This is a genomic window from Hymenobacter rubripertinctus, from assembly GCF_003583925.1.
GTDB lineage: Bacteria > Bacteroidota > Bacteroidia > Cytophagales > Hymenobacteraceae > Hymenobacter > Hymenobacter rubripertinctus.
In genome coordinates, this window is sequence record NZ_QYCN01000006.1 from 57,139 (window position 1) to 114,809 (window position 57,671).

The 57,671-nt window shown below is 61.8% G+C and carries 45 protein-coding genes (2 of these 45 only partly in view); 24 read left to right on the top strand and 21 right to left on the bottom strand.

The annotated features are described in order from the left end of the window. The 8 genes from D0T11_RS05840 to D0T11_RS05875 all read left to right on the top strand — a co-directional run. Positions 1 to 2,472: the 3' portion of a translocation/assembly module TamB domain-containing protein gene (locus D0T11_RS05840; RefSeq protein ID WP_119654842.1), read on the top strand. It extends 2,121 nt beyond the left edge of the window; only the last 2,472 of its 4,593 coding nucleotides appear in the window; its start codon lies beyond the left edge, outside the window; its stop codon occupies positions 2,470 to 2,472. 108 nt (positions 2,473 to 2,580) lie between these two features. After that, positions 2,581 to 3,468 carry a cell division protein FtsX gene (locus D0T11_RS05845; RefSeq protein WP_119654843.1) on the top strand — a complete coding sequence of 296 codons (888 nt, stop codon included), beginning with the start codon at positions 2,581 to 2,583 and terminating at the stop codon, positions 3,466 to 3,468. A 256-nt stretch (positions 3,469 to 3,724) separates the two neighbouring features. After that, positions 3,725 to 4,042: a DUF3098 domain-containing protein gene (locus D0T11_RS23445; RefSeq protein WP_119654844.1), complete on the top strand. Its 318-nt coding sequence runs from the start codon at positions 3,725 to 3,727 to the stop codon at positions 4,040 to 4,042. Between the two features lie 167 nt (positions 4,043 to 4,209). Next, on the top strand, positions 4,210 to 5,016 hold the full coding sequence (locus tag D0T11_RS05855; protein WP_119654845.1) for an undecaprenyl-diphosphate phosphatase: 807 nt from the start codon (positions 4,210 to 4,212) through the stop codon (positions 5,014 to 5,016). Further along, complete coding sequence (gene truB / locus D0T11_RS05860) at positions 5,013 to 5,852, top strand: tRNA pseudouridine(55) synthase TruB (RefSeq protein ID WP_119654846.1); 840 nt, start codon at positions 5,013 to 5,015, stop codon at positions 5,850 to 5,852. Before D0T11_RS05855 ends, truB begins: the two co-directional genes overlap by 4 nt. Positions 5,853 to 5,916: 64 nt before the next feature. Continuing rightward, positions 5,917 to 6,864, top strand: a complete 948-nt coding sequence (locus D0T11_RS05865; RefSeq protein WP_119654847.1) for a bifunctional riboflavin kinase/FAD synthetase — start codon at positions 5,917 to 5,919, stop codon at positions 6,862 to 6,864. 65 nt (positions 6,865 to 6,929) lie between these two features. Further along, a complete protein-coding gene (locus D0T11_RS05870; protein ID WP_119654848.1) occupies positions 6,930 to 7,634 on the top strand; it encodes a CoA transferase subunit A in 705 nt (234 codons plus the stop codon). 104 nt (positions 7,635 to 7,738) lie between these two features. After that, complete coding sequence (locus tag D0T11_RS05875; RefSeq protein ID WP_119654849.1) at positions 7,739 to 8,395, top strand: 3-oxoacid CoA-transferase subunit B; 657 nt, start codon at positions 7,739 to 7,741, stop codon at positions 8,393 to 8,395. A 150-nt stretch (positions 8,396 to 8,545) separates the two neighbouring features. Here the strand turns inward: D0T11_RS05875 and D0T11_RS05880 are convergent, their stop codons facing one another. Further along, the gene (locus tag D0T11_RS05880) at positions 8,546 to 9,025 is read right to left on the bottom strand and encodes a hypothetical protein (RefSeq protein WP_119654850.1); all 480 of its coding nucleotides are present in this window, start codon (positions 9,023 to 9,025) and stop codon (positions 8,546 to 8,548) included. 224 nt (positions 9,026 to 9,249) lie between these two features. On the opposite strand from D0T11_RS05880, the gene D0T11_RS05885 reads away from it, so the two are divergent. From D0T11_RS05885 to D0T11_RS05895, 3 genes are all read left to right on the top strand, one after another. Next, positions 9,250 to 10,377: a T9SS type A sorting domain-containing protein gene (locus tag D0T11_RS05885; protein WP_119654851.1), complete on the top strand. Its 1,128-nt coding sequence runs from the start codon at positions 9,250 to 9,252 to the stop codon at positions 10,375 to 10,377. Positions 10,378 to 10,620: 243 nt separating this feature from the next. Further along, positions 10,621 to 12,264, top strand: coding sequence for a bifunctional GNAT family N-acetyltransferase/carbon-nitrogen hydrolase family protein (locus tag D0T11_RS05890; RefSeq protein ID WP_220473704.1), 1,644 nt, complete (start codon positions 10,621 to 10,623; stop codon positions 12,262 to 12,264). Positions 12,265 to 12,521: 257 nt separating this feature from the next. Beyond that, positions 12,522 to 14,531, top strand: coding sequence for a DUF4394 domain-containing protein (locus D0T11_RS05895; RefSeq protein WP_182888265.1), 2,010 nt, complete (start codon positions 12,522 to 12,524; stop codon positions 14,529 to 14,531). Positions 14,532 to 14,712: 181 nt separating this feature from the next. Here D0T11_RS05895 and D0T11_RS05900 read toward each other — a convergent pair whose 3' ends face one another. Further along, positions 14,713 to 15,450 (bottom strand): RDD family protein, encoded by a 738-nt coding sequence (locus D0T11_RS05900; RefSeq protein ID WP_119654854.1) that lies wholly within the window; start codon positions 15,448 to 15,450, stop codon positions 14,713 to 14,715. Positions 15,451 to 15,651: 201 nt separating this feature from the next. On the opposite strand from D0T11_RS05900, the gene D0T11_RS05905 reads away from it, so the two are divergent. The 7 genes from D0T11_RS05905 to D0T11_RS05935 all read left to right on the top strand — a co-directional run bounded on the left by D0T11_RS05905 (position 15,652) and on the right by D0T11_RS05935 (position 25,252). Continuing rightward, the gene (locus D0T11_RS05905) at positions 15,652 to 16,599 is read left to right on the top strand and encodes a stage II sporulation protein M (RefSeq protein ID WP_119654855.1); all 948 of its coding nucleotides are present in this window, start codon (positions 15,652 to 15,654) and stop codon (positions 16,597 to 16,599) included. 160 nt (positions 16,600 to 16,759) lie between these two features. After that, positions 16,760 to 17,791, top strand: coding sequence for a hypothetical protein (locus D0T11_RS05910; protein ID WP_119654856.1), 1,032 nt, complete (start codon positions 16,760 to 16,762; stop codon positions 17,789 to 17,791). Between the two features lie 46 nt (positions 17,792 to 17,837). Next, positions 17,838 to 18,674 carry a DUF4129 domain-containing protein gene (locus tag D0T11_RS05915; RefSeq protein ID WP_182888266.1) on the top strand — a complete coding sequence of 279 codons (837 nt, stop codon included), beginning with the start codon at positions 17,838 to 17,840 and terminating at the stop codon, positions 18,672 to 18,674. A gap of 155 nt (positions 18,675 to 18,829) precedes the next feature. After that, positions 18,830 to 20,152, top strand: a complete 1,323-nt coding sequence (locus tag D0T11_RS05920) for a DUF4350 domain-containing protein (protein WP_147374537.1) — start codon at positions 18,830 to 18,832, stop codon at positions 20,150 to 20,152. A 151-nt stretch (positions 20,153 to 20,303) separates the two neighbouring features. Continuing rightward, positions 20,304 to 21,377 carry an AAA family ATPase gene (locus D0T11_RS05925; RefSeq protein ID WP_262681821.1) on the top strand — a complete coding sequence of 358 codons (1,074 nt, stop codon included), beginning with the start codon at positions 20,304 to 20,306 and terminating at the stop codon, positions 21,375 to 21,377. Between the two features lie 197 nt (positions 21,378 to 21,574). After that, positions 21,575 to 22,927 (top strand): DUF58 domain-containing protein, encoded by a 1,353-nt coding sequence (locus D0T11_RS05930; protein ID WP_119654859.1) that lies wholly within the window; start codon positions 21,575 to 21,577, stop codon positions 22,925 to 22,927. 261 nt (positions 22,928 to 23,188) lie between these two features. Continuing rightward, positions 23,189 to 25,252, top strand: coding sequence for a beta-N-acetylhexosaminidase (locus D0T11_RS05935; RefSeq protein WP_119654860.1), 2,064 nt, complete (start codon positions 23,189 to 23,191; stop codon positions 25,250 to 25,252). Positions 25,253 to 25,319: 67 nt separating this feature from the next. Here the strand turns inward: D0T11_RS05935 and D0T11_RS05940 are convergent, their stop codons facing one another. The 19 genes from D0T11_RS05940 to D0T11_RS06030 all read right to left on the bottom strand — a co-directional run bounded on the left by D0T11_RS05940 (position 25,320) and on the right by D0T11_RS06030 (position 51,175). Next, positions 25,320 to 29,192, bottom strand: a complete 3,873-nt coding sequence (locus D0T11_RS05940) for a hypothetical protein (protein WP_119654861.1) — start codon at positions 29,190 to 29,192, stop codon at positions 25,320 to 25,322. A gap of 440 nt (positions 29,193 to 29,632) precedes the next feature. Next, complete coding sequence (locus tag D0T11_RS05945) at positions 29,633 to 33,367, bottom strand: sensor histidine kinase (protein WP_182888267.1); 3,735 nt, start codon at positions 33,365 to 33,367, stop codon at positions 29,633 to 29,635. A 100-nt stretch (positions 33,368 to 33,467) separates the two neighbouring features. Then, positions 33,468 to 33,860: a DUF983 domain-containing protein gene (locus tag D0T11_RS05950; RefSeq protein WP_245990616.1), complete on the bottom strand. Its 393-nt coding sequence runs from the start codon at positions 33,858 to 33,860 to the stop codon at positions 33,468 to 33,470. Further along, positions 33,847 to 34,116 carry a hypothetical protein gene (locus D0T11_RS05955; RefSeq protein WP_119654863.1) on the bottom strand — a complete coding sequence of 90 codons (270 nt, stop codon included), beginning with the start codon at positions 34,114 to 34,116 and terminating at the stop codon, positions 33,847 to 33,849. Before D0T11_RS05955 ends, D0T11_RS05950 begins: the two co-directional genes overlap by 14 nt. A 67-nt stretch (positions 34,117 to 34,183) precedes the next feature. Continuing rightward, positions 34,184 to 34,738 carry a DUF420 domain-containing protein gene (locus D0T11_RS05960; protein ID WP_119654864.1) on the bottom strand — a complete coding sequence of 185 codons (555 nt, stop codon included), beginning with the start codon at positions 34,736 to 34,738 and terminating at the stop codon, positions 34,184 to 34,186. Then, entirely contained in the window at positions 34,725 to 35,378 is a 654-nt protein-coding gene (locus tag D0T11_RS05965) for an SCO family protein (protein ID WP_119654865.1), read from the bottom strand. Before D0T11_RS05965 ends, D0T11_RS05960 begins: the two co-directional genes overlap by 14 nt. A 3-nt stretch (positions 35,379 to 35,381) precedes the next feature. Further along, positions 35,382 to 35,708 (bottom strand): cytochrome C oxidase subunit IV family protein, encoded by a 327-nt coding sequence (locus D0T11_RS05970; RefSeq protein WP_119654866.1) that lies wholly within the window; start codon positions 35,706 to 35,708, stop codon positions 35,382 to 35,384. 86 nt (positions 35,709 to 35,794) lie between these two features. Continuing rightward, complete coding sequence (locus D0T11_RS05975; protein ID WP_119654867.1) at positions 35,795 to 36,568, bottom strand: cytochrome c oxidase subunit 3; 774 nt, start codon at positions 36,566 to 36,568, stop codon at positions 35,795 to 35,797. A gap of 25 nt (positions 36,569 to 36,593) precedes the next feature. Beyond that, positions 36,594 to 37,181: a cytochrome c oxidase subunit 3 gene (locus tag D0T11_RS05980; RefSeq protein WP_119654868.1), complete on the bottom strand. Its 588-nt coding sequence runs from the start codon at positions 37,179 to 37,181 to the stop codon at positions 36,594 to 36,596. 138 nt (positions 37,182 to 37,319) lie between these two features. Beyond that, positions 37,320 to 38,171 (bottom strand): heme o synthase, encoded by an 852-nt coding sequence (gene cyoE, locus D0T11_RS05985; RefSeq protein ID WP_119654869.1) that lies wholly within the window; start codon positions 38,169 to 38,171, stop codon positions 37,320 to 37,322. Positions 38,172 to 38,225: 54 nt separating this feature from the next. Continuing rightward, positions 38,226 to 39,314 (bottom strand): COX15/CtaA family protein, encoded by a 1,089-nt coding sequence (locus D0T11_RS05990; protein ID WP_119654870.1) that lies wholly within the window; start codon positions 39,312 to 39,314, stop codon positions 38,226 to 38,228. A gap of 182 nt (positions 39,315 to 39,496) precedes the next feature. After that, complete coding sequence (locus D0T11_RS05995; RefSeq protein ID WP_245990617.1) at positions 39,497 to 41,350, bottom strand: cytochrome c oxidase subunit I; 1,854 nt, start codon at positions 41,348 to 41,350, stop codon at positions 39,497 to 39,499. A gap of 25 nt (positions 41,351 to 41,375) precedes the next feature. Continuing rightward, complete coding sequence (locus D0T11_RS06000; RefSeq protein ID WP_119654871.1) at positions 41,376 to 42,452, bottom strand: cytochrome c oxidase subunit II; 1,077 nt, start codon at positions 42,450 to 42,452, stop codon at positions 41,376 to 41,378. A gap of 95 nt (positions 42,453 to 42,547) precedes the next feature. Next, complete coding sequence (locus D0T11_RS06005; protein WP_245990619.1) at positions 42,548 to 43,870, bottom strand: quinol:cytochrome C oxidoreductase; 1,323 nt, start codon at positions 43,868 to 43,870, stop codon at positions 42,548 to 42,550. Positions 43,871 to 43,882: 12 nt separating this feature from the next. Beyond that, complete coding sequence (locus D0T11_RS06010; RefSeq protein ID WP_119654873.1) at positions 43,883 to 44,626, bottom strand: c-type cytochrome; 744 nt, start codon at positions 44,624 to 44,626, stop codon at positions 43,883 to 43,885. Next, positions 44,626 to 45,150: a DUF3341 domain-containing protein gene (locus D0T11_RS06015; protein WP_119654874.1), complete on the bottom strand. Its 525-nt coding sequence runs from the start codon at positions 45,148 to 45,150 to the stop codon at positions 44,626 to 44,628. Before D0T11_RS06015 ends, D0T11_RS06010 begins: the two co-directional genes overlap by 1 nt. Next, on the bottom strand, positions 45,143 to 46,597 hold the full coding sequence (nrfD, locus tag D0T11_RS06020) for an NrfD/PsrC family molybdoenzyme membrane anchor subunit (protein WP_245990621.1): 1,455 nt from the start codon (positions 46,595 to 46,597) through the stop codon (positions 45,143 to 45,145). Before nrfD ends, D0T11_RS06015 begins: the two co-directional genes overlap by 8 nt. A gap of 115 nt (positions 46,598 to 46,712) precedes the next feature. Then, entirely contained in the window at positions 46,713 to 49,730 is a 3,018-nt protein-coding gene (locus D0T11_RS06025; RefSeq protein WP_119654875.1) for a TAT-variant-translocated molybdopterin oxidoreductase, read from the bottom strand. Positions 49,731 to 49,879: 149 nt separating this feature from the next. Beyond that, on the bottom strand, positions 49,880 to 51,175 hold the full coding sequence (locus D0T11_RS06030; RefSeq protein ID WP_245990623.1) for a cytochrome c3 family protein: 1,296 nt from the start codon (positions 51,173 to 51,175) through the stop codon (positions 49,880 to 49,882). A 438-nt stretch (positions 51,176 to 51,613) separates the two neighbouring features. Here D0T11_RS06030 and rpsF point away from each other — a divergent pair, with 438 nt between their 5' ends. The 6 genes from rpsF to D0T11_RS06060 form a co-directional block, all read left to right on the top strand. Continuing rightward, positions 51,614 to 51,985, top strand: coding sequence for a 30S ribosomal protein S6 (gene rpsF / locus D0T11_RS06035; RefSeq protein WP_119654876.1), 372 nt, complete (start codon positions 51,614 to 51,616; stop codon positions 51,983 to 51,985). A 10-nt stretch (positions 51,986 to 51,995) separates the two neighbouring features. Beyond that, positions 51,996 to 52,247, top strand: a complete 252-nt coding sequence (gene rpsR / locus D0T11_RS06040; RefSeq protein ID WP_119654877.1) for a 30S ribosomal protein S18 — start codon at positions 51,996 to 51,998, stop codon at positions 52,245 to 52,247. 97 nt (positions 52,248 to 52,344) lie between these two features. Beyond that, complete coding sequence (rplI, locus tag D0T11_RS06045; protein ID WP_119654878.1) at positions 52,345 to 52,788, top strand: 50S ribosomal protein L9; 444 nt, start codon at positions 52,345 to 52,347, stop codon at positions 52,786 to 52,788. 99 nt (positions 52,789 to 52,887) lie between these two features. Next, positions 52,888 to 54,117 carry a toxin-antitoxin system YwqK family antitoxin gene (locus tag D0T11_RS06050; protein WP_147374538.1) on the top strand — a complete coding sequence of 410 codons (1,230 nt, stop codon included), beginning with the start codon at positions 52,888 to 52,890 and terminating at the stop codon, positions 54,115 to 54,117. Between the two features lie 174 nt (positions 54,118 to 54,291). Further along, positions 54,292 to 57,000: a GSCFA domain-containing protein gene (locus tag D0T11_RS23325; RefSeq protein WP_119654880.1), complete on the top strand. Its 2,709-nt coding sequence runs from the start codon at positions 54,292 to 54,294 to the stop codon at positions 56,998 to 57,000. 69 nt (positions 57,001 to 57,069) lie between these two features. Beyond that, positions 57,070 to 57,671, top strand: the start of a protein-coding gene (locus tag D0T11_RS06060) for a thioredoxin domain-containing protein (RefSeq protein ID WP_119654881.1). The gene runs 1,429 nt beyond the window's last position; 602 of the gene's 2,031 nt are visible here — the first part of the coding sequence; it begins with the start codon at positions 57,070 to 57,072; its stop codon lies off the right edge, out of view.

Consider the following 57,671-nt stretch of genomic DNA (forward strand, 5'->3'; position numbering starts at 1 on the left):
GTGGCCGACCTGCGCTACGACAGCCTGCGCCTGCGCGACACTGAGTTTGATCTGGTGACGTCCAAGCTGCCCTACCAGCCCGAGGTGCTGGCCCAGGCCAGCGTGACCTCGGAGCGGCAGCGGGTGCCGGGGCTGGGCGCAACGGAGAAGTTTTATGTGGAGGGCGTCTGGGACCAGGAGAAAATCAACTTCTCAACCTCCCTGGCCCAGACCGGCACCACCAACAAGGCCCAGATTAACGGGGCACTGGCCTTTTTAGAGGACGCCGTGAAAATCACCTTCCGGCAGTCGGGCGTGAACCTGCTGGGCAAGAACTGGACGATTGCGCCCGACAACTCCCTCGTTATTTCGGGCGGGGGCCGCGAGTTCGACTTCCAGAACGTGACGCTCAGCAACGGCGAGCAGAGCATCAGCGCCCAGGGGTTCCTGTCGGAAAACTCGGCCAAGCCGCTGGCCCTGACGGTGAAGGATTTTGAGCTGGCTACCCTGAACGGCCTGACGGGCGGGCAGAAATTCGCGGGCCGGGTGAATGCACTGGGCACCATCAGCGGCGTATTCGGGCCGCTGGTCATCAACTCCACCCTCCGCGTCGATTCGCTGAAGATGGACGGCGTGCTCATCGGCAACGTGGAGGGCAAGGGCGACTGGGACAACGCCACCAACCGGCTGGGCGTGAACCTGGACGTAGAGCGGGAGGCGCGGCGGGTGCTGGCCGTAACGGGCTACCTGGCCCCCGGCTCCGACACCCAGCAGCTCAACCTGACCGGGGTGCTGGAGCAGGCCCCCATCAAAATCGCGCAGCCCTTCCTCAACACGCTGTTCAAGGATGTGAGCGGCACCGGCGTGGGCACGCTGCGCCTGGGCGGCAAGTTCAGCGCCCCCGTGCTCACGGGCAACATCGACGTGACCGACGGCCGGCTGACGTTCATTTACCTGGGCACCACCTACACGTTCACCGACCGTATCCGGTTTCTGGAAGACCGCATTGCCCTCCAGAACATCACGGTGCGCGACGTGCAGGGCAACTCGGGCACCATCAACGGCAATATTTACGAGCGGGGCTTTCAGGACATGCGCCTGGATCTGACGGCCTCCTTCCGCAAGCTCCAGGTGCTCAATACCACCCGCAAAGACAACGAGCTGTACTTCGGGCAGGCCTACGCCACCGGCACGGCCCTGGTGCGCGGCCCCGCCGACAACCTGCTGGTGAACGTGACGGCCCGCAGCGAGGCGGGCACCCGGGTGTCGTTGCCCTTCGATAACGCGGCCAAGGCCGAACAGGCCAGCTACATCAAGTTCGTGAACCGCAACCTCACCGACTCGGCCCGGGCGGCGCTGGCGGCCCGGGGGCCAACCGTGACGGCCACCACCGACCTGTCGGGCATCCGCCTGAACATGAATCTCGACATCACGCCCGACGCTTACGTGGAGCTGCTGCTCGATGAAAGCACCGGCGACATCATCCGGGGCACGGCCACCGGCCAGCTGCGGCTCAACATCGATACCCGGGGCGACTTCAACATGTACGGGCAGGTGGAAATCGTGCGTGGGGCCTACAATTTCACGTTGCAAGGCCTGGTGAACAAGGAATTTGTGGTGCGGCCGGGCGGCACCATTGCCTGGAACGGCGACCCGCTGGCCGGCGAAATGAACGTATCGGCCACCTACACCCAGCGGACCAGTCTGGCCCCGGTGCTGTTCAATTCCAACAACACCAGCGCGGCCGTGGTGCCCGTAACGGCCGTGATGAACCTGACCGGGCCGCTGCTGCAACCCATCATCAAGCTCAACCTCGAATTCAACGATATTCCCTCGTCGCTGGAAGGCGACCTGGCCCCCTTCCTGTCGGCCATCCGCAACGACGAGCAGGAGCTGAACCGGCAGGTGTTCAGCCTGGTGGTATTCCGGCAGCTCACGCCGGTGGGCTCGTTGGCCGTGACGCGCCTGGAGGGCGGCAACAACGCCCTGGGCAACAGCCTGGGCCAGATTCTGAGCACCCAACTGGGCCTGCTCACGTCCCAGATTGACCCCAACCTGGAAATCAGCTTCAACATCAACGGCCTCACCGCCGACGACCTGGCCGCCTTGCAGCTGCGCCTGAGCTACTCCTTCCTCAACGGCCGCCTGCGCATCACGCGCGACGGCAGCTTCGGTAGCAACACCACCAGCACCAGCAGCGGGGGCACGAGCGTGGCCTCGGGCCAGACCTCGGTTATCGGCGACCTGAGCCTGGAATACTACCTGCGCCCCGACGGGAAGTTCCGGGCCAAGCTGCGCTACGAAACCACCCCCCGCGACCTTACCGGGCTGAGCCAGGCCAACCAGGCCCGGGCCGGCGTTTCGCTGCTGCACACCGAGCAGTTCGATACCTTCCGGGAGCTGTTCGCCCGTAAACGCCTGAGCCGCCGCGACCAGAACGCCCGCAAAGCCCGGGAGCTGGAAATCGACGAAGACCCACGTACCGTACTGTGAGTAAGCGACTTGATGAATAAGTAAACGGTTCTCTCCGCCGCATACCCTCCTTTCCCGAGTCCCTCATTCCTCACTTCACTCCTTCACCGAGTCACTCATTCACTGAAAATGAAGCAGCCCACCCGCAAGAAAAAGCTCGGTAGTTACCCCCACCTGATGGTGGTGTTCAGCATTACGCTGGCCCTGCTGGTAATTGGCTTGTTCGGGCTGTTGCTGATTCATGCCCACCAGGTGTCAACGCTGGTGAAGGAAAACCTGGAGATGCAGGTGTACCTGGAGCGCAACCTGCCCGAAACCCAGCTGCTGCGCCTCCAGCAGGATCTGGCCCGCAAGCCCTACGTGGCCCGCAAGAACGAGCAGCCCCAGGTGCGCTTCCTGTCCAAGGAAGAAGGCGCCCGCCAGCTCATCGACCAGACGGGCGAGGATTTCCAGCAGTTTCTGGGCGACAACCCCCTGCGCGACGCCTACCTGCTCAAACTCAACGCCGACTACGCCGACACCAAAAATCTGGCCCGTATTAAGCAGGAGCTAAGCCAGGAGCCGGGTGTGTTCGAGGTCGATTACGTGGAGAGCCTGATTACGTCCGTCAACAAAAACCTGCGCAACGTGAGCCTGGTGCTCATTGGCTTCGCGGCCATCCTTACGTTCGTGGTGGTAGTGCTCATCAACAATACCATCAAACTGGCCCTGTTTTCCCAGCGCTTCCTGATTCGGAGCATGCAGCTGGTGGGGGCCACGCCGGGCTTTATTCAGTGGCCGTTTCTGCGGCGGGCCGTGTGGCAGGGCCTCGCCAGCGGCCTGCTGGCCAGCCTGCTGCTGGCGGCGCTGCTTCAGTACGCCTACCTGCAACTCGCCGAGTTGCGCCTGCTCGAAGACGACCGCCTGTTCGCGGCCCTGGGCGTGCTGCTGATGGCCCTGGGCATGGGCATCGGCTTTCTCAGCTCCTGGCGCGCCGTGCGCAAGTACAGCGGTATGTCGTTGGATGAGCTGTATTGAGTTGGGAAGTGAATGCGTGTACTCTTATTCCAGGCACACTGCGCGTTGCCTTTGGGGGCTCTGCCTCGGCCACGATTCCTGCTTCAGCGCAAAGACTGCCGGACCTTGTTAGTTGCTGCGCGGAGTATCAGAATGAGCGCGCACTTTCTAACGCCTCACCTTTTTAACTTCTCAACTCCATACAGCTCATTGCCCCCAAACCCGCATTGGTTGAATTTGTGCGGCGGCTTGTTTCAACTCCCCTACCTTTGCCCTCATGGAACCGACTACTCCCCGCTTCGCCTTCGGGCCGCGCAACTACCGCCTGATGTTCATCGGGCTGGCCGTACTGGCGGCCGGCTTCATCACCATGACCCTCGACCCCACCCAGTATGGCGAGGGCTTCCTGGGTATCACCCTGGGGCCGATTCTGCTGGCCATCGGTTTTGGCATTGAGTTCTGGGCTATTATGGCCCGCTCCGGCACCACCGCCCCCGTAGCCCGCGACGCGGCCACCGTCAACACGGTGCCCTCCCAGCCGGTTCCGCCGCTCAGCCCGTCGCCCACCTTCGCCGCCCCTACTTATAAGCGGTAAAAGAACGTCGTACTCCGTCATCCTGAGCATTCCGCGCATCAAGCGGCGAGGAAGGACCTTATCCCGTTGTCATGACTTGTGACAATGGGATAAGGTCCTTCCTCGCCGCTCAGGATGACAGTTGTTTTTCGCCTGCTTCCCAAACCCTAAGTCCCTAGCCCCCAAGCATGACCTACTGGCACGCGCTGCTTCTCGCCATCGTCGAAGGCATCACCGAATTTCTGCCCGTTTCCAGCACCGGCCACATGATTATTGCCTCGGCCCTGCTGGGGATTCCGGCCACGGCCTTCACCAAGCTCTACTTGGTCGTGATTCAGCTCGGGGCCATTCTGTCGGTGCTGGTGGTATACTGGCGGCGCTTTTTCCAGAGCTTCGATTTCTACCTCAAGCTGCTGGTAGCCTTTCTGCCGGTGGTCGTGGTGGGCCTCACGCTCAAGAAATACATCGACATCCTGCTCGAATCCGTCACGACGGTGGGCGTAATGCTGCTGCTGGGCGGTATCGTGCTGCTGTTCGTGGATAAGTGGTTTCCGCAGGAAACAGTGGAGGATGGCGGCCACCCGACCACCACACCCAACTTCCGGCAGGCCCTCGTGATTGGGGTGTTCCAGTGCCTGGCCGTGGTGCCGGGCGTGAGCCGCTCGGCGGCCACCATCATCGGCGGCCTCACCCAGAAACTGACCCGCAAAGCCGCCGCCGAATTCGCCTTTTTCCTGGCCATGCCCACCATGGCCGCCGCCGCCGCCAAAGACCTGCTCGACTTTTACCAGGATGGCGGCCGCCTGACCGGGGCCGACGTGAAGCTGATTCTGTTCGGCAACGTGGTGGCCTTCGTGGTGGCCCTGTTGGCTATCCGGCTGTTTATTGGCTTCGTCACCAAGTTCGGGTTCCGGGCGTTTGGTATTTACCGCATCATCGTGGGTGGCATTTTGCTGGTGATGATCGGGCTGGGCATTGACCTGCAACTGCTATGAGTGAGCTCAACCTGAGTGCGTTTGATTTCGAGGCCGGCGAAGTGCTGCTGGTGAATAAGCCCCTGACGTGGTCGTCGTTTGACGTGGTGCGCAAGGTGAAGAACACGCTACGCATCAAGAAAATCGGCCACGCCGGCACCCTCGACCCGCTGGCCACCGGCCTGCTGATTCTGTGCACCGGCAAGAAAACCAAGCAGATTGACCTGATTCAGGCCCAGCAGAAGGAGTATACCGGCACCTTCCGCCTGGGCCAGACCACGCCCAGCTTCGACCTGGAAACGCCCGTGGACCAGGAGCAGCCCTACGCCCACCTTACCGAAGCCGCCATCCGGGCCGCCGTAGCGCAGTTCCTGGGCGAAATTACCCAGACGCCCCCGCTGTTTTCGGCCGTGAAGGTGAATGGGGAGCGGGCCTATGAAGTGGCCCGCCGGGGCGAACAGGCCGTTATCAAGAGCAAACAGGTAACCCTGGAGGCGTTCGAGCTGACCCGCATTGAGTTGCCCGAAGTGGATTTCCGCATCACCTGCTCCAAGGGCACCTACATCCGCAGCCTGGCCCGCGACCTGGGCCTGGCCCTGGGCTGCGGTGCCCACCTGACCAAGCTGGTACGCACCCGCATCGGGGAGTACGCCCTGGCCGACGCCCTCACGATGGACCAGCTCCAGGCCCTGGCCCCGCCCCGCCCCGAAGGGGAAGCCAACCGCCCGCCCCGCCCCCGCCGGGAACGGCAGCCCGAGCGCCGCGCCGGCCTGGAATACTTCAACGCCACCCACGCCGCCGCGCCGGAGTCCGAATCCGAAGCGGCGGCGGCCGGCGGCGACGCCGTTGGCCGCTGAACCCGATCCGACCGAAGCAGCGGGACCCAGCGTAAGCAAGAAAATCAGCGCGAATTAGTGATTTATGGAGGTTATTCAGGACCCGGCCGCGTTTCCCCACCTCGGTAATGCCGTAGTAACCAGCGGTACTTTCGATGGTGTGCACGTGGGCCACCAGCAGATTCTGGCCCGCCTGCGGGAAGTAGCCCGCAACAGCGGCGGGCCGGCCGTGGTAATTACCTACTGGCCCCMCCCGCGCCTGGTGCTGGCCCCGCCCCCCGCCCACCCCGAGCCCCTCGACCTGCACCTGCTCAACACCCTGGAGGAGCGCGCCGCCAAGCTGGCCGGATTCGGGGTGGATTACCTGCTCGTGATTCCCTTCACCCGCGAATTCGCGGCCTGGTCGTCGGAAGACTTCATTCAGCGCATTTTGCTCGATACGGTGGGCACGGGCAAGCTCGTCATCGGCTACGACCACCGCTTCGGCCGCAACCGGGAAGGTGGTTTCGACTACCTGCGCGAGCATTCGGGCCGCTACGGCATGAGCGTGGAAGAAATCCCGCGCGAGGACGTGGACGCGGTGGGCGTGAGCAGCACGCGCATCCGCCGGGCCCTGGAAGCCGGCGACGTAGCCACCGCCAACCGCTACTTGGGCTACGATTACCCGTTTACGGGCACCGTAGTGAAGGGCCGGCAGCTGGGCCGCACCATTGGCTGGCCCACGGCTAACCTGCATTGCCCCGAAGCCCTGAAGCTGGTGCCCGCCCGGGGCGTGTACGCCGTGCGCGCCACCACAGCCGCTGGCCAAACCTGGCCCGCCATGCTCAACATCGGGGTGCGCCCCACCGTGGCCGGCAACCTGGCCCAGACCGTGGAGGTGCATTTAGTAGGCTTTGAGGGCGACCTCTACGACCAGTCCCTGACTGTGGAGTTTGTGGCCCGCCTGCGCGAGGAGCAGAAGTTCGACGGCCTGGAGGCGTTGAAAGCCCAGCTGGCCTTCGATGCGGCGGCGGCGCGGGCAGCATTGGAGTAGCATTTCCCTCCGCGCACCTCTGCGGGAAATGCTACCTTGCCGCTTCCAAACCCACCCACCCAGATATGATCAACAAAACAGTAAGCGGCCCCCAGGAAGCCCTGGAGGGTCTCACCGACGGCATGACGCTGATGCTCGGCGGCTTCGGGCTCTGCGGTATTCCGGAGAACTCCATCCAGGAAATTCTGCGCCGAGGCGTGAAGGGTCTTACCTGCATCAGCAACAACGCTGGCGTCGATGATTTCGGCATCGGCCTGCTGCTCCAGACCCGGCAGGTGCGCAAAATGATTTCCAGCTACGTGGGCGAAAACGCCGAATTTGAGCGCCAACTGCTGGCCGGCGAGCTGGAGGTGGAGCTGATTCCGCAGGGTACGCTGGCCGAGCGGTGCCGGGCCGGCGGCGCGGGCATTCCGGCCTTTTTCACGCCCGCCGGCTACGGCACGGAGGTGGGCGAAGGCAAGGAGAGCCGCGAATTCAACGGCAAAATGTACCTGCTCGAACATGCTCTGCACGCCGATTTCGCCTTCGTGAAAGCCTGGAAGGGCGACTCGGCCGGCAACCTCATTTTCAAGGGAACGGCCCGCAACTTCAACCCCATGATGGCCACGGCCGGCAAAATCACGGTGGCCGAAGTGGAGGAGCTGGTGCCCGCCGGCGAGCTGGACCCCAACCAGATTCATACGCCCGGCATCTTCGTGCAGCGCATTTTCGAGGGCAAAAACTACGAGAAGCGCATTGAACAGCGGACGGTTTCTTCAATTAAAAATTAAAAGTGAAAAATTAAAAATGGGCTTAGTTCAGCTAATCAGGAACAGTCTGTTTTTCGTTTCGCGTCAATTTTTAATTTTTCACTTTTAATTTTTTAATTGAAAAGATGCTCGACAAACACGGTATTGCCCGGCGCATTGCGCAGGAAGTAGAAAACAACTCGTACGTCAACCTCGGCATCGGCATTCCAACGCTGGTGGCCAATTATATTCCGGCGGGCATCAACGTGGAGTTGCAGTCCGAAAATGGGTTGCTGGGCATGGGTCCCTTCCCCACCGAAGCCGACGTAGACGCCGACCTCATCAACGCCGGCAAGCAGACGGTGACCACGCTGCCCGGCTCCAGCTTGTTCAGCTCCGCCGACTCGTTCGGCATGATCCGGGGCGAGCACGTGGACCTGACGATTCTGGGGGCCATGGAAGTATCAGAAAACGGCGATATTGCCAACTGGAAAATTCCGGGCAAGATGGTGAAGGGCATGGGCGGCGCCATGGACCTGGTGGCCTCGGCCAAGAACATCATCGTGGCCATGCAGCACGTGGCCCGCGACGGGAGCAGCAAGCTGCTGCCCGCCTGCACGCTGCCCATCACGGGTTTGCGCTGCGTGAAGAAAATCGTGACGGAAATGGCCGTGCTCGACGTAACGCCCGATGGCTTCGTGCTCCGTGAGCGCGCCCCCGGCGTAACGGTGGAGCAGATTAAAGCCGCCACCGCCGGCAAGCTCGTTATTCCCGAAGGCGAAGTGCCGGAAATGGTTATTTGAGCTGATAGCTGATAGCTGATAGCTGATAGCTGATAGCTGATAGCTGATAGCTGAAAAACGCAAAGGGTACCGCACTGTGTTGAGTGCGGTACCCTTTTTTTTGGGCGGGGTAAGTTCGCCAGATGAAAGCTGTCCGCTATTAGCTACCAGCTAAGCTCCCCCCCGCAGCATGGCCTGGGTTAGGATGTGGCGGGCAGCTTCGAGGGTGAAGTGGGAGAAATAGCGCCGGAAGTGGGCCAGGGCCTGGTGGGCGGGCAGGGAGCCGGCGCGCACAGCATCGGCCAGGTGCAGGGCCAGCTCGTCGGGCTGGCTGGTGAGGGCGGGAAACTCGTCGTGGTTTTTGTAGCGGTGCAGCGTCTGCACCCGCAGCGCCGCCGTGGCCCCCGGCACCTGAAGCAGCAGGCGGCTGATGAGCAGCTGCACTTCGTCCATGAACAGCGTGCGCACCAGGCCCGGCGGGCTGGGTACTGCCTGACCGGGGGCGGCCGTGATGAGCACGGCCGCCGGGCTCTCGGGCTGCCAGCCGATGAGCCGGGGCGGCGCGCACAGCCAGGCAGTGGCCGGAAAGCTTTCCGGGACCTGAAGCACGGCGGCCAGGGTTTGCAGACGACGTTCGGGCGGCGGTAGCATACGGCAAGGTACACGCATACCCGCAGATGGGTTCCGCGCGGGCAGCGGGCAGCCCGGCCTGCCATACTCGTAAAGCAATAAAATAATGGACTATTCAGCTCAGTTCGCCCGCTAACCCGTATCTTCTGACTTGTTTAGCTTTCTTCCGGACCTGCCAGCGGGTTTTCGGGTCGCGGGCAGAATTTGCCCGGCTGCTAGCCTCTCATCCTCCGCTTCTGCTACCTATGCGCTACCGCTGCCTGCTCATGCTTCTGACCTGCCTGACCGCCCCCGGCCTTGCCTGGGCGCAGACTTCGCCCGTTATCACCGTGGCCGATATGCCGGTGCCCACCGATACGCTGCGCCACAGTACGGCCGCCGTAGCCTTGCCCGTCAGCGCGCCGCCTCTAAGCCGCCGCGGCCCCGGCCAGACCTGGAACTACGGCGCCCTGGTGGCCACGGCCCAGAACGTGGCGCGGTTCAGTGGCATTCCCAACCAGCCCCTGTACACGCTCACGTACGGTTCGGCGGTAAGCGGCCCCAACCGGGCCACGGTGGCCGCCGCCCGAAGCCTGCCCCTGCCGCCCACCGTGGTACTGCCGTTCTCCGAGCCCTACCAGTTTTTCCGGGCCTCGGCCACCGAGTTCCGGTCGGTGGGCTACGGGGCCACGGTGGGCGGCACTGCCCTGCCAGTGCTCTTTGCCAGTACCAATGAGCAGGACGTGGTGTACCGCCTGCCCCTGAGCTACGCCAGCCAGCCCGATTCGAGCCGGTCGTTTTTCAGCATCAACGTGCCGGGCACGGGGTACCTGAGCCAGCGGCGCAAGCGCGTGAACAAGGTGGACGCCTGGGGTACGCTCACAACGCCCTTCGGCACCTTTGCCACCGTGCGCGTGGTTACCCGCCTCGAAGACCACGACAGCGTGAGCGTGGGCACCACCAGTCAGGGCCTCGATCTGCCGGTAACGCGGGAGTATAAGTGGCTGGCCGCGGGTCAGCATGTGCCCCTGCTCACCATCACTACCAACGAAGTAGCCAGCCAGGAAGTCATCACCCAAGTGGAGTACCGCGACAGTTACCGTCGCCTGGTCGGCCCGCTGGGCACCACCGCCCCGTTGCCGGAAGCCCTGCTGGCCGTGTATCCCAACCCGCTGCCCGCCCACGATGTGCTGACGTTGCGGCTACCGGCCCCCGGCACGGCCACCCTCACGGCTACCGACCTGGCGGGCCGCCGGATTTTTCAGCACCGGCTTAAGGCCCCGGCGGGCACTTTGCAACTGGCTCCTGAGGCCTTCGGCAGCTTCCGGGGCGTGGTGCTGCTGAAGGTGGAAACCGCCGCCGGCGTGGCCGTGCGCCGCCTGATCCGGCAGTGAGTACCCGTGGGCGGCAGTAGTGGGCGGTAGCTCTGGCGCTGAATTCTTTTCCTGACTGCCGCCCACGGCTATCTGCGCTTTTTTCCCATCAAAACTGTCGGGCTTATCGTACTTAAAAAAAGCTCCCGCTGCGGGAGTTGTACCTTTGCGTACGCTTTTACGACTTCATACCACGAGTATATGCCCACGAGTTCACACGGAAAAACCGGCGGTAAGGCCGCCAAAAAGAATACCCTGCCCGCAATGCCCGCCCACCCGGAGCCGGCCGCTACCCCCGCGCCCGAAGCCCACAAGCTGGTATTGCGCACCCTGCGCCGCACCGATTTCAAGGAGGTAAAAACCATTATGGACAAGGTGTACTCCAACATGGAGGGCTCCTGGGCCCAGGATGAGTACAACGCCCTGATCAAGAAATTCCCCGAGGGCCAGATCTGCATTGAGGACAACGGCAAAATAGTAGCCGCCGCGCTGGCTATCATCGTGGAATACAGCAAGTTCGGCGATAAGCATACTTACGCCAAAATCACGGGCGGCGGCAAGTTCGATACCCACGACACCGACGGCGACACGCTCTACGGCGTGGATGTGTTCGTGGACCCCGAGTACCGCTCGCTGCGCCTGGGCCGCCGCCTCTACGACGCCCGCAAGGAGCTCTGCGAGAGCCTGAACCTGCGGGCCATGGTGGCCGGCGGCCGGATTCCGGGCTACAGCAATTATTCGGGGGAGATGACGCCCGCCAAGTATGTGGAAATGGTGCGCAACAAGGAGCTCACCGACCCCATCCTCACCTTCCAGCTGGCCAACGACTTCTACGTCCGCAAAATCATTCGCGGGTATTTGCCTTACGATTCCGAGAGCAAGGCCTTTGCCACGCTGCTGGAGTGGATTAACGTGTACTACGAGGAGGAAACCGACAAGCTCATCGGCAACCAGAAATCCAACGTGCGCATTGGCATTGTGCAGTGGCAGATGCGCGCCACCCGCGACCTGGACGACTTTTTCCAGCAGATGGAGTTCTTTGTGGACACCGTGAGCGGCTATAAGTCGGACTGCGTGCTGTTTCCCGAGTTCTTCAACGCCCCGATGATGGCCCTCACCAATGAGGAGTCGCCCTCGGTGGCTATTCGCTCGATGGCCGCTTTCACCGAGCCCATCAAGGTGAAGATGATGGAGTTGGCCGTGAGCTACAACATCAACATTATTGCCGGCTCGATGCCGCTCTACGAAGACGGCAAGCTGCACAACGTGAGCTACCTGTGCCGCCGCGACGGTACCGTGGACGAGCAGTACAAGCTGCACGTAACGCCCGACGAGGCCAGCTACTGGGGCATGCGCGGGGGCAGCCAGCTGCGCTGCTTCGATACCGACTTCGGCAAAATCGGCATCCTGATCTGCTACGACGTGGAGTTCCCCGAGCTGAGCCGGATGCTGAGCGACGAGGGGATGAAAATCCTGTTCGTGCCCTTCTGGACCGATACCAAGAACGCCTACCAGCGCGTGCGGCTCTGCGCCCAGGCCCGGGCCATCGAGAACGAATGCTACGTGGCCATTACCGGCTCGGTGGGCAACCTGCCCCGGGTCGAGAATATGGACATCCAGTACTCGCAGAGCGCCGTGTTCAGCCCCTCCGACTTTGCCTTCCCCCACGACTCCATCGTGGCCGAGGCCACGCCCAACACGGAGATGACGCTCATTGCCGACCTCAACCTGGACTTGCTGAAAGACCTGAACACCAGCGGGGCCGTGCGCAACCTGCGCGACCGGCGCAAGGATTTGTACTCGGTGAGCTGGGTGAAGAAGACCGAGCGCGACGACGAGCTGCTGAGCCAGGGCGAGGAGCGAACCCCCAAAACCACGCCCCGCCACGCCCCCATCACGGTGGCGTAGATTTTCTGGGGCCACCTTGCAGATTACTTACCGCACCGGCGGCTCGTCAGCTACCGACGGGCCGCCGGTGCGGCTTTAGGGCAGCGCAATAGTTGGGCTATTCACGGAAAAACTGCGCCCGTTTCGTTTTAGAATTAAAAACAGATTAAATACCAGATTCGGGGAAGCCGCCGGCTATGATTTGTGCGTACGTGAAAAGGTTCCCAACCCTTCCATCATTTTATCCTTCATTTCATTCACCAAACGTTTACCCACTCATGCAAACACTTTCTACTCGTCGGATGACGTCCCGGCGGGGCGGCTTCCTGCTCGGCGCGCTGGCCCTGCTGGCGGCCACCACCGCCCCAACTGCGGCCTCGGCCCAAACGGTATACGGCCTCTCCATCACTGCCACGCTGGCCACCAATCTGGTATCGTTTGAGGCGGCTACTCCCGGCACGTTTACGCTGAACGTCCCGATTACGGGCGTTGTGGCCGGCCAGACCGTTGTGGGCATCGATTTCCGCCCCACCACCGGGGAGTTGTTCGCCCTAGGGTACAATGTCAGCGGCACCCAGGCCCAGCTTTACACGATCAACCGCGTCAGCGGTCTGGCGGCTCCCATCGGCACGGCGCTCACCCTAAACCTGGGCACCGACCTGAACCGTATCGGGTTCGACTTCAACCCCACCGTGGACCGCATCCGGGTGACGGCCGGCAACCGGGCCAACTTCCGCCTCAACCCCAACAACGGTGCCCTGGCCGCCACCGATGGCACGCTGACCTACGCCCCCGGCGACGTCAACGCCGCCGCGACGCCCGGCGTCGGCTCCTCGGCCTACACCAACAGCTACATCGGCACCACCAGCACCACCCTCTACGACCTGGATGAGGCCAACAACCGGCTTGTGAGCCAGATTCCGCCCAACGAAGGCACGCTCAATACCGTGGGGCCGCTGGGCATCACCGTGAGCGGGGCCGGCCAGATTTCGGACCTCGACATTTATGTTGCCCCGACTACCAATGTCCAGACGGCCTATATGTCGGTGGCAACGGTGAGCGGGCTGACGGGGGCCTCCACCATGTTCTACACCCTCAACCTGACGAGCGGCACTGCCACGGCCGTAGGTGCGGTCGGAACCGGCCCCATCGTGGCCGTTACGGACATTGCCGTGCAGATTACCCGCCCCMCCACCCTGCCGGCCATTACCGGCAACCAGGCCTACGCGCTGGCCGGTGGCAACCTGATTTCGTTTGATACCGCCCTGCCCGGTGCCATTCGTACCTCGGTGGGCATTACCGGCGTGGCCGCTACCCAAACGCTGGTGGGCATGGATGTGCGCCCCCTCAACAACGCCCTGTATGCGTTGGGCTATGATGCCGCCACCCAAACCGGGCAGCTGTACACCCTCAACGCCGTAACCGGCGTGGCAACCAACCTGAGCGGCACCACCAACCTGGCCCTGCCGCTGGGTTCGGGCAGCATTGCCTTCGACTTCAACCCCACCGTAGACCGCATCCGGGTAGAGGGCGTGAACCGCGCCAACTTCCGCATCAACCCCAACGACGGCACCGCCGCGCCTCTCGTCGATGTGTCGCTGACCTATCTGGCCGGCGACGTCAACGCCGGTAAAACGCCTGCCATCGGCTCGGCGGCCTATACCAACAGCTACCCCGGCCCGGGCGGCACTACCCGCACCACCCAGCTTTTCGGCTACGATGAGGCGCTGAACATCCTGGCCAACCAGGTGCCCGCCAACGACGGCACGCTCAAGACTATTGGCGCCTCGGGCATTACCGTAACGGCCGGCCCCAACGTGGATATGGACATCTACAGCACGGCCGAAAACGTGAACACGGCCTACCTGGTGGCGGCTACCGGCACTTCGGCCAACTCCAGCCTCTACGCCCTGAACCTGAGCACCGGCGCGGCCACGGCCCCCGCCCTGATCGGCAACGGCATTGCGGTGCGCGACCTGGCCATTGCCAGCGCGGCCGGCGTAACTACCGGCACCCGCAACCCGACCGTCGCCACTGGTTTCGTGCTGTTCCCCAACCCCGTAACCTCCAGCGCCCAGGTTAGCTTCCGCCTGCCCCGCACCGGGGCCGCCGCGCTGGTCCTGACCGACGCCCTGGGCCGCACCGTGGAGCAGGTTTCGGCCGGCACGCTTACGGCCGGTGCCCACACGCTCACCTGGAGCGCCGCCCACCACCGCGCCGGTGTCTACTTCCTGCGCCTGCTCGTCGATGGCCAGTCGGCCGGCGTGCAGCGCGTGCTGGTGCAATAGTGCCGAATGCGTGAATGCGTGACTCGGTGAATGGGTGAACTGTTCACCGACTCCTGAGTCAGGCAAAAGCCCTGACATCCGCGCGGATGTCAGGGCTTTTTGCGTATCCGGTCTTCGGTCCGCATGACGGATGAAGTGCCTCGCCAAAGCAGCACGCATTCACCGGGTCACGCATTCACCGCTACCCGTGGGCGCTTTCCTGGGCGGCGAAGTAGGCGTGGTCGCGCAGAATGGTGCGGATAAAGGGCTCGTCCTGTAGCTCGGTACGGATAGTGGTGACGGTTTTCACTTTCATCGCGAGTTCATTGAGCAGCAGGTAGTCGTCTTGTTTGGCGGCTTGCTGGAAGAGGCGGCGGATGAGGGCCGCGTCGTGGTCGGAGAGGTGGCGGGCCTGCGGGAAGACGGGCTGGTAGCCGGCCGGCACCTGCACGTTGGCCGTGAGCGTCTGCACATCGGGGCTGCGGGGGCGCAGGCTGACCACGGTAGTGCCGGCGGCCAGGTCGCCGAGGCGCTGGCCCCGGCCGTTGAAGAGCACTGCCACCAGGGCCAGCGAACCGAGCGTCATGCCGATTTCGAGCAGCCCGAGCAGCCAGCGCAGCAGGTAGTCGCCGGGGCCGGGGCGGGTGCCGTCGAGGCGCGTGACCTTGATTTTACGCACCTGCTTACCCAGGCTCTGGCCATTGAAAAAGATTTCGCACCCCGGATGATACACCAGCAGCGGAATGGCCACCAGCAGATATTGAAGCACCCGCTGACCGACCAACACACCGGCCACCTGATTGATCAGGAAATTCGCACCAATGGCCCACAGGCCCATTATCACCAAGTCCAGCAGTTGGGCCAGCACCCGGTCGCCCACGCTGGCGGCCTCATATTCCAGCACCACGTTCTGGGTGGTCTGAATGCGAATCGTACTCATAGCGAATCTAAAAAAAAGGGCCGGTTATGGCCCAGGGAAACCTGTATATTTAGCCCGGCGGATAGGACTAGGGCAGAAACCTTCGACAAAAGCAGAGCACCGGTCCAGGCAGGATGAATGCCCTTTTTTGCCGCGTTTCCGGCCCCTTTCATCCGCCTCGATTTTTATCCTTTAGCCCCGATCGGGCTTCTTGCTTAGGCTATGCGCGAAACCATCTTTCTACGCCTCCACGAAGCCCGGTGGCAGCAGTACGAGCAGCAGCCCGTTGCCGGCCCCGAGGAGCTGGCCCGGCGCTACGTGGAACTGACCGATGACCTATCCTACGCCCGGACCTTTTACCCGGACTCGGCCACGACGGCTTACCTGAACGGCTTAACGGGCAAGCTACACCAGGCCCTCTACAAAAACAAAAGGCAGGAGCCCGGCCGGTTTCTGGATTTCTGGCTGCGCGAGCTGCCCCTGCTGGTGGCCCGCCGCCGCCGCCAGCTGCTGGCGACGCTGGCGTTTTTTCTGGTGTGCGTATTCATCGGAGCCCTCTCGGCCGCCTACGACGACACGTTCGTGCGCGTGGTGCTCGGCGACGAGTACGTGAACCGGACGCTGGCCAACATCCAGAAAGGCGACCCGATGGCCGTGTACAAGGGCGAGGAAGAAGCGCCGATGTTTCTCTACATCACGCTCAACAACGTGAAGGTGTCGCTCTACGCCTTCGCCGGGGGCATCACGGGGGGGCTTTTCACGCTGTTCATGCTGTTTCGCAACGGCGTGATGCTGGGCTCCTTCCAGTGGTTTTTCTACCAGCAGGGCGTGCTGCTGCCCTCGGTGCTCACCATCTGGATTCACGGCACCCTCGAAATTTCGGCCATCGTGCTGGCCGGCGGGGCCGGCTGGATTATGGCCCACAGCCTGCTGTTCCCCGGTACTTACTCCCGCCGCGACTCCCTGCGCCACGGAGCCCGCGACGGCATGAAGCTGGTCGTCGGGCTGGTGCCGGTATTCGTGGTAGCAGGCTTTCTGGAGGGCTTCGTAACGCGTCATACCGAAATGCCACTGCCGGCCAGCCTGAGTATTATCGGGCTGTCGGCTACCTTTATTCTGGGCTATTTTGTGGCCTATCCGTGGTGGCTTTCTAGAAAAGCGGGTAGCTGAAGGAACGAGAATCACTGACTACTACACCTCATCGAACGAAGAAAAGTCGATAGCAAAAAGCCAGCCGCCAATACGCGCCCGTTCAGTCTCCGAATCTTCCACCGAACAGCCAGCAGCCAGCAGCCAGCAGCTATGAATCAACAGCCAACAGCGAAAACCAATGCGCCACCTTGCCTTTAACCGCCCCACCGATTTCCTGCGCCGCCGGGATTTCAGCCAGAAAATGGAGGCGACCTTCGACTTTATCCGGGTTCATGCCACGCCCCTGCTGCGGGTGATGCTGGTGCTGGTGCTCCCGCTGGCCCTGCTCACTGGCATTGGCAGTGGGCTGATGCAGAGCCAGCTGTTCGCCTCCTTCGGCACCATGGCCCGGCAGGCCCGCACCGGCCTGCCCTCGGGGGTGCTGCCCGAAGTGTTCACCTCGGCCGGCCTCTGGATAACAGTTCTGAGCGGCCTGCTCCTGTTCGCGATGGTGCATCTGGTGGTGTATGGCTACGTGGTGCTCCAGGCCGACCGCACCACCGACAGCCCGGTAACGCCGGGCCAGGTGTGGCAGGTAGTAAAGGCGCGGTTTCTGGGCATGGTGGGCTCTTTCCTGGGGCTGGGCCTGCTGTTTATTGCGGGTTCGATGGCCGTGGGCATGGTGCTGAGTTTGGGTATGGTATTCTTCGCCTCGGTGGTGGGCGCGACCTGGCTGGGCTTTGTGCTCATTCTGGGGCTCTACGTGTTCATGTTTTACGTGATGGTGGCCCTGAGCCTGTACTTTATCGTGTGGTTGCGGGAGGGACGCGGCTTTTTCGGCAGCATCGGACGCTGCTTCCAGCTAATCAAAGGCAAGTGGTGGTCCACCTTCGGGCTACTGGTGGTCATTACCCTCATCATGTACCTGATCCTGATTCTGGCAGTCGCGGGCCTGTCGGCCGTGGGGCTGCCCTTCATGAGCCTGATGAAAGGCGAAACGATGGACCTCGGGCCGCTGGCGCGGGTGCTGCTCATCGTGTATGCGGGCCTCCAGACACTCATCCTGCTCACCTTCTACCCGCTTATCATGATTGCCCTCAGCTTCCAGTACTTCAATTTGGTGGAGCGCCGCGACGGCGAAGGCACCCGGCTGCTGATTGATTCCATTGGCGCGCCCGTGGTGCTGACCCAAGCCCAGGGCCTGCGCCCCGACGACGACGGCGAATACTAAGCTGGTCTGGCCACCTGCTATTTCCTTGCCCGCTAATTTGCCGCCCTTGAACTGCTCCCGCCCGACATTCGCTTTCGCCCCGGTTTCGGCCACTGCCGTTATCGGGTTGCTGCTGCTGGCGGCTCCGGCCGGGGCCGGGCCGGGGCCGCAGCTCCCGCAGCCGCCCCTGCTGCCCCCCGCCGATACCACCGTCGCCCACTCGGATACCCGCCTGGTGCCCCTACCCACCGATACGGCCACCCCGGCCCGGCTGCGGCCGCCGGCGGCCGGCCGCCTCGCCGCCCTGGCCCGGCGGCCCGAGTTCCGGTACGTGGAGCCCGAAATCCACTCCAGCTCCGACAGCGCCTGGACGCGGTTCTGGCGGGAGCTGCTGCGCTGGCTGACGGCCCTGTTCTCGGGGCCGACCTACGAGAGCCGGGGCCGCTACGTGGTGTACGCGCTGTTTGCCGCCGCCTTCGGCTACGTGGGGCTGCGCCTGCTCCGGCTGGATATTACGGGCCTGTTCGGGCGGCGCGCCCGGGCCGTACCGCTGCCCTACGAAACGCTGAGCGAGGACATTCACCGCATCGATTTCGACCAGGAGCTAATTCGGGCCGAGCAGGCCGGCAACTACCGCCTGGCCGTGCGCCTGGGCTACCTGCTGGCCCTGCGCCACCTCACCGAGCGCCACCTCATCCGCTGGCAGCCCGACAAAACCAACCACGATTACCTGCGCGAGCTGGCCGGCACGCGCTGGGCCGCCGGTTTCCGGAGCCTCACCCGCCAGTTCGAGTACGTGTGGTACGGGGAACTGCCGCTCTCGGCCGCCCAGTATCCGGCCCTGCGCGAAGACCGCCAGGAGTTTATCCGTCGTCTTTCGGGCAAGCTGTCAGCGGTGAGTTGATGAGAGTTGATCTTCATGCTGCTAATGTTCCTAATGCTTTTGCCCTACTTCCGCTTTCAGGCCGCAAACAGTAGCCGCCGCGCCACCAAAATGCCCCGTATCCAACCAGAACAAAAGCTAACGGCTAATAGCTGTCAGCTAACAGCGCAACCTCAATGACGCGTTTTCGTGCTTTTTTGCTGGCCCTGGGGGTGCTGTTCGTGGCCTTCGTGACGGTGGAATACTTTCGGCCCCAACCTACCAACTGGCGGCCCACCTTCATCAACCGCGACAAAATTCCCTACGGCACCTATGTGCTCTTCGACCAGCTGCCGGCCCTGTTTCCCGGCCAGCTCATCAGCACTGTGCGCCTGCCCATTGCCAGCCAACTGCTGCCCGGCCTGAGCCCCGATGCCGCCCTGGACGCGGCCGAACAGTTCTCCGCCGCCGAGCTGGCCCCCGACAGCACCCTTGCGCAGCCCCCCGCCCTGCCCGCCCTGCGCCCCGACCCGGGCACGTACGTGTTCATCAACGACTACTTCAACTGCTCCCGCCTCGACCGCGACGCGCTGCTGCGCTACCTGAGCCGGGGCAACGCGGCCTTCATTGCCGCCGAGCACATCACCGACGTGCTGCTGGATTCGCTGGGCCTCGACGTGCGCCCGGCCCAGGAGCTGGACAGCCTGCTGGAATTGCGCCGGGCCTGGCGCGGCCCCGTTAGCAACCAGACTACCCGCGTAACGCTGGTGAATCCACCGGCCGGGGCGCAGCGCACCTACCGCTTACCGGCGACCGAGGTGCCGGCCTATTTTGTGGCGCACCAGGGCAGCCGAGCCACGGTGCTGGCCCGGGATGCCCGCCGCCGCCCCGTGCTGGTGCGGGTGCCGGTGGGCCGGGGTAGTTTGCTGCTGAGCACTACGCCGGCCGCGTTCAGCAACCTGCTGCTGCTGCGGCCCGCCACGGCGGGATTCGCCTTCGCCACGCTGTCGGGGCTGCCCGTGGGCCGGCCGGTGTTCTGGGACGAGTACCAGAAGCAGGGGCCGCTGGGCGAGCAGTCGTTGCTGCGGGTGCTCCGGCAGCACGTGGCGTTGCGCTGGGCGCTGGTAGCAGCGCTGGTGGGCGCGGGGCTGTTTGCCCTGTTTGAGGCCCGGCGGCGGCAGCGCGTCATTCCCATCCTCAAGCCCCTGCCCAACACCACGCTCCTGTTCACGCGCACTGTGGCCGGGCTGTACCGCCAGGGCAGCAACCACGCGCCCATCGCGGAGAAGAAAATCGGGCTGTTTCAGGAGTACCTGCGCACCCGCTACCACGAGCCCGCCCTCGATTTGGCCGATACCGCCACCCGGGAACGGCTGGCCCAGAAATCGGGCGTGGCCCGGCCGGCCGTGGATGCGCTGGTGCGCCGCATCAACCTTACCCTCACCGCCCGGCAGGTTTCCGACGCCGACCTTCTTGCTCTCCATCAGGCCATTAACCACTTCCGCCAGGCGGTCGGCTGAAATTGTATTATCTGCTTAAATTGTCTTTTACCTGTTTATAATTATTCCAATACACCGTCTCATACTATTTAAATCCGCTATTCAGTGTGATATCCTGTTTAACAGATGTAATTATACCACTTCACTCTTTTGCTCCGCAATTCGCTTCAAGATGGAAAATACCGCTGATATGTCTCCGGAAAACTTCGCTCCGGCTCCCCTTTCCCCGCCCCCTCCCGCTGACCCAACCCCGGAAACCACGGCCGACACCACCGCCGCGCCCTTCGCCCCGCGCACCGATCTGAGCCACCTCAGCCGCCACGCCGATGCCATCCGGGCCGAGCTGAGCAAGGTGATTGTGGGCCAGCGCGACCTGGCCGAACTGCTGCTCACAGCTTTGCTGGCCGATGGCCACGTGCTACTGGAAGGTGTGCCGGGCGTGGCCAAAACGCTCACCGCCAAACTGCTGGCCCGCACCCTGAGCGTGCCCTTCAGCCGCCTCCAGTTCACCCCCGACCTGATGCCCTCCGACGTGCTGGGCACCGCTATTTTCCGGCCCCAGAAGGGCGAGTTCGAGTTCCGGCCCGGCCCCATTTTCGCCAGCGTGGTGCTGATTGACGAAATCAACCGGGCACCCGCCAAAACGCAGTCGGCCCTATTTGAGGTGATGGAGGAGCGGCAGGTGACCCAGGACGGCACCCGTTACCCGGTGCCCACGCCCTTTGTAGTGCTGGCCACCCAAAACCCCATCGAGCAGGAAGGCACCTACCGCCTACCCGAGGCCCAGCTCGACCGGTTCCTGTTCAAGCTCCATGTGGGCTACCCCACCGTGGAGGAGGAAATAGCCATTCTGGAAGGCCACCACGCCGGTTTTGGGGGCGCGCCCCTGGAGGCGGTGCAGGCCGTAGTGTCGGCCGAGGATTTGCGCCAGCTGCGCGAACAGGTGCAATGCCAGCACGTGGAGCCCAAGCTGCTCGAATACATTGCCCGCCTCGTGGGCCAGACCCGCGCCCACCAGGGCCTCTACCTCGGGGCCTCGCCCCGGGCCTCGCTGGCCCTGCTCAACGGCGCCAAAGCCCTGGCTGCCCTCCGCGGCCGCGACTTCGTGACGCCCGAAGACATCCAGTACCTGGCCCCCGTGGTCCTGCGCCACCGCATCCAGCTCACGCCCGAACGCGAAATGGAAGGCAGCACCCCGGATGACGTGGTGAAGCAGATTTTGCAGCAGATTGAAGTTCCCCGTTAGGCGGAAAATGGTAAAGACCGTCACTCCCCTCCTCAGCTGAGGAGAGGACGTCGCTGCTTCGCGGCGGCTGGGGTGGTTGGCTCGTTGCTGATGTTGTTTAGCGGAACGGTCTACGTTATATCGTCCGGCCGTCATCAACCACCCCTAGCCCCTCCTTTCCAAGGAGGGGAACTAGCTTCTAGCTCTAGTTTCTAATCATGGCCATTTTGCGCAGCTTTTTTCTGACCCGCCGCTTCTTCCTGGCCCTCCTGGTTGTCATTACCGGGCTGGTGGTGGCGTTCTTTCTGCCGAGGTTGCTGGTGCCTTTGCAGCTGCTGCTGGGGTTGCTGGGGCTGCTCACGGCCCTGGATGCGGGGCTGCTCTACGGCACCGGCGGTAGCGTGTTCGGGCGGCGGGTGCTGGGCGACAAACTGGCTAATGGCTCCGATAATGAGGTGGCCATCTACCTGGAAAACCACTTCCGCTTCCCGTTGCGCACCGAAACCATCGACGAGGTGCCCCACCAGTTTCAGCGCCGCGACGTGCTGTTCCGGGCCCTGGTGGCGCCCGGCGAAACCCACCTGATTCGGTACCAACTACGGCCCACCCGGCGGGGCGAGTACGAGTTTGGGGCCCTGAACGTGTACGCGGCTTCGCCCCTGGGGCTGGTGCGGCGGCGCTTCCGGTTCGATGAAAACCGGGTGGTACCGGTGTACCCTTCTTTTTTGCAGATGCGCCAGTACGAACTGCTGGCCATCAGCAACCGCCTCACGGAGGTGGGCGTGAAGCGCATCCGGCGGGTGGGCCAGAGCATGGAGTTCGAGCAGATCCGGCCCTACGTGCCCGGCGACGACCCGCGCCGCATCAACTGGAAAGCCACCGCCCGCCGCGCCACCACGCCCGAAGCCGCCGACGCGCTGGTGGTCAACCATTACCAGGATGAGCGCGCCCAGCAGGTGTACTGCCTCATTGACAAGGGGCGGGTGATGCGCATGCCGTTCGAGGGCCTGAGCCTGCTCGATTATGCCATCAACGCCACGCTGGTGGTCAGCAATATTGCCCTGCTCAAGCACGACAAGGCCGGGCTGCTCACGTTTTCGCACCAGCCCGGAGCCATTGTGCCCGCCGACCGCCGCAGCGGCCAGCTGCGCAAGCTGCTGGAGGTGCTCTACCGCCAGAAAACCAAGTACCTGGAAACCGACTACGAACGGCTCTACATTACGGTACGCCACCAGATCCGGCAGCGCAGTCTCCTGATTCTGTTCACCAATTTCGAAACGCTCTACGGCATGCAGCGCCAGCTGCCCTACCTGCGCCGCCTCGCCAAAGACCACCTGCTGCTGGTCGTGTTCTTCGAAAACACCGAGCTCGACGCCTACCTCCACGCCCCCGCCGCCACCACCCAGGACGTGTACAACCAGACGGTAGCCGAGAAATTTGTCCAGGAAAAGCGCCAGATTGTGCGCGAACTGAGCCGCTACGGCATCCACGCCCTGCTCACCGCCCCCCAGAACCTGACGGTGAACACCATCAATAAGTACCTGGAATTCAAAGCCAGAGGGTTGATTTGAGTTCAGTTGCTGGTTGGCAGTGGTCAGTTGCCAGGGGAAAGGAACTGTCATCCTGAGCGGAGCGAAGGATCTTGTCACGTCATAACGAGTCGTTAATAGGATTGTCGCTCCAACGTGATAAGATCCTTCGCTCCGCTCAGGATGACAGTTCCTTTCCCTTGGCAACTGACCACTGATAACCAGCAACTAACAACTGGCAACTAAACCCTGGCCCGGGCCTTGCTACCTTCGCGGCTCCACCTTGCTGCGCTGAAGTTGCTTATGCGTCCGTTCCTGCTGCTGTTCGCTTTCCTGCTCAATTACCCGGTTTTCGCCCAGTCCGCGCCGCCGGCTGACACCCGTAATCTGCTGCCGGTACCTACGTCGGTGCGGTGGGGCACAGGGAAACTAAGCTGGAAAACGATGCTGCGGCCCCAGTTGCAGGGGCCGGCCGATACACTTACCGCCGCCGCCGTAGCCCGCACGTTGCGCCGGCTCCGCCGACAGGCCCCGGCCACTGCCGCCGCTGCCGCCACGCTACCGCTACTGGTACGGTACGGTAACATAGGCCAGCCCGAAACGTTTGATGAAGAACGCTACAGCCTGCGCGTGACGCCCACCGGCATCACGATTGACGCGCCGACCAGCCTGGGCGTGCTGCGGGCCTTGGCCACGCTCGAGCAGCTCCCGGAGCTGGAAGGCCGCCACTCGGTGCTACCCGAAGTGGATATTCAGGACCAGCCGCGCTTTGCCTGGCGGGGGCTGTTAATTGATGCGGCCCGGCACTTCATGCCCGTTTCCGTCATCAAGCGCAACCTCGATGGCATGGCCGCCGTGAAGCTCAACGTGCTGCACTGGCACCTGGCCGACGACCAGGGTTTTCGGGTGGAGAGCCGGACGCTGCCCCGCCTGCACGAGGTGAGCGGACAGTACTACACCCAGGCCCAGGTGCGCGAGGTGCTGCGCTACGCTGCCGCCCGCGGCATCCGGGTGGTGCCGGAGTTCGATGTGCCCGGCCACACCATCGCCTGGCAGGCTGCCTACCCCCAGCTGGCCTCCGGCGACACCCTTTACAAAACCGTGTACCGGAGCTGGCGCCTGGCCAACGTGGCCCTCGACCCGACTAAGGAATCCACCTATGCCCTGCTCGACACCCTGTTCGGGGAGATGACGACCCTGTTTCCCGACCCCTACTTCCACATCGGGGGCGACGAAAACGACGGGCGGCAGTGGCGGGGACAGCCGCGCATCATGGCGTTTGCCAAGGCCAATGGGATGCTGAAAGCCGACGGCAAGACCCTCGATAAGCACGCGCTGCAAACCTACTTCAACCGCCGGGTGCTGGCGATGGTGAGCAAATACGGCAAGCAGATGGTGGGCTGGGACGAAATACTGGGTCCCGGCCTGCCCAAAGATGCCGTGATTCAAAGTTGGCGGGGGCGCAAGGGCCTCTACGACGCGGCCCAGGCCGGCAACCGCGCCATCCTCTCCAACGGCTACTACCTCGACCTCAACCAAAGTGCCGCCAGCCACTACGCCACCGACCCGCTACCTGTTAACAACCCACTCACGGCTACCCAGCAACAGTTGATTCTGGGCGGCGAAGCCACCATGTGGAGCGAGTTTGCCGACAGTGTCATCGTCGATTCGCGCATCTGGCCCCGGGCCGCCGCCGTGGCCGAACGGCTGTGGTCGGCCCGTGAAATAACCAGCGTGCCGGATATGTACCGCCGCCTCGGAGCCGTGGCAGGGCAGCTGGAGGGGCTGGGGCTGCAACACCGCCGCGCCCCCGAGCAGCTGCTACGGCAGCTGGCCGGCCCCACCGCCGACGTGGCCCCGCTCCGTACCCTGGCCCGGGTGCTGGAACCCGTGAAGGAGTATAAGCGCCACTTCCAGGGCTTCACCTACGTGCCCAGCACGCCCCTCAACCGCCTCGTGGATGCCGCCCCCGCCGAATCGGACGTGGCCCGGGAGTTTGGCTGCCAGGTGGATACGCTGCTCAACTACCACACCGCCGCCGGGGCCGGGCTGCCCGCCACGCCCGCCGCCCGCGTGCTGCTGGGCACGTTGCGCCAGCAGCTGCAAACCTGGCAGGCCAACAACTCCCGGCTGGTGCCCCTGCTGGCCGCCTCCCCCACCCTCACCGAGTACGCCCCGCTCTCGGCGGCCCTGAGCACGGCCGCCGCCCTGGGCCTAGAGCGACTGGCCCAACTGGAAAAAGGCCAGGCCCCTTCGGTCGCCTGGCGCGCCGCCGCCCTCCAGCAACTCGACGCCCTGAACAAGCCCGCCGGCCAGACGGAACTGGCCGTACTGCCGCATCTGCGGCGGCTGGTGGAGTCGAAGTAGTGTTTATTGGTAACCCCATTTGTCATGCTGAGCGGAGCCGAAGCATGACAGTTAAACGATATCAATCTTAAAACAGCACCGCCACCTGCATCCGGCCGGTGTGGATGGGGCTCATACTCTGGGGCTTGCGGCCGTCGTAGGCGAGGGTGACGTTGAGGCCGTTGCTCAGGCGCTGCTCCAGGTTCAGGTTCCAGGTGTAGTTACTGCCGGGGCGCAGGGCGTTGAGGATTTCCAGGCCCACCAGGCTGGCCTGGTCGCCCGCGAAGCCCACGCGCACGAAGCGGGCCGTGGCCGAAACCGTCCGCTTGCCTACCTGGCTGATGCGGGTTTCCAGGCCCAGATCATGGAAAGTTCCCCGGGTGTCCTCGTTGGGGCCGGCCGTGTTGCGCTTGGTGGTGTAGAGGTAGCTGGTGGTGAAGCGCCACACCTGGGAGGGTTGGTAGCTCACCTCCGGGGCCGCCTCGTACTGCTCGACCCGGAAGTTGCGGGCCGGCAGGTAATCCGACTGGTTTTCGCGGATGCTGCGGGTGCCGCTGAGGCGGCCGGTGAACGACTGGGCCAGGGTCCGGCGCAGCAGCAGGCTCTGGCTGGCCAGGTTGCGGGTGTCGAAACCCTGGGTGAGCAGCACCTTCTGCTGGGTTTGCTGCACCGTGAGCTCGGCCCCGAAAATGGGGTTAGAGCGGTTGAAATAGAGCGTGTTGCGCAGCAGCTTGTTCAAACTCAGCAGCAGCGAATCGGCGGTCTGGAAGGCGAAGGGGTTGAGGCGGGCGTTGAGGGTATTTTCGGTGCTCTTGCGGTCCAGCGTGACGGTGGTCAGGGTGCTAAAGCGGCTGGCCAGCTCCCGCCAGCCGGTGGCCTCGCGCCACGCCCGCGGGGCCGTGAGCGTGAGCCGGTAGCTGAAGCGGTTGGTGAAGGCGGGCAGGTAGTCGTCAGTCGGCAAAAACACCTTGATGTAGGTCCGGAACTGCGCGTCGGGGGTCTGGGCCTCGAAAAACTCGTTCTTCTCCTGGCGGCCGTTACCGTCCAGATCGTTCCAGTAGTGGGTGCCCTGGCCGTTGGGCACGGCCAGGTAGGCGAAGTCGCGGCGCAGCTCCCGGCCCGTGCCCACGGCGTAGCTCAGCTCCGAGCGCACCACGTTTTGCAGGAAGCTGGCGTTCCAGTCGAGTTTGCCCAGTACAGTTCTTTCCCGCACCATGCCCACGGAGCCGCCGGGCGCGGTCTGGCCGGTGGTATCGCGGGTGAGCAGGTCGCGGTAGGTGGCCAGCACGGCCAGGTCCTGGGTGGCACTGAGGCGGGAGTTCAAGGTACCCTGCCAGGTCTGGGCCCGACCCTGCTCGCGCAGGGAAGTTTGCTCCTGGTTGGGCGTCTGGTCGCGGCGGTAGCTGTAATCGAGGCGGTAGCGGATGCGGGCCGTGTCGCGGCTCTGCACGAACAGGGCGTGCTCGTCGTAGTAGTTGGCCGAGGTCAGGGAGTCGCCGCCCGGCCGGGCCACCCGGTTTTTATCGAAGCGGTAGGCGTAGCCCGGCACCACGGCCCCGCCCACGTAGCGGGCCGTAGCCTCGCCCCGCGCCCACCGCGATTCGCGCCGGCCGGCCGTGGAATTGAGCAGGAACAGGTTGCCGCGCATTTGTACCCGGCCCACCTGCCGGGCCGCGTCTACCCAGTGCTGGAGGCCGCTCACTTCGCCGGCCCGGTAGCGCCGGCTCAGGCGGTAGCCCACGGCATTATCGGCGTCCTTCACCAGGCCCACGGAGGCGTTGAGAATGTTCTCCTCCCGGGGCCGCTGGTTGTTGGTGATGAGCGTGTTGTCCACGCTCCAGTTGCGGTCGAACTCAATGTCGCGGTAGCGGTCAATGGGCGCGAACCGGCGGCTGGTGTACTCGTAGTCGAGGGAGCTGCGCAGCCGGTAGCCGACCATACCGGGCAGGCGCACGCGGCGGTCCTGCACGAGGTAGCCCACCCGCATGGCCTGGCCCTGAGCCTTCTCGGGCGAAAACCGGTTCAGATCCAGCTCCGAGGAAGCCAGATCCACGAACACGGTGGCCGTGGAATCGAGGGCGTAGCTGGTGCCCACCGTGAGGAGCTGCTTTTGCAAGGGCGTGGGCAGCACCCGCACCGGCTCATAGCTCCCCCGGTTCTGGCCCACGAAGGTGTACACCCGGCCGTTGGCGTTGGCATCGGCGGGGCTCAGGTTGTAGGAGCCCCGCCCCGCCCCCAGGTTGGTAAACTGCACGTTATACACCAGCGCCAGCGTATCCAGGGGCGGATACACGAACACGTTCACCGGCTGCTGGGTGGCGGGGTCGGGCTGGATTTCGCGGCGGTACTGAATCTGCTGGCGGTCGTAGCGCACCAGCGTATCGCCGGGGGCCGTTACCCGGCTCACGTTGCCGCTGCGGCGCAGCAGCGCCTTCTGGCCCTCGCTCAGGGTGAGGTTGGGCGAGTTGTCGGGGTTGTCGGATTCGCGGTAGAAGTTGGCGTGCACCTGCAAGCGGCCCAGCTGCTGGTAGTGGCTGGCCTGGAGCAGGGAGCGGGCATAGTTGAAGTCGGAATACTCGTAATCGACCTTGATGCGGGTGTTGCGGGTGATGAGGTGGCGGGGCGAAAACGTGAGCTCGGCCTGGTTGTAGTCGATGATGTAGTCGGCATCGAAGCCCCGCACCAGCAGCCGCCCATCCAGGTAGACCCGCTCGGAATTAGCCAGCACGATGATGAACTGCTCCCCGTTGGGTCCGCGCAGGCGGTAGGGACCCTGCACGTTTTCGAGGGGGGCAATATCGATGCTGGCAAACTTGCCTTTGGCCCCGCCCGCCGCCACCGACGTGGTGGCAAACGCCTCGCCCGTTTTCGTGGACAGCAGCGCCCGGCGCGGCCCCTGGCCCTCGGCGCGGGTGGTCACGGTCTGGCTGGCGTTAGGCCCCGTGCCGTTGGGCGTGAGCGTGCCCGGCGCGGCCCCCGGCCGGGCGTAGGGGTCGGGCGGCGGCTGGCCCGAGCCGGCGGCCGGGGCCACGGTGGGCGGGGTGGGGAGGAAGGTGCCGGCGCTGCCGCCCGCCGCGTTGGGGTACGGCAACAGCTGCTGGTTGCTCACGCCCTGGCCCACGCCGCCCCCGAAACCGCCCGTGGGCAGCTGCCCGAAATTGACCTCGGCCGCCGCGCCCTGGATGTTTTTGTAGAAGCGCAGGAAGTAATCGGGCTTGTTGCGCAGCACCACGTCGCCGGCCGTCAGGCTCCAGCGCGGGTGGGTGAGGGTGATGTAAATCCGGTCGAACTCCTGGAGCTGCTGGGTATTGCCCTCGGGCTGGAAGGGCACGTTCTGGTCGGAAATAGCGGCCGTCAGGTTGATCTGGTCCGTGAGCTTGCCATCGAGCTGCAAGTTGAGCGAGGAGTTGACGAACACGTTCTGGGCGTTGCCGAACGAGACACCCCGCGACAGGTTGCCGGTTTTATTGATGCCCGGGGTGCTCAGAATCTGTTCCTTCACCGAGAAATCGTTCTCCCCGAACGAGGGCCGCTGCCAGAACCGGAGGCTGTCCATGAGGCGGCGGGGCCGCAGGTAGTGGGCCGCCGAGAGTTGCAGAGGCAGCACCCGGTAGCACACCAGCACCGAGTCGGTCCCGGCGGCCAGCACAATGTCGGGCCGGCCGGGCTCGGGGTGGGGAAAGCGCGAAGTGGGCCGCAGGAAACGGTACTGGTCGCGGCCGGCGTCGTAGCGCACCGCGCGGCCCTCCACGCTCACGGAGGCCGGCACGATGGTGAGCGTATCGCGCAGCCCGAAAAATGTCGTATCCCGGCCCGGCGTGAGGCGCACCCAGGCGCAGCGGCGGGTGCTGGGCGGCGCGTCGGGCCGCTGCTGGGCCTGGGCGACGGGCAAAGTCAACAGCAGCAGCCACGCCAGCAGCCCGCAAAGGCGCAGTAAGGACGGCGGATGGCTGCTACTCATTCGGTAAAAATAGGGTATCCGAGCTTCGGAGCCGTGACAACGCCTCGCGCCGACGGTTAGTGCCTGGTAGTCGGTCATTACAAAAGCGTGCAAAGCCCGAGCGAGACAAAAAACCCTGTTACAGGCAAGCCCCTTACCGGGAATCTGCGACTTCTTGCTTTCGTCCTGTTTCGTGAGGGCGGCAACCACGGCTTACCGAAGCCAGCACAAGCCAGGCACATGGGAGGCATCCGCCAGGAGCACCAAGAGCAGCAAGTTGGAAACGTACAAGTTCGGTGGGCGGGGCGGAACGTCATACGCACCGCACCGCCCATTGTCGCGTTGTTGTCACCTCCCTGAAAATCCTTGACCGCTGCCGCCGCATGGCCCCACTGCTGCCCGCCGACACGCTCACCGGCCGCCGGCCCGAAGTCACCAGCCGCTGAGACGGCATTCTTCCCCTATCCCGCCAGCGGCAGCTCGATGAAGAAGCGCGTACCCTCGCCCTCTTCGGTTTCAAACCAGATGTGGCCGCCGGCGCTTTCGATGCCGCGCCGGGCTACGGCCAGCCCGATTCCGGAGCCGGTTTCCTTGGTGGTGAAGTTGGGCACGAAGATTTTGCTCTGCACCTCGGCCGCAATACCGGTACCGTTATCGGCAATGCAGATGCGCACCCGGCCACTGCTGATGGGCTCCAGAATGGCCACCACCTGGGGGGCGCGGTCCTCGGGCACGGCTTGCAGGGCATTGATGAGCAGGTTGTTGAAGGTGCGCACCAGCAAACTTTCATCAGCAAACACCACGAACTGATCGGCCCTGGCACCCGGCGGCAGCGTGAGGCGGATGTCCCCGCCCCCCGGCCGGCCTTGGTGCAGGTGCACGCAGCGGCGCAGAATGGGCACCACATCCAGGCGCTCGGGGCGCATCGCGGGCAGGTTAGTAAAGTTGCTGAACGAGGTAGCAATGTCCGTGAGCACGTCGATCTGGGTGATGAGCGTCTGCGACACCTTGGTCAGCAGCTCCTCCAGGTTGGGGCGCTGGTCCTGGATGGCGCGTTGCAGGAACTGGAGGCTCAGCTTCATAGGCGTGAGCGGGTTCTTGATTTCGTGGGCTACCTGCCGGGCCATTTCGCGCCAGGCGGCTTCCTTTTCCTGGGTGGCCAGCTCCTCCTTGCTTTCATCGAGCTTGAGCAGCATCTGGTTGTATTCGCGCACGAGCAGCCCGATTTCGTCCTCCGACTCGTAGGCCAGCATCTCGTTCTGGCCCGTGAGGGTGGTCTGGCGCAGCTTCTCGGTGATGAGCTTGAGGGGCTCGGTGAGAATGCGCGAGGCCAAAAAGGCCAGCACCAGAAACAGGATAAACATCAGGGTGAAGATGTTGAGAATAGTCGAAATCAGCTCGGTGAGCTTGTTGTCGAGGTCCTTCTCGGAGTCGAAGAACGGAATGCCCACGTAGCCCACCACCGCGCCCGACCGCCCGGGCTGCACGGCGGCGGCCCGGAGCGGCAGGTAGAGCGCATTGAACGACAGGGAGCCGGCCCGCTCGGTGAGCAGTATCCGGGGCTGCCCGTCCTCGGCCAGGGCCGTGACGGCCTGGGGATTCATGAGCGTACTGAGCAGGTTGGCCTCAAAAATCAGGGGCTGGCTGCTCACCAGCAGCTCGCCGTGGGCGTCGTAGAGGTTGAGGTCGGTTTCGGTGAGGGCCGACACGTTTTCGGCCAATTCTACCAGATCGGCCCGGTTGGCGTCGTCGTCGAGCAGCGCCCGGTTCTTGAGCAGGCTTTCCTGCACGGCCTGGCCCCGGCGCTGGTAGGAGCGCAGCAGGTCGCGCTTGTAGGAGTTGGTCACCTGGCTGGCAATGGCCACGCTCACCACAATCAGGGGCACGAGCACGCCCGCATTCAGAAACACCTGGATCTTGGTGCTGAAATTGGTGCGCAGCAAGTGCCGGTACTGGCCCCGGGCCAGCAGCACTACGCTCATCAGCAGCAGCCAGCAGAAGCTGTAGAGCAGGAACAGAAAGGAGAAGTTGGCCAGCCAGTCGGAGAACGAATACGTGGCCGTCGTCACTACCACCAGCCGCCGGCTGCGGTCGGTGCTGCGCACGGCCAGATGGTGGTAGCCGTCCAGGGCCAGCCCCGTGGTATACAGGCGCGGGTCGTTGAAGAAGCTGGCCGGCAGGGTATTTACGTAGTCGAAGTCGCCTTCACTGTACATCAGCTGGCCGTTTTCGTAGCCCGCGTAGCTCAGGTCAGTGCCCAGGCGGGGCTGGAAGAACTTCTGGTCGATGAGCAGCTCGGGCACCACGCTGTTGGCCGTAAGCTTCTTGAGGGTGAGCTCCAGCACAATGGTGCTGGCCCCATCGGCGAGCTTGGGCGCGGGCACCGTCACGAAGGCCACGTAGCGCCGCGAGTTGAACGACTGGCCACCGTCGCGGACCAGGTAGATGTTGGGGTGGTCGGTGGGGCTGGCGTTGCGCAGCAGGTAGCTGCGGGTGGTGCGCAGGTTGCCGCCCACGGCTACGCCCCGGCCTTCGGGGTTGAAGAGAATGACCCGCACCTCGTACTTATCGAAGTAGCCGCGCAGGTAGGACTTCACCACTTTCTGCCGGATCAGGTCCAGATTCACGAAGGGGCTGGCCAGCATGGTGCGCAAAACGGGGTCCTGGCTCATTTCCCGGCCGCGCTCTACCAGCAGATATTCCCCCTGCAAATCGTTATCGGCCAGCATATTGCCCGCCAGCGCCTGCTTGTTTATCTGCAACTGCCGGTTGAAGTGCGCGTAAAGGGCCAGCGCACCTACGGCCGAGCTCACGCCCAGCATCAGGAAGATGAACAGGTACACCTGATAAGGCATCACTACGCCCGTAGACTTGAGCCCGGTCAGGCGCAGAACCAGAAAAAAGGCGAGCGTAATGCCCAGCAGGATGGCGTGTACCAGGCCCAGGCCCAGCCCGATAGCCAGAAACAGCACGCTCAGAACCAGCAGCAACCCCACCCCCAGGCGGCGGGTGGAGGGCCGCACCAGGCTGGCAAACAGGTGGGAGAGCATATAAAAGCCCACCAGATAGCTGCCCGTATGCAGCACAATGGCCAAGCCCAGCAGCACCTTAAAAAGGCTGACCTGAATGTCCTGGGTGATGTCGAGGATGAGTTGGGAGTTGCTGAAGCTGCTGGTGTAAAAGTCGAACAGCATTTCCAGCAGCCCGAAAAACACCAGCACCGTGAGCCCGCCCAGCACAACGCGCACCCGCCAGCCCTTCGCGCGCTGGGCCAGCCGCAGCAAGCCGTAGCGCCGGAACAGCCGCAGTCCGTACCAGGCCACCAGCGTGAGCACCAGCGCGTTGAGCAGCAGGTCGCCGAGGGAGGGCGAAAGCCAGGAGGCCGCGTACACCCGCGGGTCGAAGAGGCTTACTTCCAGAAACGAAAACGGCAGGCCCCAGTACAGCATCAGCGCCCGCAGGACCAGCAGCGGCCCCACTACCAGGGCAGTGCCCGTCAGGATCTGGTGCCGGGCGAACCGCTGCCGGGCCAGTACCACCCAGGCCCCCACATAAAAGCCCACGCCCAGCAGCAGCAGCAGCAACGGCAGGTACTTGCCCGTGATGGGGTCGGCCTGGAGGCTCTCAATGGAAAACAGGTAGTTGCCCTCGTTCGATACCAGCCGGGGGCGGCCGGTGGGCTTCCTTTCCACCAGCAGGCGCACGTTCTGGCCCTGGAAGATGCCCTGGCCGTTCCCGTCGCGCAGGTAGCGGTTGCTGATGCCGTAACTGATTTCAAGCGGAATGTAGGTCAGCAGCACGTAAGGACCCTCCACGTGACGCAGCATCAGAAACTTGCCGAAGCGGGTTTCCAGCAGCCGCTCGTGGTAGCGCTGGGTGGCCTGCTCGGCATCGGGCCGCACCGTATGGTCCGACCAGTATACGATCTGGTCGCCCCGGAAGATGAAGGTGGGGTAAGTGGTGTGGCTGGCGAGGCTGCGGAAGCTCACCCGGCCCGTGGCCAAGCGTTGCAGCAAATCCGTGGATTCCCGCTCCCCCGTCAGCTCCGCCTCCATCAGGGCCTCCTGGAGGCGGGTAGCCGAAGCTTGTAGCACCAGGGCCGGGTTCTGGCTGTACCGATTGCTGAAGTAGGCACCCGCAAAGCAAAATAGCGCCAGTAACAGCAGCCAGACGGGAGTAAGTCGAAGGAATTTCACTACGTACGCTGCTCGTGAGCCGGGAATACTGCAACCATGATACCAAACAAAAATGCCGCCCCTCGGCGGCATTTCCTAACTCCGGCGGGGAGACACCACTTCAGCGGCCGGCAGCGTATTTCGGGTCGTAGCGGGTTCCGCCGAACAGGTAGAGCATCAGGGTGCGCGAATAGCGCAGGCTCAGCGGCGTGAGGAGCAGGGATACCAGCGCCACGGCCGTCACGTACACCCACGTATCCGGGTCGCCGAGCAGGTTGTATACCAGCAGCCCCACCACCAGCATAATGCCCGTCGAGAAGGCAAAGCTGATATACATGGCCCCAAAGTAGAAGCCCGGCTCGGGCTCGTAGGTCTGGTCGCAGACCGGACAACTGACCGGCATTTCGGTGAAATGAGCCAGATTCAGGGCCGAATGCGTGAACAGCGGCCCCTGGTGGCAACGGGGGCAACGTTGCTGCACCAGGGCCACCAGCGTCGAATCAATGTCCGCCATTGGTGCTGGCCTTCTTCTTCTGCTGTTGGGTGTGGCGGTACCAGAAAAAGCCCACGGCACCAATCAGCACGTACGGAATGGTCATCAGGTACACGATGCCCTTGTTGAGGCCGGTGGTATCGTAGCCGTCCTTTTCGTTGCTGGCGGCCTCCACCTGGGTTTTGCACATGGTGCACTGGGCGGCCCCCGCCAGCGGCAGCAAACTCATCAGCAGTAGCAGCAGGGCAAACAGCCCGTTTACGGTTATTTTCTTCATGACGTCAACGGAATAGGTTGGGTGTCTGAATAACCCCGAACCTGGCGGGCAGGTTCAGGGCCGGAAATCAGGTGTAGTAAGGCGCAATCATGAAGTACACGATAACGCCCGTCACCGATACGTAGAGCCACACCGGATACGTCCAGCGGGCAATGCGGCGGTGCTTGGCAAACTGCTCGGTAAGGGCGAAGTAGAGCGTGAACAGCACCAGCCCTACCGTGGCGGCGGCCAGCAGAATGTGGGTCAGCAGGATGAAGTAATAGATGCCCTTGATGAGCCCCTCGCCCCCGAACTTAGTGCTGGCCACCTGGGAGTGGTAGGCCACGTAGGAGAGCAGAAACACGGAGCCCAGCAGAAATGCCGCGCCCATCATGGCCCGGTGCCGGGCCACCTGCTTGCGCCGGATGAAGTAGTAGCCCAGCATCAGAAACAGGGCTGTCAGCGAGTTAAGCACCGCATTCACGGCGGGCAGGGCCTTCACGTTCAGGCCCGGAATCACGAACACGCCGGGGAAGTAGTAGAGCACCGCTACCGCAATCGGGATAACGGCTGCCAGCACGACCGCCAGCACCTTGTACTTGGTGGCCCCGGCCGGGTTCAGAGTGGGTTCAGGGGTGGTCATAAGTGTAGAGCAACACGTCGATTTCGGTGATGAGGCGATTCATGTCCCGCTCGCTGGTGCCGTCGTAGCGGCCGCGCACGTAGCCGTCGCGGTCAATGAGCAGCACAACCTGGGTAGGTTGGGCACCGGGCACGGGGCGCAGGCCGAACTCCCGGGTAAGTAACCGGTCCACCACGGTTTTGTCACCGGCCAGGAAAAACCATTTGCCGGCAATAGCCCCGGAGCCTTCCGCATAGCGGGCCAGCACGGCCACCGAATCCGGGGTGGGATTGACGCTGAGCGAGGCCAGGCGCACCCGGGGCTCCTGGCGGAATTTCTCCTGCACCCGCACCAGTTGGGCATTCTGCCGCTCACAGGGCAGGCCGCAGTCGGGAGAGAAGAAGCTGGCCACGTACAGGCCCTTGTTCCGCAGTTCCGTGCCCGTTACCTCCCGCCCCGCCTGCGTGCGCAACCGGAATTCACCTACCTGGTGAAAAACAGTATCGCGCTGCCACTTCCCGGCCACCAGCGTCGAATCGACTCGCTCAGGCAGGTAAGTTGGCAGCGCGTAACGGTTGGTACCAAAGCTTTTCAGGAACAGAAAAGCGAGTACCGGAACCAGCAGAATCAGGCCCAACAGTAAAACTTGTTGGGGCCGCATCAGCTAGAATATGGCGTTGTGAATGGCGTTGCCCTCAGTAATGAGCGCAACCAGCAGCCAGATCAGCAACGACATGGGTACCAGAATGGTCCAGATCAGCCCTTTAGTTTCATGCTTGAGGTGCATGAACTCGGCCACGATGAAGAAGGCCTTGAAGATGGTGAGGACAATGAAGATGGTATTGCGCAGCGTGCTGGAGGGCATCATGAACGCAATGGCGAACTCGAGCGCCGTGATGGCCGTAATGATCCAGAAGGTTTTCCAGATCCAGGCCGTGTTGGGCTTCGGGATTTCGCCCGCGTGAATGGGCTGAGTGCTAGGATTTGCCATGAGCGTAGAAAGTAGCAGAACAGAACCCGGCCGGCCGGKGCGAAGCCCGGGGCTCCGCACCGGCCGCCGGCCGCAGTCGGGTGAAATTAAACGAGGTAGAAGAAGGTGAACACGAACACCCACACCAAGTCCACGAAGTGCCAGTACAGGCCAATCTTCTCTACCATTTCGTAGTGACCCCGCTTCTCAAAGGTGCCGTTGGTGGTGGCAATGAAGCAGTAGGTGAGCAGGCACAGACCCGAGAAAACGTGGGTGCCGTGGAAACCGGTGATAAAGAAGAACAGGTCGGCAAACAGCACCGGACCGTACTGGTTCACGGATAGGTTCGCCCCGTGGAATACGGTGCCATCGTTCATGAGCGTACCCGCGTCGGTACCCCCGATAAAGTGCCCCCATTCCCAGGCCTGGCAGCTTACGAAGGTCGTGCCGAACAGCAGGGTCCAGAGCAGCCACTTCTGCACGTCCTTCTTATCGAAGCGGTGGCCGGCTTCTACGGCCAGTACCATCGTCACGGAGGAGAAGATGAGAATCATCGTCATCAGGGCCACGAAGGCCAGGGGCAGATCGATGCCGTGCAGGCCAGGAAAGGAGTTGAAGACTTTCTCCGGGATGGGCCAGTACTTGGTGGAGAAGGTAAAGGCTTCGGGCGAGCCCGCGTACGCCATATACCGGTGCCGGATCAGGCCGTAGGTGGTCAGGAAGGCGGCAAAGGTGAAGGCGTCCGACAACAGGAAGAACCACATCATCAGCTTGCCGTAGCTGGCGTTGAAGGGCTCGTTGCCGCCGTCCCAGGTGCCGGTGCGCGGCTTATCCAGGGCGGAATCAGAAACTGCCTGCGTCGTCGGGGAAATCGTGGACATAGCGTGCGGGGGGAGTTTACAAAAATCAGTGGTTCAAAAGTAGGAACAAATACAGGTACAACCAAAGCGCGCCGAGGAAGTGCCAGTAAATGGTGACGTTGCCAATGGAGAGCATCTGGCGCGAATGCACCTGATAATTAAAGCTTTTCCGCACTACAATCAGCAGAAAGATTAATCCGGTGATCAGGTGAAATCCGTGCACGCCGGTAAGTACATACAGAAATGAGCCGGAAGGGTTGGCATCGGTGCCCGCGAAAAAGATGCGCTGGTCTACCAGTTGCCCCCACAGCAGGTACTGGCCCACCAGAAACGCCAGACCCAGGCCCAGGGTGAGCAGGAGCGCGAGGCGCACCTGCTTCAGGTCGTTCTTGCGGGCGGCCAGCCAGGCCCACTGCACGGTGGCCGAGCTGAGCAACAGTACCACGGTGGTATACAGGAATCCGGCGGGCAGGTTGAACTCCAGCCAGTTGCCTTCGTTGCGGCGCACGATGTAGGCGCTGGTATAGGCCGCGAAAATCATGAAGATGCTGACCATCATCAGCATGAGCAGGAAGCGCGCCGGATGGATGCCGGTGGCGGGCTGTTTGGTACTCAACGATTCGTAAGAATCCATATTTTCAGAAGTGAAAAGTGAGAGCGTAGAAGTGAGAAGGCGAATGGCAGGCACCGGGAAGCCTGCCTGATTTTAACACGCAGAAGCAGGCTTTTGTCTCACTTCTCACGTCTCAAATCTCCCTTCCAAAGGAAAGAACTACAGCTTATCCAGCACCAGCGCAATCTGCACAATGGGCAGGTAGAGGAAGGAGCCGAACATGATGCTCATGGCCGCCTTCTTGCTGATGGTGCGCATGAGATAAAACGTCTGCATCAGAAACAAGACCCCGCACACGGCCGCCACCATCGGGTACACGGTGCCCGTCATGCCGAAATAAAAGGGCAGCAGGCTGAGCGGAATCAGAACCAGCGTGTAGGTCATGATCTGGAAGGCGGTACGCAGGTCCTTCTTGCCGGGCGTCGGCAGCATCTTGAAGCCGGCCTTCTTGTAGTCGTCATCGAGCACCCAGGCAATGGCCCAGAAGTGCGGAAACTGCCACATAAACTGAATGCCGAACAGAATCCAGCCCTGCAACCCCAGATAGCCGGTGGCTGCCACCCAGCCGATGAGCGGGGGCAGCCCGCCCGGAATAGCCCCCACCGCCACGCAAATGGGCGAAATGGTTTTGAGGGGGGTGTAAACGAAGCCGTACAGAATCAGGGACACTAGGGCCAGGGCGGCCGCCAGCGGATTGAACGCGAGGGCCAGCAGGGCCAGCCCTGCCCCGCCCAGCACAACGGTGAACACCCAGGCTTCGGTAGCGCTCAGAATTCCCAGCGGCAGCGGCCGCTGGGCCGTGCGCTTCATCTGGCGGTCGAGGTCGATTTCAAAAATCTGGTTGATGGTATTGGCTGCGCCCGTTACGGCCAAGCCGCCCAGCATCACCAGCAGGGCCTGGCCCCACTCCAGCTCACGGGCTCCCAGCAGGTAGCCGATGGCGCTGGAGAAGGCTACCGTAACGGCGAGCCGGAATTTAACTAACTGAAAGAACGCCCTAGCCTTACTCATCAACTGCGAAAACAGGTTGAATGGCGAAAAAGCCCGCCAAACGGGGCCGCAAAGTTACGCAACAACGGCCGGAGTAGCCGCCTGCCGCCGCAACTTCGTGGCCCGGCGGTACGCCACCAGGGCCAGAAACTGCGCCCCGAAGAGCAAAGTGGCCAGTGTGAGGTGAATGGGCTGCACAAACGCCGGAAAAGCAAAATACGCCAGCACGATGCCCGCCAGGATTTCACCCCCAATCAGCCCCAGGATGGCCGTGGCCAGCCGGTGCAGGCTCCGGGAGGGCAACGTGTAGAGTCGGTAGGCCAGATACACGTTCAGCAGCAGCAGCACGGCCGAAAAGGTGCGGTGGAAGCGGAAGGCGCCGCCCAGCTGCTCCACCCAGCCGGCCCGGTTAAGGTAGTTGCTGGCGGCGGCTACCAGATCAATCTGCTCCCGCACCTGGGTGCCCAGCACAATTTGCCCGAACGTGAGCAGCACGGCCAGCACCAGCACGGCCTGCAAGCCCGGCAGCGCCCGCAGGGGTTGAGCGGCCTGCTCCTGCCCTGCCGCCCGCTGGGAGCGGCTTACGGCATAGAGTAGCATGGCCACAATCACCAGGGCCAGCCCCATATGCACGGTCACCATAATGGGCAGCAGGTTGGTGGAAACCACCAGCGAGCCCAGCCAGCCCTGTACGCCCGTCAGCAGGAAAGAGCCAAATGCCAGCCAGAACACCGGCCGGTCGCGCCGCCAGTACGGCCGAGCGAAGAGGACCGTCGCAAACACGAACACCCCGATCAGAGCCCCAACCAGCCGGTTCACGTACTCAATCCAGGTTTTCACCGCGTTGAAATCGGTTTCGATGTACTGGGTCGGGTGGGCGAAAATGTCGCCGGCCACTTGGTGAAAGCCCAGCCGCTCCAGCCTGGCGGCCAGCTTCTGATTTTTCTCCACCCGCTGGGCCGTGTAGATTTCCTTGTAGTTGGCCGGGAGCTGGCTGATGTGGGTGGGCGGTACCCAGCTGCCAAAACACTTGGGCCAGTCGGGGCAGCCCATGCCGGAGCCGGTGCTGCGCACCACACCACCTATCAGGATCAGAAAATACACGGCCGCTACCGTCAGGATGCCTACGAACCGGAAGCGGCGCACGAATGCGGGAGTTGCCATATGCAACGAATCAAGTCAAAGTCAGAATCACACTAGCAACCGTAAACTCGCCGGATTGCTTATCGAATCAGCCGGAAATCCGGGGCAGATGCGCCGGTGTCGGATGCCCGTTCCTGCCCACAAAAAAACAGGCCGCCGTAAGTACAGCGGCCTGTTTTCAGGAGGCGAATGCCGGAAGGCATTTATTCCATTTCCTTCTCGTAGGGCAGGTTCGACGACTGAGTCTGCGAGTACGGTACGTTCTGAGGAATAAAATCCTCGGCGGCACCGGGCTTGCTGTAGTCGTAGGGCCAGCGGTGCACGGCAGGGATTTCGCCCGGCCAGTTGCCGTGCCCAAGCTCCACCGGGGTCGTCCACTCCAGCGTCGTCGAGTTCCAGGGGTTTTCGGTGGCCCGACGGCCGCGGAAGATGCTGTAGAAGAAGTTGAAGATGAAGATGAACTGGCCGAAGAACGCAACGATAGCGGCTACCGAAATGAACTTGTTCAGGTCAGCAAACTGGCTGAAGGTGTCAAAGCCAGTCCAGGCGTAGTAACGACGGGGGAAACCGGCAATACCTACGTAGTGCATCGGCAGGAACACCAAGTACACGCCGATGAACGTCAGCCAGAAGTGAATGTAGCCCAGCTTCTCGTCCATCATGCGCCCAAACATTTTGGGGAACCAGTGGTACACCCCGGCCCAGAGGCCGAAGAAGGCCGACGAACCCATTACCAGGTGGAAGTGAGCCACCACGAAGTAGGTGTTGTGCAGCTGAATGTCGAGGGCGGCGTTGCCGAGGATGATACCCGTCAGACCGCCGGCAATGAACAGCGACACGAAGCCAATGGAGAACAACATGGCCGTAGTGAAGCGGATGTTACCGCGCCAGAGCGTTGCCAGCCAGTTGAACACCTTCACGGCCGAGGGCACGGCAATGATGAGCGTCAGGAACATGAACACCGATCCGAGGAAGGGATTCATGCCCGTCACGAACATGTGGTGAGCCCACACGATGAAGGAAAGCAGGGAAATACCCAGCAGGGAGCCAATCATGGCGCGGTAGCCGAAGATAGGCTTACGGGCATTGGTGGCCAGAATTTCCGATACCATACCCATAGCGGGCATGATAACGATGTATACTTCGGGGTGACCCAGGAACCAGAACAAGTGCTGGAACAGGATGGGCGAACCGCCAGTGTTCGACAGCGCCTGCCCGGCAATGTAGATATCGGACAGGAAGAACGACGTGCCGAAGGAACGGTCGAAGATCAGCAGAAGCGCGGCCGAGAACAGCACCGGGAACGAGAGCAGGCCCAGGATAGCCGTCAGGAAGAACGACCAGATAGTCAGGGGCAGCTTGCTCATGCTCATGCCCTGAGTCCGCAGGTTGATAACGGTGGTAATGTAGTTCACGCCGCCCAGCAACTGGGAGATGATAAACAAGGCCATCGATACCAACCAGAGCGTCTGGCCGGCACCCGAGCCGGAAATGGCCTGAGGCAGCGCCGACAGCGGCGGGTAAATTGTCCAGCCGGCAGCGGCCGGACCGGTTTCAATAAACAAAGAGCTGAACATGACCACGCTCGACAGGAAGAAAAACCAGTACGAGAGCATGTTCATGAAGCCCGACGCCATGTCGCGGGCACCGATTTGCAGCGGAATCAGGAAGTTGGAGAACGTGCCCGACAAACCCGCCGTGAGCACGAAGAACACCATAATGGTGCCGTGCATCGTTACCAGCGCCAGGTAGAACTCGGGGTTCAGCTTGCCGGCCTCAATCCACTTGCCTAGAAACGGCGTGAGCCACTCCATTGTGGACTCGGGCCAACCCAGCTGCAAACGGAAAAGACTGGATAGCGTACCGCCGATAATGGCCCAGAAGATACCCGTAATCAGGAACTGCTTGGCAATTACTTTGTGGTCGGTGCTGAACACGTACTTCTGCAGAAAGCTCTGCTCGTGGTGCTCATCGTGGTGCGCGTCGTGCGCGTGGCCGGGCTCGGTGACCCCGATACCGCCCTGCACTTGCTCGTGAGTGGGAAAATTAGCAGCCATAATAGAAGCTTGCAGTTATGTAAGTTTAGAGCGAAGCCTTGGCAGCAGCCGGCACGACTGCGGCGGCAGTGGTCGGAACCACTGTTGCTTTCTCAACCAATTTATCCGACTTCTGTTTGAAGCTGGCCAATACATCCGGATTCTGCTCCGAGAAAGATTTCTGCTGGGCGAACCAGTTCACGTAATCGTCCGGCTCATCCACTACGATGCTCATCTTCATGGCGAAGTGACCACGGCCGCAGATCTGATTGCAGGCCAGCTCATAGTTGAAGTTCGGGTTGCCCATCTGGGCACGCATTTCATCGGTGGTCTTGGTGGGCGTGAACCAGAACTTGGTGGGCATACCGGGCACGGCATACATCTGCACCCGGAAGTTGGGCATGTACACCGCGTGCAGCACGTCGCGGGAGCGGATGCGGAGCAGCACCGGATGACCTTTGGGAACGTGAATCTCACCGGCCGTGAAGTCGTCGACGCCATTCTGGTCGCTCAGGTCGAACCCAAACTCGTTGGTCGCGTCAATCAGGCGGTAATTCACTACGCCCAGCTTCTGGTCGCGGCCGGGGTAGCGCACCAGCCAGTTGAACTGCTTGCCCATTACCTCCAGCACTACCGAATCTTTGGGAGCAGGACCGGTGATACGGGTCCACTCCTTCCAGCCGGCAAACACCAGAGCGGCCATCACTATGGCCGGAATCAGGGTCCAGATAACTTCGATCTTGTTGTTGTGCGGGAAGAAGAAAGCCCGGCGGCCATCCTGGTGCTGATACTTGTAGGAGTACCAGAACAGCAGCACCTGAGTCAGCACGAAAGCAATTCCGATGACAATCATCGAAGACCAGAACATTTTCTCCGTAGCCAGACCATGAACCGAAGCAATGGGCGGGTTCATCTTATCATAGCTGTCAGCAAACGACCAGGCGAAAGCAGCCCCGCCTACCACCAGAAAAATCAGGCACAAAATAGCGTTGACGCGGTTGCTGGTCCCGACCTCGCGGGTAGAGCTTCCGGAAAAAATGGAGGTCAGAATCTGGAGGCGGAACAGCAGGCCGAACACGACCAGCAGCAACGCCAGTACCAGAAGGATACCAAGAGTAGTCATTGGGGGGAGGTAGAAGTGAGAGTTGAGAGGTTAGAAGTGAGAGCCTGTTATCCTGTCAAGTCTAACTTCTCACTTCTCAATACTCATGTCTGAAATTAGGTGGTATGGTGAACGCTCTCATCCAGGAAGGGATGATGAAGCGGAACCAGCGAGGCCTGCGAGAGGCGCTTGGTGAACAGAATCAGGAAGGCCCCCAGGAAAATCAGGGCTATGCCTATCTCGATTACAAACCCGTTATCGCCCTTCATTGTTCCGGGCATGAACATCAAATAGAAGTCCGACCAGTGGCCCACCAGGATGGCAATGCTCACGATTTTGAGCATGATCATCTGCCGCTTGGCGTCGCGGGTCATCAGCACTAGGAAAGGGAAGGCAAAGTTGATGATCAGGTTGCCGAAGAACAGCCAGGTGTACTGGCCATTGAAGCCGCCCAGGCGCTGGTTGAAGTACACGGACTCCTCGGGCAGGTTGGCGTACCAGATCAGCATAAACTGCGAGAACCATACGTAGGTCCAGAAAATGCTGAAACCGAACATGAACTTGCCCAGGTCGTGCAGGTGGCTTTCTTTCACCCAGCGCAGGTAACCGGCCTGCTTGAGCAGGATGGTGCACAGCGTAACGGCTGCAATGCCCGATACCCACCACGAGGCGAATACGTACCAGCCGAACATGGTGGAGAACCAGTGTACGTCAACCGACATCACCCAGTCCCAGGCCGCCATCGACGACGACACGGCGTAAATCACGAGGAAGCCGGCCGATACGTTGATGCTCTTGTGGAAGTATTCGGTACCGCCGTGTAGGTCTTCTTCCAGCGACAAATCGCGCAGGCGCTTGGTAAAGAAAATCCACAGGCCCAGAAACAGGACCATCCGAATCAGGTAGAACGGAATGTTCAGGAAGCCTGATTTGCCGGCCACAATGGCGTCGTAGGTTTCGCTGCCCTTGTCCATGATACCGGGAACGGTCCAGTGGAACAGGTCGTAGTTGATGAAGTTGAGGCCGAAAACCACCATCATTATCACCAGACCGGGAACCAACCAAGCGCTCAGTGCCTCGTTGATGCGTTTCACCACTACCGACCAGCCCGCGTAGGCCACGTACTGAATGGCCATGAACACGGTGCCGATGGCCGATACGCCGGTGAAGAACACGTTATTGTGCCACAGGCTCACGATAATCCGCTTGAGCCAGGGCGCGCTGCCGTGGTGCTCACCGGCACCGTGGCCTGCGCCATGGGCCGCAGCAGCACCTTCAGCCGCCTCGTGGTGAGCCCCGATGCCCAGCATCGACATGATAACGCCCAGCACGAGCACGGCGACGCCGGCGACGATGATGAGCATGAATTTTCTGCGAGTACCCGGCGAAACCTCCAGGTATTCTGCCGTAACGCTTTCCTGATGCGTCAGAGTTGCCATAGAAGAAGGGGGTTAAATAGCTTTGCCATTACGGGCCGGGTCGCCCGCACCGGGGTTGTTCGACACTTCGTTGGAACCAGCTTTGGTGGGGTTCTTTTTCATCTGACCGGAACTCATGGTTGAGTCGGCCGTAGGCACGTTGGCCGAGGCGCTACCAACCTGTACCATGTCATCCAGCCCATCGGGGCCTTTGCCGAGCTGAAGCGCCCGCACGTACATGGCAATTTTCCAGCGCTCCTCGGGGTTCACCTGCGAGCCATGGGGCATCATACGGTTGCGGCCCCACTGAACCACGTGGTAGATGTGGCCGTCGTTCATGGTTTTGTAAGCACCCGCCGAGTAGTTGGGCACGCCCTTGAACTTGATGCCTACCGGACCCTGACCATCGCCCTGCTCCCCGTGGCAGTGCTGGCAGTCACGCGAGTACAGTACTTTACCTTCCTCCAGGTGCGCCTTGGTATAGGCGTAGGGGTTGCGCAGGACTTTTTCAGCCGTTTCCACGTCGTCTTTGCCGATGTGGGAATAGTAGCTGAGCTTACCGCGCGGGATAGTTCCCACGGCGGGCGTCCGCTCGTTGATACCCATCGGGTTTACCACGTTGGCGTTTACCTGAGTCAGGGGCTCGTACGGAATGGACGTGTACATTTCCGGAGCGTACTCCAGGCCGGGGTCATCGGCGCGGTTGCAGGCGGTGGTGAACACCGATGCCAGCAGGACCGCCGACGCTTGCAGAGAAACTTTCAGCGAGTGCGTCATTAGAACTTGGACATTTCTTTTTGGTTCACCTCCGAAGCGCCATTCTCCCGCAAAATCTGCGTCAGCTTGGTCATATCGGTGCTTTCATTCACTTCAATGGCCATCACGAACTTGTCGTCCGTGGAGCGCACGTCCAGTACCGGCGTTTTCCAGCGCGGATAAAGCTTGCTGATGGTATAGAAGGTGATGACCATCCCGTGGCAGCAGAAGAGCACCGTCAGCTCGAACGATACCGGGATAAAGGCCGGCAGCGCAATGTGGGGCTTACCACCGATAATCATCGGCCAATCAAAGCCCAGCGTGTAGATCTGGAGCCAGAGGGCGAAAGCCAGACCGGTTAGGCCGAAGAAGAAGGCCGCAATGGGCAGCCGGGACCGTTCGATGCCCAAGGCATCGTCGATTCCGTGAATGGGGAACGGGGTGAAGACTTCGTAGATTTTGACGCCCGCTTCGCGAACGTTCTCCACGGCGTGCAGCAGCACGTCTTCGTCGTCGAAGATACCGAGGGCGAAGCGCTTAGTCATGCTTAGTGTAGTTTACCGGGGCCGAGGCAGGCACTCCGTGGGTGGTAGCGGGTTGAGGCGCGTGGTGAGGATCGTGGCCGGTGTACGTCGGGCCGTTGTCTACCGTGTATTTCAGGACGGCTTTCACTTCGGCCATGTTGATTACCGGGAAGAACTTGGCAAACAGCAGGAACAAGGTGAAGAACAGGCCAATCGTACCCACATAGATACCGATGTCGATGATAGTGGGCGAGAACATGGCCCACGACGACGGCAGGTAGTCGCGGTGCAGGGACGTTACGATAATCACGAAGCGCTCGAACCACATACCGATGTTGACGATAATCGAGAGGATGAACGTCAGCGGGATACTGTAACGGACGCGGCGGAACCACACCAGCTGGGGCGTAATCACGTTGCAGGTCATCATCGACCAATACGCCCACCAGTACGGACCGGTAGCGCGGTTGATGAAGGCGTACTGCTCGAACTCGACCTGCGAATACCAGGCGATGAAGAACTCCGTGATGTAGGCTACGCCCACAATCGAGCCCGTAATCATCATGATTTTATTCATGAGGGCGATGTGCTCGATGGTGATGTAGTCTTCCAGCTTGAACACCACGCGAGTAATGAGCATGAGCGTCAATACCATGGCGAAGCCGGAGAAAATGGCACCAGCTACGAAATAGGGCGGGAAGATGGTGGTGTGCCAGCCCGGTACAACCGAGGTGGCAAAGTCCATCGATACGATGGTGTGCACCGACAGTACCAGCGGGGTCGAGACGCCGGCCAGGATCAGCGAAACCGTTTCGTAGCGGCTCCAGTGCTTGGCCGAGCCGGTCCAGCCCATGCTCAGCAGCGAGTAGGCTACTTTGGCAATAGGGCCTTTAGCCCGGTCGCGGATGGTAGCGAAGTCGGGCACCAGACCCGTGTACCAGAACACCAGCGACACGGTGAAGTACGTCGAGATGGCGAACACGTCCCAGAGCAGCGGGGAGTTGAAGTTCACCCACAGCGAGCCGAACGTGTTTTGGAGCGGGAATACCCAGTAAGCGAGCCACGGACGGCCCATGTGCAGTACCGGGAACATGGCCGCGCAGATTACCGCGAAGATGGTCATGGCTTCGGCGGCGCGGTTGATGGAGGTCCGCCATTTTTGACGGAACAGCAGCAATACGGCCGAAATCAGGGTGCCAGCGTGACCGATACCTACCCACCACACGAAGTTGGTGATGTCCCAGGCCCAGCCAACGGTTTTGTTCAGACCCCATTCCCCGATACCGTACCAGAGGGTGCGGTACACGGAGTAGAAGAAAACGCCGAGGAGCAGAAGGGCAACGCTCAGGGCGGCCATCCACCGAATGTTCGGGGCGGCTTCTACCTGGCGGCACACGTCCTGGGTGACGTCGTGGTACGTTTTCCCCCCGGTAACGAGCGGCTCCCGTACAGGCGATACGTGCTGCATAGTGTTTGAATTTGGTTGTTGGGGTCTTAGGGACTTGGGGATTTGGTTTGGTAAGAGGTTGATTGCCCTCGCGGAAAACCAAACCCCTGCATCCCCAACAAGCTAAGTTCCGAGATTAGGCGTTGAAATCTGACTTGTCCGTGTTGCGGATTTTGGTCAGGTAAGTGATGTTAGGCTGAACGTTGATGGCATCGAGTACGTGGAAGGCGCGCTCCCCGTCCTCGCGGCGCAACAACTGCGAAATCCGCGACTCTGAGTCGCGCATGTCGCCGAACACGATGGCCTGGGTGGGGCAGGACTGGGCGCAGGCCGAAACGATTTCCCCATCCTTGGGGCGGCGCTTCTGCTTCTTGGCTTCCAGTTTGCCGAGCTGAATCCGCTGCACGCACATGGAGCACTTCTCCATCACGCCGCGGGCCCGTACCGTTACGTCGGGGTTGAGCACCATCCGGCCCAGGTCGGTGAACATGTGGCCGTTCACGCTCTCGAACTTCTCGTTGGAGTAGTACGAGAACCAGTTGAAGCGGCGCACTTTGTAGGGGCAGTTGTTGGCGCAGTAGCGCGTACCTACGCACCGGTTGTAGGTCATCTGGTTCAGCCCTTCCGAGCTGTGGGTGGTAGCCAGTACCGGGCACACCGTTTCGCAGGGCGCGTGGTTGCAATGCTGGCACATCATCGGCTGGAAAATAACCGAGGGGTTCTCCGAAGGGTCTTCCATGGCCGCATACGTGGCCAGCTTGCCTTTCTCCTCGAAGTCTTCCTTGTGCGCGTCGGAGCTGTAGTAGCGGTCAATGCGCATCCAGTGCATCTCGCGCCGGTTGATTACTTCCTGCTTGCCCACTACGGCGATGTTGTTCTCGGCCTGGCAACCCACTACGCACGAGCCGCAGCCGATGCAGGAGTTGAGGTCGATGGCCATACCCCAGTGGTGATTCTTGTACTCGTAGTCCTGCCAAAGGGAAACCTTGTTGGGCTTCTCCAGCCCATCGGGCGTTGAAACCTTCTCGTATTCGGTTACCTCCTTAGGATTCTCGCGGTACTGGGCCAGCGTAGCTTCCTGCACCACCGGCTTGCGGTCCATGATGGTGTGGTGGGTCTGGGTCTGGGCAATCGGCGACTGGGTGCCGGTAGCTTCCATCTGCACCGCGTTGGTGTAGCTGATGGCCCCGTTGCGCATAACGGCCAGCGGCAGCACGTTTTCGCCGAGTCCGTTGGCTACCTTGCCAGCAGCCGTGCGGCCGTAGCCGAGGGCAATGCCGATGGTACCGGCGGCCTGGCCGGGCTGAATCAGGACGGGCAGGCTTACGGATTTACCGTTAGCAGTAACCTTTACCACGTCGCCCTGCTCCCACTTCCGTTCTATGGCGTAGGCGCGGGGAACCGTTACGTAGTTACCCCAGGTAGCTTTCGTTACCGGGTCGGGCAGTTCCTGCAACCAGGGGTTGTTGGCATCAGCGCCGGTACCTACCCCAATTTTCTCGTAGATAGCCAGCTCAATTCCGCCCGATTTGGCGGCTTTGATGGCGGCAATGGCGCTGTTCACGTCCATGGTGCCTTCCAGCTGGGCAGCAGGAGCCGGCAGGGCCGAACCCATGGCCACCCCGTCGTGAACCGCTTTGTCCCAGGCCTTGGCGAAGTCGCCGCCGCCCAGTACACCCTGCCACTGCTGACGCAGGTAGTTGTAATAGGTAGTAGGGCTACCGGCCCAGGTCAGGAGTGAATCCTGGGCCTGGCGCGTGGCAAACAGCGGCGTAATCACCGGCTGAGCCAGGCTCAGATAGCCGCGCTTGGGCTCGTAGTCGTTCCACGACTCCAGGAAGTGGTGGTCGGGCGCGGCGTAGGTACACAGCGCGCCGGTTTCGTCGAGGCGGTCGTTGAGGGAAATGGTCGTTTTAACCTTCTTGAGCGCCGTAGCCAGGTCGGCACCCATGGGGTGGTCGAACACGGGGTTGGCATGGTAGAAGATAACCGCGCCAATCTGGCCGGCGGCCATATCTTTCACCAGACGCGCCATACGGGCGTCGTCACCCTGCCGAACGAAGGACGGGTTGGCCGTATCCACCGCGCCGGAACCCAGCTTCTGGTTGATGGCCGTTACCAGCGTCTGGATGGCCGGGTCGTTGGAACCCGACACCACGAGGCCGCGCGAACCCGCGCTTTGCAGCGCGGCGGCGGCCATACCCAGTTTGCCGGCCGGCTTGCCCCCGCCCATCAGGGCGTTGTAGAGCGAAACGACGGCTTCGCCCAGGGCCGAAGGCTTCATCGGCTCCCGCACATCGGCGTTGGAGCCGGTCAGCGACATATTCGTCTCGAACTGGAAGTGCTTGGACATTGCCCGCTTCGCGCTCGATACTTTCCGGTTGGCCACGTACTGACGGGCAAATTCCACCGGCGAAATCCAGGTGCCGAGGAAGTCGGCCCCGAAGCTCACGATGATGTCGGCTTTGCTGAAATCGTAGGCGGGCAGCACGCCGCCGTTGGCGCGTAGCAGACCCGAAGCCGAGTTCACGTCGTACATCACGTGTTCCGCCCCGCCAAAGCGGGCCGCAAACTCAGCAATGACCTTTTTAGTCGAAGGGCTGATGATGGTCGGCGACACGATGGCCACGCGGCCGGCCCCGGCCAGGGCGTTGCGCACTTCCTGGTCGAGCTGGTCTTTGTCCACCTTCGCGCCATTCTTGGCGAAGTGCTGAAGACGGGCGCCGTCGTAGAGGCTCAGCACGGCCGCCTGGGCACGGGCCGAAAGGCCTCCGCCGGTAATCGGCGACTCGGGGTTGCCTTCCAGCTTGATTGGCCGACCCTCACGGGTTTTCACCAGCACGCTGTTGTAGTCCTGGCCGTTGAAGAACGTGGACGCGTAGAAGTTGGCAATACCCGGATCTACCTCTTCGGGCTTGTTGAGGTAAGGAATTGCCTTTTTGATGGGTGTTTCGCAGCTGGCGAGGGTAGCGGCGGCCAGGCCGAACCCCATGAGCTTGAGGAAGTCGCGGCGCGGCGCTACCGTAGCATCCGAAGTGCCATGGGACTCCTTCACCGGCATAAAGTCGGCAAACTCACTCAGAGCGTTCTTAACGAACTCCGGTGAGCTTTCCAGCTCCTCAATTCCCTTCCAGTACTTAGGCGAATCTTGCATTTGTTTTAGGAACTTAGGGTCTTGAGGACTAAGTAACCGGAATTCTGGTTCCCGGATAGTCCGCAAGTGCACTGCTTGGCTTATTTGAAGGTGTTTTGCGGCGGGAGCGGCCGGCACTAAACGCTAGTGCCAGCCGCTCCGTTACCCAATTAGTAGTGGCACTTGGAGCATTCCGTGCCGCCGTTCGACGAGACCGTGAAAGGCACCGCGCCATTCTTGGTGTCGTGCAGCTTCACGAGGTTGTCGTAGTAACCGTTGCCCTTGGTATTGAGCGGCGTTTCGCGGTGACAGTTGATGCACCAGCCCATCGTGAGGGGCGAATACTGGTACACCACTTCCATGTTCTGGATAGGACCGTGGCAGGTCTGGCACTCGATTCCGCCCACCTGCGTGTGCTGGGAGTGGTTGAAGTAGGCCAGATCGGGCAGGTTGTGCACGCGCACCCACTGAATGGGCTGCTTGCGCTCAATGGCGCGGTAGATTTTCTTGATTTCCGGCGACTCCGTCTTGATCTGCGAGTGGCAGTTCATGCAGATGTTCGGGGACGGAATGTTGGCCGACTTGCTCTTGTACACCGAGGTGTGGCAGTAGGCGCAGTTGATCTGGTTTTCGCCGGCGTGCAGTTTGTGCGAGAAGGCAATCGGCTGGGTGGGCTGGTAGCCCTGGCTCAGGCCTACGCCCATGGCACCCTGTACGCTTTCGTAGAGGACGGCCAGCACGAAGACAACCCCAACAATGGCACGCAAGGCCGTTGATTTATAAATCCGGGCGAAGTCGAAGCGCTGCTCCATTTGCTCTACGTCGCGACCATCCAGGTCTTTGCGGCCGCGGAGCACATCCTTCATGATGTTGGCGATGATGACCAGCGTCACCACCAGCACAATCAGCACCACCACCAGCACAATCAGCAGGATGTTCATGGAGCTGGCATCGGCCGACTCGGCGGTTGCCCCACCGCCAGCGACGGCGGCACCACCGCCATCAGCTACGGCAATAACGGGTTTAGCGCCCTCCTGCGAGGTTACATAGGCGACAATCGAAGTGATTTCCGCGTCCGAGAGTTGGAAGCTGGGCATCTGCTGCTTCTGGTACTGGTTGTAGATCTTCACCGCGTAATCGTCGCCGGCGGCCACCATCTTGCTGGAGTTTTTGATCCACGGAATGATCCAGGACATGGGGCGGCGCTTGGTGATGCCGGCCAGGGCCGGACCTACTACCACCTCGTTCACGGCGTGGCACTGGGCGCAGTTGCCTTTGAAGAGCGCGTCGCCGGCCGCGATGGCGGCCGGGTCGGCGGTGGTGGTACCGGCGGCGGCGGCCGGCACGGCGGCCGCAACGGTGCCGGGCGTTACACCTACCTGGCTGGGGTTTTTGGAGGAGCCTACCTCCCCGGCTGCCGGATTAGCTCCCTGGGCCACGGCGTAACCGAAGCTGGCAAAGAACACCGATAGAGCGAGAAAGAGACGGGAAAGGAAACGAAATCGGATGCTATCCATCGCACAGATTGACTAAAAAAAAGAAACGCGGGAGTGCTTCAAGGCCACAAATGTAGGTTGGGAAACCCAGAGAACAAACCTGAACGGGCTAATTTTCGCCCCCGCACGACAGCTTAGACGTATTCTAAATCGTCTATTTCCCTGCCCTCGTTATATATAGGTGTGCCAACTTCCTCTCCCCCGCCCACTTCCGGTGGTCTGGTTTGGCACCGTTTCGGTACCCTGGTAATCAACCGGGCCGCGAGCGAGTGGTTGCGAATTGATTGTCAATTTTTTACCAATCAGAGGCCGGACAGTATTAAAGTAAGAGGGGCAGTAGTTGTTGGCAGAAATCCTCCTATCTTTGCCCCTCATTTGATTTTTTCACATCAATTTCACCCCGTCGTAATGGCAGTAAGAAATTACGAGACGGTCTTCATTCTGACTCCCGTGTTGAACGAGAGCCAAGTGCAAGAGACGGTCGAGAAGTTCTCTCAGGTGCTTAAGGAAAATAGCGCCGACATCATCAACACTGAATCCTGGGGCCTCAAGAAACTGGCGTACCCAATTCAGAAAAAAAACACTGGGTATTACTTCCTCGTGGAGTTTACCGGCGAGGGTAACATCGTAGACGTGCTCGAACTGGCCTTCCGCCGCGACGAGCGCATCATCCGGTTCCTCACCACGGTGCTCGACAAGCACGCCGTGGAGTACGCGGGCCGTCGCCGCAAAGGCGAAATGAATCAACCCAAACCTAAAACGACCGAAGCAGTTGGCTAAGCAACGTAAAATGAGTCTCGCGAACGAGAAGCTGCATAAGCAGGACGCTCGTAAGAAGTACTGCCGCTTCCAGAAAGCCGGTATCAAGTACGTCGACTACAAGGACCCGAACTTCCTGCTGAAGTTCGTGAACGAGCAGGGTCGCATCCTGCCCCGTCGCATTACCGGCACCAGCCTCAAGTTTCAGCGTAAAGTAGCCCAGGCCGTGGCCAAGGCACGTCACCTGTCGCTGATGCCCTACGTAACCGACTCGTTGAAATAAGTTGTTGGTATTTAGTTGTTAGTTGTCAGTTGTTAGCTGAAGCAAGCCTTTTGAATCTAACAACTGACAACTCAACAACTAGCAACTCAAAAAAGACATGGAAGTATTTCTGAAAGACGACGTTAAGGGCCTCGGCTACAAGAACGACCTCGTGACGGTAAAGCCCGGCTACGGCCGCAATTACCTGATGCCCCAGGGCCTGGCTGTACTGGCCGACAAGACCAACAAGAAAATCGTTGCTGAAAACGTGCGTCAGGCTGCTCATAAGGCTGACAAAGTGAAAGGTGACGCGCAGGCCATTGCCGACCAGATTGGCGACATGGTACTGGAAGTGCTGGCGAAAGTAGGGGAAAGCGGCAAAATTTTTGGCCGCGTAACCACGCTCCAGCTCTCCGACGCACTCAAGGCCAAAGGCATCGAGGTAGACCGCAAGCGTCTCTCGTTCGACTCTGACCCCACGTCGGTCGGCGAGTACACGGCTTCGGCCGACCTGCACCGCGAGGTGAAGCATAAAATCCGTTTCAACGTAGTAGCTGAGTAAGCTGCTTTCCGCGAAACATTGAGAAAATGCCCGACTGCTCTTGCGCAGTTGGGCATTTTTTATCTTATCTAGTTCTTACCATCACTCATTTTATGCTTTATGCGTTTTTTACTGCTGACTCTTTTAGTAGCGCTTAGCTATTCTACAATAGCCCAAAACCTGCATGCGTCTCCTACTGTCATGTCAGATTTGAAAGACTGCTACCGTATTGTACAGGAGGATAGTGTGGTTGTGTATTATGATGCGGACTATGTACTGACCCCATCTGAATGCGCTAGCATTCGCCGTCATACCCGGCTGACAGCGGACGGCAACTTTGGGGGAGAGGTGCGCGACTATTGGATCAATACCAACCAATTGGCATTGCGCGTACGTTACCAGGACGGTAAGTCGGACGGTCTTATCGAGCAGTATCACTTTAACGGCCGGTTAGCATTGCGTGGCCAGCTTTTGCAGGGCATTCCAAGCGGTGAGTGGCAGTACTGGTATACTAATGGCCAACGTCGGCAAACAGCACGGTTCTCGGCAGAAAATACGGTATACCTGGTAGCCTATTGGGATTCAACTGGCACCCAGCAAGTAGCTAATGGAACCGGCTATTGGGAAGGCGAGTTGGCTCCCACTTATACGACAATGTTGCCGGGCAATATCAAGCGCAACCACTCCACCTTACGATTCAAAGGTTCTGTTGCTGATGGTGTACCCCACGGGGAATGGCAGAGTATTTATGCGCACAACAAGCAGGTTTTCACTGTTGAGAATTTTGCGCGCGGCAAATTTCGTCATGGCCGTATGGCAACCAAGCCCGTCTACGGTAGTGCTACGCTCACTGCTTCCCAGATCATTTTTGCTTTGGCAAGTCCGAGCAAACTTGCGGAAGATTTTGAGCTAGGCTTATCCTGCGCCACCCGCCAGCAGCAACAGCAGAATCAAAAAGTATTGGCGCAAATCCGGTTTCCCAGCAATACCTCATTGCCCCCGGACTATGCTGAGCAGCTAGGGCGTAAGCTGATGCTATATGCGGGCCAGCCGTGGTATGAACGGTTGCCAGCTCGCTCGGCACTCAGGTGCCAGCTTGATTCGACCGGCTCTATCCAGGAAGTATCCGGTGATAATGCTCCTCTGCAAGCAGTTATACGAGATGCCATGCGGTTAATGCCCCGTTGGAGTGCAGCAACGTATCAGGGACACTATATACCGGGCGGATTTACGGTAGTCGTTGTTAACAATAGCGGCAGCCTGACAATGCAACTTTATGTAACAGCTACTGTTCCGGCGGAATCAGCGGGTGAGGTCCGGGAGTATTGGCAATACTGGATAGGTTTCTGATAAATCCTGCCGAAATCCGTAAGCTGTATCTCCTATTTTTACGTTGATACCCTATCCGCAATTTAACCACTTTCATTTGCTCGGGCCCCTCTTCCCACCCGGTCGTTTTGGCCGAACGCGGGATGTTGAGTAGGTTGCCCGTCCGTTGGCCTCTTCCGGGCCGTATTCAGCCTAATGTTTCGTACTGAACTCCCCCTTACACCCCATCCTCAGCAACTGCCGCCCTCGGCCCGCGTGCTGACCATCGGGTCCTGCTTTTCGGATACCATCGGCTCGCGCCTGACCGAGTTCAAGGTCGCGACTATGGCGAATCCGTTCGGCACCGTTTTCAACCCGATTTCGGCCTGCAAACTGTTGCGCGCCGCCGCCGGTGAGGACATGGACTGGCAGCAGCACCTGGTGGAAGCCCGGGGCCGCTGGCAAAACCACGACCTGCACGCCGAGTTGGGGGCCGACACGCCGGTGGAGCTACTCCAGCGCATCCAGACGATGACCCGCGAGGCGGGCGTGTTCCTGGCTACTGCCGACGTGGTAGTGCTCACCCTGGGCAGTGCCTTTGCCTACCGCCTGCGCGAAACCGGGGAGCTCATCAACAACTGCCACAAGATTGCGGGCGAGAAGTTCGACAAGGAGCTGCTCACCGCCGACGACATTATTGCGGCCGTGGCGGAAACCCACGCCTACCTGCGGCGCATCAACCCCAAGCTGCGCTTTATTCTGACGGTGAGCCCGGTGCGCCACCTGAAGGATACGCTGGTGCTCAACTCGGCCAGTAAGGCCATGCTGCGCGTGGCCTGCCACTACCTCAGTGAGCTGCTGCCCGACGTGACTTACTTCCCGGCCTACGAGCTGCTGATGGACGATTTGCGGGACTACCGCTTCTACGCCTCCGACATGCTGCACCCCTCGGAGGTAGCCGAAAATTACGTTTGGGAGCGGTTTACGCGCACCTATTTCGATGCTGCATTCGGCCGGTTCAAGAAGGAGTGGGAAGGCATCCGGCAGAGTCTGAACCACCGGCCGCTGTACCCGGCGTCGCCCGAGCACCGGGAGTTTCTGGCGACCACCCTGGAGCGCCTGCGCAAGGTGGCCGGGCAGGCCGATGTGCGTATGGAGCTGCTGCACGTGGAGCGCGAGCTGGCCAACCTGCCCCTGCCCGTGGTATCCGCCGCGCCGGAACCGGAGGATTACGACGACGGCGAGGAGCGCATCGACATCGGCTCCTTCGATGAGGAGCCCGCCGTGGCGGCAGCACCGGCAGCACCGGCGCCCCCTGCTCCTACTCCGGCAGCCACTCGCAGGCCCGCACCCGCGGAACGCAAGCCCGTCCGTGCCCCGGAACCGCGTGAGGATTCCGACGACGACGATGCCACCGACCGCGGTCAGGCCCGCATCCTGCGTCCCGGCTTCGGCGTACTGCTGGAAGACGAGGACGAGGAGCACTACGACGACCACCAGGCAGCTGCCACTCCGACTGAAACCCTTGCAACTTCGGAATCGGCCTACGACCAGGCGTACTCGGCGGCGGCGCTGGCAGAGTCCGAGCAGGATGATTCGGACGCGGAAACCGAAGGTGAACCGGAGCACCGCAAGAAACGCCGCTCCCGCGGCGGGGCCAAGCGCACCAAGCGCAAGAACGCCCGTCTCGCGGCCGAGCAGACATCCGGGGAACTTCAGCCCGAAAGCAGCGTGGTAGCAGTGCAGCCCGCCCCCGCCGATGCAATTATAGAGCAGTCAGACGATGAAACGGCCACCGAGGTAGTGTATGTAACCGAGGAAGAGCTGCGCCGCCCGCGTCGCAACCCCGATTCCGGAGTGCAGGCCACTGATGAACCTACTACTGCGCCCGAGGCAGCATCGGAAACCGCCGCAACCAACGAGGAAGCACCGGCCGAGGAAGCAACCGGCAACCGCCGCAGCCGCAACAACCGGCGCGGAGGCAAGCGCGAATCGCCGGAACGCACTGGCGGCCGCGCGGCGCGCCAGCCGCTGTATGCGGCGGAAACGGAAGCGCCGGTAGCAACCGGAGCGGAAGCTGAAACCACCCCTGCCCCGGCCGCAGCAGAGGCATTGGCTACCCTGGTAGCGGCAGTGGCAGTTACTGCGGAAGGACCGACTAAGCCGGCAACCACAGCGCCCGCCGCTCCGGAGGCAGTACCTGCTCCTGCGAAGAAAAAGCCAGCCGCCAGACGGAAGCCAGCCGCAAAGACTCCGACAGCCACGCCTGCGGAAACGACTAAACCGCAAGCCTTGGCCACTGAACAGTCCGGCCAGGCAACCACGGTTACTCCTGCCCCGGCTGCGGTTGCTGAAGCTCCGGTAGCTGTTGCAAAGGCTCCAGTGGCCAAGAAACCCGCTCGCCGTAAGCCCGCAGCCAAGCCTAAGCCAGTAGCCGCCGCTACGCCGGAAACGGCTGTCCCGGCGCCAACGGCTCCTCCCGCAACGGAGGCGGCCGCTCCGGTTAAGGCAGCCCCGCGTAAACGGGCCCCGGCTAAGCCGAAAGCCAAACCTGCGGCCCCGGTAGCCGGGGCCACCCCGGCGCCAACCGTTATCCAGCCGGAAGCCAAGCCGAAAGCGGAAGCAGCTCCGGCGGCGAAAGCAACACCAGCGTCGAAACCCAAGGCAGCGGCAAAGGCCCCGGCGAAAGCCAAGACTGCGGCAGCAGTTCCGAAAGCGGCTGCTCAATTGGAGGAAGCCTTGGCGGCCAAACCGGCCGCCAAGGCTAAAGCACCCGCCAAACCGCGCAAAACGGCCCCGGCCGCTGCCAAATCGGAACCGGTGGAAAAACCGGCGGCCAAGAAACCGGCGGCCAAGCCTAAAGCCAAGGCACCGGCCCGAAAGAAGGCTACTCCTGAGCCGCCCGCCGCCGCCGAAAACAACTAAAAAGAAAACCCGGCCCTGGTAGGCCGGGTTTTCTTTTTAACCCCTTCCTTCCCCGCTTGTTCCGCCAGTATGTCTGCTCCCGCCAACCGCCTGCAACACGAATCCAGCCCCTACCTGCTCCAGCACGCCCACAACCCGGTAGAGTGGTATCCGTGGGGCGAGGAGGCCCTGGCGCGTGCCCGTGCCGAGCAGAAGCCGCTGCTGGTGAGCATTGGGTACGCCGCCTGCCACTGGTGCCACGTGATGGAACGCGAATCGTTCGAGAATCCGCAGATAGCGGCCTTGATGAACGCCCATTTCGTGTGCGTGAAAGTGGACCGGGAGGAGCGGCCCGACGTGGACCAGGTGTACATGGAAGCCCTGCACGCGATGGGATTACAGGGCGGCTGGCCTCTGAACGTGTTTCTGACGCCCGAAGCCAAGCCCTTTTACGGCGGCACCTACTTCCCGCCCCGCAACTGGTTGCAGCTGCTCACCAGCATCGGGCCGGGCTATGCCGGGGAACACCGCACCGAGCTGGACGCGTCGGCCGAGCAGTTTGCCCAGGCACTGCAAATCAGCGCCCTGGAAAAATACCGGGTGCCGGCTTCAGCGGAAGGTCTGTCGGCGGCCCGGTTCGCGGAGCTGACGGAAAATCTGGCCGCGAAATTCGACCGCCAGAAAGGCGGATT

Coding starts and splice junctions, on each gene's coding strand:
- D0T11_RS05845 (WP_119654843.1), top strand. CDS start 2,581: ATGAAGCAGCCCACCCGCAAGAAAAAGCTCGGTAGTTACCCCCACCTG.
- D0T11_RS23445 (WP_119654844.1), top strand. CDS start 3,725: ATGGAACCGACTACTCCCCGCTTCGCCTTCGGGCCGCGCAACTACCGC.
- D0T11_RS05855 (WP_119654845.1), top strand. CDS start 4,210: ATGACCTACTGGCACGCGCTGCTTCTCGCCATCGTCGAAGGCATCACC.
- truB (WP_119654846.1), top strand. CDS start 5,013: ATGAGTGAGCTCAACCTGAGTGCGTTTGATTTCGAGGCCGGCGAAGTG.
- D0T11_RS05870 (WP_119654848.1), top strand. CDS start 6,930: ATGATCAACAAAACAGTAAGCGGCCCCCAGGAAGCCCTGGAGGGTCTC.
- D0T11_RS05875 (WP_119654849.1), top strand. CDS start 7,739: ATGCTCGACAAACACGGTATTGCCCGGCGCATTGCGCAGGAAGTAGAA.
- D0T11_RS05880 (WP_119654850.1), bottom strand. CDS start 9,025: ATGCTACCGCCGCCCGAACGTCGTCTGCAAACCCTGGCCGCCGTGCTT.
- D0T11_RS05885 (WP_119654851.1), top strand. CDS start 9,250: ATGCGCTACCGCTGCCTGCTCATGCTTCTGACCTGCCTGACCGCCCCC.
- D0T11_RS05890 (WP_220473704.1), top strand. CDS start 10,621: ATGCCCGCCCACCCGGAGCCGGCCGCTACCCCCGCGCCCGAAGCCCAC.
- D0T11_RS05900 (WP_119654854.1), bottom strand. CDS start 15,450: ATGAGTACGATTCGCATTCAGACCACCCAGAACGTGGTGCTGGAATAT.
- D0T11_RS05905 (WP_119654855.1), top strand. CDS start 15,652: ATGCGCGAAACCATCTTTCTACGCCTCCACGAAGCCCGGTGGCAGCAG.
- D0T11_RS05910 (WP_119654856.1), top strand. CDS start 16,760: ATGCGCCACCTTGCCTTTAACCGCCCCACCGATTTCCTGCGCCGCCGG.
- D0T11_RS05920 (WP_147374537.1), top strand. CDS start 18,830: ATGACGCGTTTTCGTGCTTTTTTGCTGGCCCTGGGGGTGCTGTTCGTG.
- D0T11_RS05925 (WP_262681821.1), top strand. CDS start 20,304: ATGGAAAATACCGCTGATATGTCTCCGGAAAACTTCGCTCCGGCTCCC.
- D0T11_RS05930 (WP_119654859.1), top strand. CDS start 21,575: ATGGCCATTTTGCGCAGCTTTTTTCTGACCCGCCGCTTCTTCCTGGCC.
- D0T11_RS05935 (WP_119654860.1), top strand. CDS start 23,189: ATGCGTCCGTTCCTGCTGCTGTTCGCTTTCCTGCTCAATTACCCGGTT.
- D0T11_RS05940 (WP_119654861.1), bottom strand. CDS start 29,192: ATGAGTAGCAGCCATCCGCCGTCCTTACTGCGCCTTTGCGGGCTGCTG.
- D0T11_RS05950 (WP_245990616.1), bottom strand. CDS start 33,860: ATGGCGGACATTGATTCGACGCTGGTGGCCCTGGTGCAGCAACGTTGC.
- D0T11_RS05955 (WP_119654863.1), bottom strand. CDS start 34,116: ATGAAGAAAATAACCGTAAACGGGCTGTTTGCCCTGCTGCTACTGCTG.
- D0T11_RS05960 (WP_119654864.1), bottom strand. CDS start 34,738: ATGACCACCCCTGAACCCACTCTGAACCCGGCCGGGGCCACCAAGTAC.
- D0T11_RS05965 (WP_119654865.1), bottom strand. CDS start 35,378: ATGCGGCCCCAACAAGTTTTACTGTTGGGCCTGATTCTGCTGGTTCCG.
- D0T11_RS05970 (WP_119654866.1), bottom strand. CDS start 35,708: ATGGCAAATCCTAGCACTCAGCCCATTCACGCGGGCGAAATCCCGAAG.
- D0T11_RS05975 (WP_119654867.1), bottom strand. CDS start 36,568: ATGTCCACGATTTCCCCGACGACGCAGGCAGTTTCTGATTCCGCCCTG.
- D0T11_RS05980 (WP_119654868.1), bottom strand. CDS start 37,181: ATGGATTCTTACGAATCGTTGAGTACCAAACAGCCCGCCACCGGCATC.
- cyoE (WP_119654869.1), bottom strand. CDS start 38,171: ATGAGTAAGGCTAGGGCGTTCTTTCAGTTAGTTAAATTCCGGCTCGCC.
- D0T11_RS05990 (WP_119654870.1), bottom strand. CDS start 39,314: ATGGCAACTCCCGCATTCGTGCGCCGCTTCCGGTTCGTAGGCATCCTG.
- D0T11_RS05995 (WP_245990617.1), bottom strand. CDS start 41,350: ATGGCTGCTAATTTTCCCACTCACGAGCAAGTGCAGGGCGGTATCGGG.
- D0T11_RS06000 (WP_119654871.1), bottom strand. CDS start 42,452: ATGACTACTCTTGGTATCCTTCTGGTACTGGCGTTGCTGCTGGTCGTG.
- D0T11_RS06005 (WP_245990619.1), bottom strand. CDS start 43,870: ATGGCAACTCTGACGCATCAGGAAAGCGTTACGGCAGAATACCTGGAG.
- D0T11_RS06010 (WP_119654873.1), bottom strand. CDS start 44,626: ATGACGCACTCGCTGAAAGTTTCTCTGCAAGCGTCGGCGGTCCTGCTG.
- D0T11_RS06015 (WP_119654874.1), bottom strand. CDS start 45,150: ATGACTAAGCGCTTCGCCCTCGGTATCTTCGACGACGAAGACGTGCTG.
- nrfD (WP_245990621.1), bottom strand. CDS start 46,597: ATGCAGCACGTATCGCCTGTACGGGAGCCGCTCGTTACCGGGGGGAAA.
- D0T11_RS06025 (WP_119654875.1), bottom strand. CDS start 49,730: ATGCAAGATTCGCCTAAGTACTGGAAGGGAATTGAGGAGCTGGAAAGC.
- rpsF (WP_119654876.1), top strand. CDS start 51,614: ATGGCAGTAAGAAATTACGAGACGGTCTTCATTCTGACTCCCGTGTTG.
- rpsR (WP_119654877.1), top strand. CDS start 51,996: ATGAGTCTCGCGAACGAGAAGCTGCATAAGCAGGACGCTCGTAAGAAG.
- rplI (WP_119654878.1), top strand. CDS start 52,345: ATGGAAGTATTTCTGAAAGACGACGTTAAGGGCCTCGGCTACAAGAAC.
- D0T11_RS06050 (WP_147374538.1), top strand. CDS start 52,888: ATGCGTTTTTTACTGCTGACTCTTTTAGTAGCGCTTAGCTATTCTACA.
- D0T11_RS23325 (WP_119654880.1), top strand. CDS start 54,292: ATGTTTCGTACTGAACTCCCCCTTACACCCCATCCTCAGCAACTGCCG.